General features: G+C 63.3%; 50 protein-coding genes, 2 tRNA genes and 1 pseudogene (1 of these 53 cut by a window edge). 36 read left to right on the top strand and 17 right to left on the bottom strand.

The genetic code is table 11. The annotated features are described in order from the left end of the window. Positions 1-76: 76 nt before the first annotated feature. Positions 77-778 (bottom strand): annotated as a pseudogene (locus QN413_RS02070) (LysR family transcriptional regulator); the annotation flags it as partial. Between the two features lie 208 nt (positions 779-986). Between QN413_RS02070 and QN413_RS02075 the strand changes: the two are divergent. The 5 genes from QN413_RS02075 (at position 987) to QN413_RS02095 (ending at position 8,931) form a co-directional block, all read left to right on the top strand. After that, positions 987-1,874, top strand: coding sequence for an alpha/beta hydrolase (locus QN413_RS02075; RefSeq protein ID WP_416352118.1), 888 nt, complete (start codon positions 987-989; stop codon positions 1,872-1,874). A 131-nt stretch (positions 1,875-2,005) separates the two neighbouring features. Further along, positions 2,006-3,274: an efflux RND transporter periplasmic adaptor subunit gene (locus QN413_RS02080; RefSeq protein ID WP_323495020.1), complete on the top strand. Its 1,269-nt coding sequence runs from the start codon at positions 2,006-2,008 to the stop codon at positions 3,272-3,274. Between the two features lie 22 nt (positions 3,275-3,296). Then, a complete protein-coding gene (locus tag QN413_RS02085) occupies positions 3,297-6,554 on the top strand; it encodes an efflux RND transporter permease subunit (protein ID WP_323495021.1) in 3,258 nt (1,085 codons plus the stop codon). A 34-nt stretch (positions 6,555-6,588) separates the two neighbouring features. Beyond that, positions 6,589-8,052 carry an efflux transporter outer membrane subunit gene (locus QN413_RS02090; protein ID WP_323495022.1) on the top strand — a complete coding sequence of 488 codons (1,464 nt, stop codon included), beginning with the start codon at positions 6,589-6,591 and terminating at the stop codon, positions 8,050-8,052. A 75-nt stretch (positions 8,053-8,127) separates the two neighbouring features. After that, positions 8,128-8,931, top strand: coding sequence for a class I SAM-dependent methyltransferase (locus QN413_RS02095; protein ID WP_323495023.1), 804 nt, complete (start codon positions 8,128-8,130; stop codon positions 8,929-8,931). A gap of 12 nt (positions 8,932-8,943) precedes the next feature. On the opposite strand, the gene QN413_RS02100 is transcribed toward QN413_RS02095, so the two are convergent. From QN413_RS02100 to QN413_RS02115, 4 genes are all read right to left on the bottom strand, one after another. After that, a complete protein-coding gene (locus QN413_RS02100) occupies positions 8,944-9,555 on the bottom strand; it encodes a hydrolase (RefSeq protein WP_323495024.1) in 612 nt (203 codons plus the stop codon). A gap of 48 nt (positions 9,556-9,603) precedes the next feature. After that, positions 9,604-10,521 carry an alpha/beta hydrolase gene (locus QN413_RS02105; protein WP_323495025.1) on the bottom strand — a complete coding sequence of 306 codons (918 nt, stop codon included), beginning with the start codon at positions 10,519-10,521 and terminating at the stop codon, positions 9,604-9,606. 173 nt (positions 10,522-10,694) lie between these two features. Then, complete coding sequence (locus QN413_RS02110; protein WP_323495026.1) at positions 10,695-11,315, bottom strand: response regulator transcription factor; 621 nt, start codon at positions 11,313-11,315, stop codon at positions 10,695-10,697. Next, entirely contained in the window at positions 11,312-13,300 is a 1,989-nt protein-coding gene (locus QN413_RS02115; RefSeq protein WP_323495027.1) for a PAS domain-containing protein, read from the bottom strand. Before QN413_RS02115 ends, QN413_RS02110 begins: the two co-directional genes overlap by 4 nt. Positions 13,301-13,626: 326 nt before the next feature. Here QN413_RS02115 and QN413_RS02120 point away from each other — a divergent pair, with 326 nt between their 5' ends. The 6 genes from QN413_RS02120 (at position 13,627) to QN413_RS02145 (ending at position 19,373) form a co-directional block, all read left to right on the top strand. Beyond that, positions 13,627-13,959 (top strand): hypothetical protein, encoded by a 333-nt coding sequence (locus QN413_RS02120; protein WP_416352119.1) that lies wholly within the window; start codon positions 13,627-13,629, stop codon positions 13,957-13,959. A 110-nt stretch (positions 13,960-14,069) separates the two neighbouring features. Next, a complete protein-coding gene (locus tag QN413_RS02125) occupies positions 14,070-15,335 on the top strand; it encodes a hypothetical protein (RefSeq protein ID WP_323495028.1) in 1,266 nt (421 codons plus the stop codon). 97 nt (positions 15,336-15,432) lie between these two features. Then, a complete protein-coding gene (locus QN413_RS02130; RefSeq protein ID WP_323495029.1) occupies positions 15,433-16,890 on the top strand; it encodes a cobyric acid synthase in 1,458 nt (485 codons plus the stop codon). Between the two features lie 31 nt (positions 16,891-16,921). Then, on the top strand, positions 16,922-17,959 hold the full coding sequence (gene cobT / locus QN413_RS02135) for a nicotinate-nucleotide--dimethylbenzimidazole phosphoribosyltransferase (RefSeq protein ID WP_323495030.1): 1,038 nt from the start codon (positions 16,922-16,924) through the stop codon (positions 17,957-17,959). Continuing rightward, a complete protein-coding gene (locus tag QN413_RS02140) occupies positions 17,956-18,795 on the top strand; it encodes an adenosylcobinamide-GDP ribazoletransferase (protein ID WP_323495031.1) in 840 nt (279 codons plus the stop codon). Before cobT ends, QN413_RS02140 begins: the two co-directional genes overlap by 4 nt. Before the next feature lie 14 nt (positions 18,796-18,809). Next, positions 18,810-19,373 (top strand): histidine phosphatase family protein, encoded by a 564-nt coding sequence (locus QN413_RS02145; RefSeq protein WP_323495032.1) that lies wholly within the window; start codon positions 18,810-18,812, stop codon positions 19,371-19,373. A 36-nt stretch (positions 19,374-19,409) separates the two neighbouring features. Here QN413_RS02145 and nth read toward each other — a convergent pair whose 3' ends face one another. The 3 genes from nth to QN413_RS02160 are packed head-to-tail and all read right to left on the bottom strand — an operon-like array spanning position 19,410 to position 21,732. Further along, complete coding sequence (gene nth, locus QN413_RS02150) at positions 19,410-20,054, bottom strand: endonuclease III (RefSeq protein WP_323495033.1); 645 nt, start codon at positions 20,052-20,054, stop codon at positions 19,410-19,412. Positions 20,055-20,092: 38 nt separating this feature from the next. Continuing rightward, positions 20,093-21,478 carry a type II toxin-antitoxin system HipA family toxin gene (locus QN413_RS02155; protein ID WP_323495035.1) on the bottom strand — a complete coding sequence of 462 codons (1,386 nt, stop codon included), beginning with the start codon at positions 21,476-21,478 and terminating at the stop codon, positions 20,093-20,095. After that, a complete protein-coding gene (locus QN413_RS02160) occupies positions 21,472-21,732 on the bottom strand; it encodes a helix-turn-helix domain-containing protein (RefSeq protein ID WP_187052229.1) in 261 nt (86 codons plus the stop codon). Before QN413_RS02160 ends, QN413_RS02155 begins: the two co-directional genes overlap by 7 nt. Positions 21,733-21,862: 130 nt before the next feature. On the opposite strand from QN413_RS02160, the gene QN413_RS02165 reads away from it, so the two are divergent. Continuing rightward, on the top strand, positions 21,863-23,050 hold the full coding sequence (locus QN413_RS02165; RefSeq protein WP_323495036.1) for a PLP-dependent aminotransferase family protein: 1,188 nt from the start codon (positions 21,863-21,865) through the stop codon (positions 23,048-23,050). Between the two features lie 3 nt (positions 23,051-23,053). On the opposite strand, the gene QN413_RS02170 is transcribed toward QN413_RS02165, so the two are convergent. Further along, positions 23,054-23,281, bottom strand: coding sequence for a hypothetical protein (locus tag QN413_RS02170; protein ID WP_187052227.1), 228 nt, complete (start codon positions 23,279-23,281; stop codon positions 23,054-23,056). An 88-nt stretch (positions 23,282-23,369) separates the two neighbouring features. Between QN413_RS02170 and QN413_RS02175 the strand changes: the two genes are divergently transcribed. Further along, entirely contained in the window at positions 23,370-23,708 is a 339-nt protein-coding gene (locus tag QN413_RS02175) for a DUF6172 family protein (RefSeq protein WP_323495037.1), read from the top strand. A 31-nt stretch (positions 23,709-23,739) separates the two neighbouring features. Continuing rightward, entirely contained in the window at positions 23,740-24,282 is a 543-nt protein-coding gene (locus tag QN413_RS02180; RefSeq protein WP_323495038.1) for a DNA starvation/stationary phase protection protein, read from the top strand. A gap of 22 nt (positions 24,283-24,304) precedes the next feature. Here QN413_RS02180 and serB read toward each other — a convergent pair whose 3' ends face one another. Both serB and mfd read right to left on the bottom strand, forming a co-directional pair. Next, entirely contained in the window at positions 24,305-25,018 is a 714-nt protein-coding gene (gene serB, locus QN413_RS02185) for a phosphoserine phosphatase SerB (protein ID WP_323495039.1), read from the bottom strand. Further along, positions 25,015-28,494, bottom strand: coding sequence for a transcription-repair coupling factor (gene mfd / locus QN413_RS02190; RefSeq protein WP_323495040.1), 3,480 nt, complete (start codon positions 28,492-28,494; stop codon positions 25,015-25,017). Before mfd ends, serB begins: the two co-directional genes overlap by 4 nt. 146 nt (positions 28,495-28,640) lie before the next feature. On the opposite strand from mfd, the gene ispD reads away from it, so the two are divergent. Then, positions 28,641-29,366 carry a 2-C-methyl-D-erythritol 4-phosphate cytidylyltransferase gene (gene ispD / locus QN413_RS02195; protein WP_323495041.1) on the top strand — a complete coding sequence of 242 codons (726 nt, stop codon included), beginning with the start codon at positions 28,641-28,643 and terminating at the stop codon, positions 29,364-29,366. Next, positions 29,363-29,851, top strand: coding sequence for a 2-C-methyl-D-erythritol 2,4-cyclodiphosphate synthase (gene ispF / locus QN413_RS02200; RefSeq protein WP_323495042.1), 489 nt, complete (start codon positions 29,363-29,365; stop codon positions 29,849-29,851). Before ispD ends, ispF begins: the two co-directional genes overlap by 4 nt. 6 nt (positions 29,852-29,857) lie before the next feature. On the opposite strand, the gene QN413_RS02205 is transcribed toward ispF, so the two are convergent. After that, positions 29,858-31,297 (bottom strand): sensor histidine kinase, encoded by a 1,440-nt coding sequence (locus QN413_RS02205; protein ID WP_323495273.1) that lies wholly within the window; start codon positions 31,295-31,297, stop codon positions 29,858-29,860. A 71-nt stretch (positions 31,298-31,368) separates the two neighbouring features. After that, positions 31,369-32,100, bottom strand: a complete 732-nt coding sequence (gene ompR / locus QN413_RS02210) for a two-component system response regulator OmpR (RefSeq protein ID WP_068632698.1) — start codon at positions 32,098-32,100, stop codon at positions 31,369-31,371. Between the two features lie 192 nt (positions 32,101-32,292). Between ompR and QN413_RS02215 the strand changes: the two genes are divergently transcribed. From QN413_RS02215 to rimO, 8 genes are all read left to right on the top strand, one after another. After that, a complete protein-coding gene (locus QN413_RS02215; protein WP_323495043.1) occupies positions 32,293-32,640 on the top strand; it encodes a hypothetical protein in 348 nt (115 codons plus the stop codon). Positions 32,641-32,752: 112 nt separating this feature from the next. Next, on the top strand, positions 32,753-33,436 hold the full coding sequence (locus QN413_RS02220; RefSeq protein WP_323495044.1) for an SIMPL domain-containing protein: 684 nt from the start codon (positions 32,753-32,755) through the stop codon (positions 33,434-33,436). A 105-nt stretch (positions 33,437-33,541) separates the two neighbouring features. Beyond that, the gene (locus QN413_RS02225; RefSeq protein ID WP_323495045.1) at positions 33,542-34,489 is read left to right on the top strand and encodes an alpha/beta fold hydrolase; all 948 of its coding nucleotides are present in this window, start codon (positions 33,542-33,544) and stop codon (positions 34,487-34,489) included. Positions 34,490-34,546: 57 nt separating this feature from the next. After that, a complete protein-coding gene (locus QN413_RS02230; RefSeq protein WP_323495046.1) occupies positions 34,547-36,751 on the top strand; it encodes a bifunctional (p)ppGpp synthetase/guanosine-3',5'-bis(diphosphate) 3'-pyrophosphohydrolase in 2,205 nt (734 codons plus the stop codon). A 46-nt stretch (positions 36,752-36,797) separates the two neighbouring features. Then, positions 36,798-36,874, top strand: a tRNA-Val gene (locus QN413_RS02235). Positions 36,875-37,044: 170 nt separating this feature from the next. Next, positions 37,045-37,440, top strand: a complete 396-nt coding sequence (locus QN413_RS02240) for a hypothetical protein (protein WP_261802388.1) — start codon at positions 37,045-37,047, stop codon at positions 37,438-37,440. Between the two features lie 111 nt (positions 37,441-37,551). Continuing rightward, positions 37,552-38,100, top strand: a complete 549-nt coding sequence (phaR, locus tag QN413_RS02245; RefSeq protein ID WP_323495047.1) for a polyhydroxyalkanoate synthesis repressor PhaR — start codon at positions 37,552-37,554, stop codon at positions 38,098-38,100. Positions 38,101-38,140: 40 nt separating this feature from the next. Continuing rightward, complete coding sequence (gene rimO, locus QN413_RS02250) at positions 38,141-39,550, top strand: 30S ribosomal protein S12 methylthiotransferase RimO (RefSeq protein WP_323495048.1); 1,410 nt, start codon at positions 38,141-38,143, stop codon at positions 39,548-39,550. Between the two features lie 90 nt (positions 39,551-39,640). On the opposite strand, the gene QN413_RS02255 is transcribed toward rimO, so the two are convergent. Beyond that, positions 39,641-39,725, bottom strand: a tRNA-Leu gene (locus tag QN413_RS02255). A gap of 81 nt (positions 39,726-39,806) precedes the next feature. On the opposite strand from QN413_RS02255, the gene rnr reads away from it, so the two are divergent. After that, positions 39,807-42,098: a ribonuclease R gene (gene rnr, locus QN413_RS02260; RefSeq protein ID WP_416352120.1), complete on the top strand. Its 2,292-nt coding sequence runs from the start codon at positions 39,807-39,809 to the stop codon at positions 42,096-42,098. A gap of 47 nt (positions 42,099-42,145) precedes the next feature. Further along, positions 42,146-42,907 carry an SDR family oxidoreductase gene (locus tag QN413_RS02265; protein ID WP_323495049.1) on the top strand — a complete coding sequence of 254 codons (762 nt, stop codon included), beginning with the start codon at positions 42,146-42,148 and terminating at the stop codon, positions 42,905-42,907. An 18-nt stretch (positions 42,908-42,925) separates the two neighbouring features. Here QN413_RS02265 and QN413_RS02270 read toward each other — a convergent pair whose 3' ends face one another. From QN413_RS02270 to QN413_RS02280, 3 genes are all read right to left on the bottom strand, one after another. Further along, the gene (locus QN413_RS02270) at positions 42,926-44,431 is read right to left on the bottom strand and encodes an NAD(P)H-hydrate dehydratase (RefSeq protein WP_323495050.1); all 1,506 of its coding nucleotides are present in this window, start codon (positions 44,429-44,431) and stop codon (positions 42,926-42,928) included. 14 nt (positions 44,432-44,445) lie between these two features. Beyond that, positions 44,446-45,702, bottom strand: coding sequence for a D-amino acid dehydrogenase (locus QN413_RS02275; RefSeq protein WP_323495051.1), 1,257 nt, complete (start codon positions 45,700-45,702; stop codon positions 44,446-44,448). Between the two features lie 85 nt (positions 45,703-45,787). Further along, a complete protein-coding gene (locus QN413_RS02280) occupies positions 45,788-47,113 on the bottom strand; it encodes an amidase (RefSeq protein WP_323495052.1) in 1,326 nt (441 codons plus the stop codon). Positions 47,114-47,414: 301 nt separating this feature from the next. Between QN413_RS02280 and rpsB the strand changes: the two genes are divergently transcribed. The 10 genes from rpsB to QN413_RS02330 all read left to right on the top strand — a co-directional run. Further along, positions 47,415-48,173 carry a 30S ribosomal protein S2 gene (rpsB, locus tag QN413_RS02285; protein ID WP_187052210.1) on the top strand — a complete coding sequence of 253 codons (759 nt, stop codon included), beginning with the start codon at positions 47,415-47,417 and terminating at the stop codon, positions 48,171-48,173. A gap of 81 nt (positions 48,174-48,254) precedes the next feature. Then, the gene (gene tsf, locus QN413_RS02290; protein WP_323495053.1) at positions 48,255-49,178 is read left to right on the top strand and encodes a translation elongation factor Ts; all 924 of its coding nucleotides are present in this window, start codon (positions 48,255-48,257) and stop codon (positions 49,176-49,178) included. A 44-nt stretch (positions 49,179-49,222) separates the two neighbouring features. Then, positions 49,223-49,945 (top strand): UMP kinase, encoded by a 723-nt coding sequence (gene pyrH, locus QN413_RS02295; RefSeq protein ID WP_187052208.1) that lies wholly within the window; start codon positions 49,223-49,225, stop codon positions 49,943-49,945. A gap of 13 nt (positions 49,946-49,958) precedes the next feature. Continuing rightward, positions 49,959-50,519 (top strand): ribosome recycling factor, encoded by a 561-nt coding sequence (gene frr, locus QN413_RS02300; protein ID WP_187052207.1) that lies wholly within the window; start codon positions 49,959-49,961, stop codon positions 50,517-50,519. Position 50,520: 1 nt separating this feature from the next. Next, the gene (gene uppS, locus QN413_RS02305) at positions 50,521-51,255 is read left to right on the top strand and encodes a polyprenyl diphosphate synthase (RefSeq protein WP_323495054.1); all 735 of its coding nucleotides are present in this window, start codon (positions 50,521-50,523) and stop codon (positions 51,253-51,255) included. A gap of 15 nt (positions 51,256-51,270) precedes the next feature. Next, positions 51,271-52,140 carry a phosphatidate cytidylyltransferase gene (locus QN413_RS02310; RefSeq protein ID WP_323495055.1) on the top strand — a complete coding sequence of 290 codons (870 nt, stop codon included), beginning with the start codon at positions 51,271-51,273 and terminating at the stop codon, positions 52,138-52,140. After that, positions 52,127-53,317, top strand: coding sequence for a 1-deoxy-D-xylulose-5-phosphate reductoisomerase (gene ispC, locus QN413_RS02315; protein ID WP_323495056.1), 1,191 nt, complete (start codon positions 52,127-52,129; stop codon positions 53,315-53,317). Before QN413_RS02310 ends, ispC begins: the two co-directional genes overlap by 14 nt. Before the next feature lie 23 nt (positions 53,318-53,340). After that, on the top strand, positions 53,341-54,711 hold the full coding sequence (gene rseP, locus QN413_RS02320; protein WP_323495057.1) for an RIP metalloprotease RseP: 1,371 nt from the start codon (positions 53,341-53,343) through the stop codon (positions 54,709-54,711). A gap of 38 nt (positions 54,712-54,749) precedes the next feature. Continuing rightward, entirely contained in the window at positions 54,750-57,191 is a 2,442-nt protein-coding gene (gene bamA / locus QN413_RS02325; protein WP_323495058.1) for an outer membrane protein assembly factor BamA, read from the top strand. Next, on the top strand, positions 57,191-57,355 hold the beginning of the coding sequence (locus tag QN413_RS02330; protein ID WP_323495059.1) for an OmpH family outer membrane protein. Its footprint extends 378 nt past the window's final position; 165 of the gene's 543 nt are visible here — the first part of the coding sequence; the start codon lies at positions 57,191-57,193; its stop codon lies off the right edge, out of view. Before bamA ends, QN413_RS02330 begins: the two co-directional genes overlap by 1 nt.

Genomic DNA, 57,355 nt, shown 5'->3' on the forward strand with positions numbered 1-57,355 from the left:
TATCGAAAATCGAGCGCTAAGTCGTTGTTTATATTGGAGTCGAAGCACCCAGCCAGCGATTAACTGTCGAACTCGGGAGCACCGCGCCGAGGTGCGCGTTGCCTTCGTTGACCGACACGCGGTACGGTCCGGTGAGCTCGACCAGCTCGTCGCCCTTCTGGAACTCGTGCGGGTACAGGCGGCGCGTGCTGCCCGAGAAAAAGCCGACCAGCAGGTGCCGCTTTTCTATGTCGTTCGGGTGCGTCGGCGTTCCGTAGCGCTTGATGTAGGCCGGTGATGCGACGGTGACCCAGGCCAGGTTGCCGATGCGGCGCGCGACCAGCGACTGGTCGGTCAGCTCGCCGCCTCGAATGACGCAATCGACGTTGTCGCTGATGAGGTCGACCGGGCGGTCGCTGACGCCCAGGTCCACCTGAATGTCCGGATACCGATCGAGAAACCCCTGCAGCGCCGGAAGGATGATGAGCCGCGCCACAGAGGTGCCGACGTCGATGCGCAGCCGCCCGGTCGGATTGGCCTGCGCGTTGGTCATGCTGGCTTCGATGTCGTCGAAGTCGTTGAGCAGGCGCGCGGCGCGTTCGAAGTACGCAGCCCCGTCGGGCGTGACAGTGACGCGGCGCGTGGTGCGGTTCAGCAGCTTCACGCGCAGGTGCGCCTCCAACCCCTGGATCTGTTTGGTGACCGTGCCTTTGGGCAGGCCGAGGGAATCTGCGGCACGGGTGAACGTGCCGGCTTCTACAACGCGAACGAAAACCCGCATTGCCTGGATCTGGTCCATAGAGGTGCTCCTGGCAGCGCGCGGCATGGCTTGCCGGCGAACTGAATTCTCACATGTGGATTTGCACTGATTGTTCTTCTAATGGAAACAGAGTGAGGATCAAGAGGCCCTTTTTTGATACGCCCGGCGACTTATATTCAATCCATCGCTGGTTTCCTCCACTGACTCCGCAACTCCCACCTTCAGGTCCACCATGTCACCCCGTTCAATGTCCAAGTCTGCTGACGCCGCCGCTGCTGCCGTGACAGCGAACGCCGTCGACGTGGCCGACATCACGATCGCGTTGCCCGGCCGTGAGCCGGTGCAGGCCCGGACCTACGGCCTGAAGCAACGCGGTGTGACCTCTCCGCTGGTGCTGCACTTTCATGGCGGCACCTTCACCTGCGGCGGCCTCGACAGCGGGCGCATGGTCGCCGGGCTGCTGCAAGACGCGGGTGCGGTCGTCGTGTCGCTCGCGTATCCCTTGGCACCCAAGTTCCCGTTCCCCGAGCCGATCGAAGTCGCCTACGCGGTGCTCGAATGGCTGTACGGCCAGCGCGTCAAGCTGGCGGGCAAGGGCGCACCCGTGTTCCTGGCCGGTGAAGAAGCCGGCGGCAACCTGGCCGCCGCCGTGGCATTGATCGCACGTGACCGCGGCCATCCGCCGCTGGCAGGGCAAATCCTGCTGTCGCCGATGCTCGACCCGTGTGCCGGTACCGCATCGCTGCGTGAAACCACCGGTGACGCGACGCAGTGCAAGTGGGCTGCAGGCTGGCAGCAATTTCTGAGCAGCCCAAAAGATGCGGTGCATCCGTATGCGGTTCCTAGCGCATCGATGCGGCTCGGCCAGATCGCGCCGACGCTGGTGCTGGTCGGCGACGACGATCCGATGCGCGACGAGGCGCTGACCTTTGCGCGGCGTCTCCGCGAAGCTGGCAACCCGGTCACTAGCAGCGTACTGCCCTCGGCGACCAACTGGCCCGATGCGTTGTCGGACCCGGCGGCTGGGGAGTGCGTTTGCAGCGTCACCGTGAAGCAGCACTTTCGCGAGTTTTTCAGTGCTTCAGCGCCGCACTTGAACGAGCCTGCCAAGCCGCAGGCCTCTAAGACCGGCTGACGCCGGTTCCCACTTCCCGCTTTTTTCGGTAACCGGCAACCCCGGTCGCCGATCCGCTTCCCGGGTCCAGAGCACCGGGTGGCTACGCCTTTTCCAAAATTTTCCGAAGTCATCACGAGGACGAATTCATCATGTCTAAAACCGAACTTTCTTCGCTGGCCCGCAAGGGTCTCTGGCCGACCGTCACCGGCCTGACCGCATTGCTCGCCATCGCCGCGGCGGCATTGGGTTTGCCGTATCTCAAGGCCGAGGCCGGCAACCTGCCGGTGGCCGTCGTGCCGCAGGGCATTCCGGTGTCGGTCGCTGCCGTGACCGAAAGCGACGTGGCTGGCTGGAACGAGTTCTCGGGCCGGCTCGAAGCGGTCGAACGCGTCGATGTGCGCTCGCGTGTCGCGGGTGCCGTGCAAGCCTCGCACTTCCGTGAAGGTGCGCTGGTGAAGGCGGGCGATCTGCTCATCACCATCGACCCCGCGCCGTATGCAGCCGACGTCGAGCGTGCGGCGGCGCAAGTCGCAGCGGCGCAGGCCCGCGTATCGCAGGCGGCCAGCGAGCAGGCCCGCGCCAAACGCCTGTGGGACGAACAAGCCATCGCGCAACGTGAGTTCGAAGAGCGTGCCAACACCCGCAATGAAGCCGATGCCAACCTGCGCGCGGCGCAAGCCTCGCTGCAGACCGCCAAGCTGAGCCTGGGCTACACGCAAGTGCGCGCGCCGGTGTCGGGCCGCATCGGCAAGCTCGAAGTGACCGTCGGAAATCTGGTGGCCGCCGGCCCTGGTGCGCCGGTGCTCACCACGCTGGTGTCGGTCAGCCCGATCTATGCAAGCTTCGACGCCGACGAAGGAGTGATCGTGCGCGCGCTCAAAGACGTCGCTACCGCTGGCAGCAGCGCGCGCGGGTCGATCGAGAAAATTCCGGTGGAGATGGGCACGGCGGCCAGCGACGGCACGCCGTGGCTCGGCAAGCTGCAACTCATCGACAACCAGGTCGATGCCAAGAGCGGCACGGTGCGCGTGCGCGCTGCCTTCGACAACGCCGACGGCGCGTTGATGCCGGGCCAGTTCGCCCGCATCCGCATGGGCCAGGCGCGCACCGACAAGGCGATGCTGGTGAGCGAGCGCGCTATCGGCACCGACCAGAGCAAGAAGTTCGTGATGGTGATCGGTGCCGACAACAAAGCCGAGTACCGCGAGGTGACGCTGGGTGCATCGAGCAACGGCTTGCGCATCGTGAGCAAGGGGCTGAAGCCCGGTGAGCGCGTGGTCGTCAATGGCCTGCAGCACATCCGCCCCGGCGCGTTGGTCACGCCGCAGGTGGTGACGATGGACGCCAAGAACGAGGTGCCTTCGCAGGCCAAGCCGGAGCCCGAGCACGAACGTCTAGCGCAGGCTGAAAAGTCCTGAGCCAGGACGGAGGAGAAGCATCATGAATCTATCGAAATTCTTTATCGATCGACCCATCTTCGCTGGCGTTCTGTCGGTGTTGATGGTCATCGCCGGGCTGATCGCGCTGCGCGGTCTGCCCATCTCCGAATACCCTGAAGTCGCGCCACCGTCGGTGGTGGTGCGCGCACAGTATCCAGGTGCCAATCCGAAGGTGATTGCTGAAACCGTGGCCACGCCGCTCGAGGAATCGATCAACGGCGTCGAAGGCATGCTCTACATGGGCAGCCAGGCGACAACCGATGGCGTGATGACGCTGACGGTCACCTTCAAGCTCGGCACCGACCCGGACAAGGCACAGCAACTGGTGCAGAACCGCGTCTCGCAAGCCGAGCCGCGCCTGCCTGAAGAAGTGCGCCGACTCGGCATCACCACGATCAAGAGTGCGCCCGACCTGACGATGGTGGTCCACCTCGTCTCGCCCAACAACCGCTACGACATCAACTACTTGCGCAACTACGCGGTGCTGAACGTCAAAGACCGGCTGGCCCGCATCGACGGCGTCGGCCAGGTACAAATCTTCGGTGGTGGGGAGTACTCCATGCGCGTCTGGCTCGACCCGCAGAAGGTGGCGCAGCGCAACCTGTCGGCCAGCGACGTGGTGGCCGCCATCCGCAGCCAGAACATCCAGGCCGCAGCCGGTGTGGTCGGCGCATCGCCGGGGCTTTCGGGCGTCGACATGCAGTTGTCGATCAACGCACAAGGCCGCTTGCAAAGCGAAGAAGAGTTCGGCGACATCATCGTGAAGAGCGGTGCCGATGGCGCCGTGACCCGCCTGCGCGACATCGGTCGCCTTGAAATGGGCGCCGCCGACTACTCGCTGCGTTCTCTGCTCAACAACGACGCCGCGGTCGGCATGGGCGTGTTCCAGGCGCCGGGTTCCAACGCGCTCGACATCTCGTCCAACGTGCGCAAGACGATGGACGATATCGCCAAGGCGATGCCCGAAGGTGTCGAGTACCGCATTGCCTACGACCCGACGCAGTTTGTGCGGGCCTCGATCGAATCGGTCATCCACACGTTGCTCGAAGCCATCGCGCTGGTGGTGCTGGTGGTGATCCTGTTCCTGCAGACCTGGCGTGCATCGATCATCCCGTTGCTGGCGGTGCCGGTGTCGGTCATCGGCACCTTCGCCGTGCTGCATGTGCTGGGCTTCTCGATCAACGCGCTGAGCCTTTTCGGGCTGGTGCTGGCGATCGGCATCGTGGTCGACGACGCCATCGTGGTGGTGGAAAACGTCGAGCGAAACATCGAGGCAGGACTGAGTCCGCGCGAGGCGACGTACAAGGCGATGCGCGAAGTGTCGGGGCCCATCATCGCCATCGCGCTGGTGCTGGTCGCGGTGTTCGTGCCGCTGGCTTTCATCAGCGGCTTGACGGGCCAGTTCTATCGCCAGTTCGCGGTGACCATCGCGATCTCGACGGTGATTTCCGCCATCAATTCGCTGACGCTGTCGCCGGCCCTCGCGGCCCTGCTGCTGCGCGGCCACGACCAGCCGAAGGACGCGCTGACGCGCGGCATGGACCGCTACCTCGGCTGGTTGTTCCGCGGCTTCAACAAGCTGTTCCACCGTGGCTCCGAGGCTTACAGCGGTGGCGTCAAAGGCGTGATCTCACGTAAGACGATCATGCTGGTGATCTACCTCGCGCTGATCGGCGTGACCTTCGGCCTGTTCAAGGCGGTGCCGAGCGGTTTCGTGCCGGCGCAAGACAAGCAGTACCTGATCGGTTTCGCGCAACTGCCAGACGGGGCCACGCTCGATCGCACCGAAGACGTGATCCATCGCATGGGCGACATCGTCAAGAAGAATCCGAACGTGGAAGACGCGATCGCGTTCCCGGGCCTGTCGATCAACGGTTTCACCAACAGCTCGAACTCGGGTGTGGTGTTCGTCACGCTGAAGCCTTTCGACCAACGCAAGCGCGTCGATCAGAGCGGCGGCGCGGTCGCGGGCCAGCTCAACCAGCAGTTCGCCGGCATCCAGGACGCCTTCATCGTGATGTTCCCGCCGCCGCCGGTGGCAGGTCTTGGCACCACGGGCGGCTTCAAGATGCAGATCGAAGACCGTGCCTCGCTCGGCTACGACGAAATGGACAAGGCCGTGAAGGCGTTCATGGGCAAGGCCTCGCAAGCACCTGAACTGGCCGGCATGTTCACCAGCTGGCAGGTCAATGTGCCGCAGCTCTACGCGGACATCGACCGCACCAAGGCTCGCCAGCTCGGCGTGCCGGTGACGGACATCTTCGACACCATGCAGATCTACCTCGGCAGCCTGTACGCGAACGACTTCAACAAGTTTGGCCGTACTTACAGCGTGCGGGTGCAGGCCGACGCGCCGTACCGCGCGCGTGCCGAAGACGTGGGTCTGTTGAAGGTGCGCTCCAACTCGGGCGAGATGGTGCCGTTGTCGGCGTTGATGAAGGTCAACTCGAGCTTCGGGCCCGAGCGCGCCATGCGCTACAACGGCTACCTTGCTGCCGACGTCAACGGCGGACCGGCGCCCGGCTATTCGTCGGGCCAGGCGCAAGACACCGTCGCGCGCATCGCGGCCGAGACGCTGCCCAAGGGCATCAGCTTCGAGTGGACCGAGCTGACGTACCAGGAGATCCTGGCCGGCAACTCTGCGTTCCTCGTGTTCCCGCTGTCGATCCTGCTGGTGTTCCTGGTGCTCGCCGCGCAATACGAAAGCCTGACGCTGCCGATCGCGATCATCCTGATCGTGCCGATGGGCCTGCTCGCCGCGATGACGGGCGTCTGGATATCGGGGGGTGACAACAACGTCTTCACGCAGATCGGGCTGATCGTGCTGGTCGGGTTGAGCGCCAAGAACGCCATCCTGATAGTGGAGTTCGCACGCGAGCTTGAGTTTGCAGGGCGCACTCCGATCCAGGCCGCCATCGAGGCCAGCCGGCTGCGGTTGCGCCCGATTCTGATGACGTCGCTGGCCTTCGTCATGGGTGTGCTGCCGCTGGTTCTGTCGACCGGCGCCGGCTCCGAAATGCGCAAGGCGATGGGCGTGGCGGTGTTCGCCGGAATGATCGGCGTGACGGCTTTCGGCCTGTTCCTGACGCCTGTCTTCTACGTGGTGCTGCGCCGGCTGGCGGGCAACAGGCCGTTGACGCAGCACGGCGAAGGAACGATGTCGCCGTCGCCTTCACCTTCACAGGCACCGCCCGCAGTGCTTGGTGGTGGAGGCAGCCTGCATGCGCAGCCTGCTGCGCCGCATCGGTCGCACGAATAAGGGCCGCGTTACTGCGACCAGAAGGAGATTCATCATGACAAGCAATTTCTCGTATTTCGCTCGCCCGCTGCGCACCGCGCTACTGCCACTCGTGGCTGCATTGGTGCTCGCGGGCTGCGCGTCGACCGGTGAAGTGTCGACCGGCATCACGACGCCGGTGCAGTTCAAGGAACAGACCGCCAAGGGCGCCGCTGCGGTGACAACCAACGCAGCGCCTGCGCAGCCCGCCGGCAACTGGTGGGTCGCGTTCAATGACCCGGTGCTCGACGAGCTCGTCGAGCGGGCCGCCGTCAACAACACCAGCGTGCAGCAAGCGGCTGCGCGGCTCGGTGAGGCACGCGCACTGGCACGCACCGTCGATGCTGACCGATCGGTGCAGGTCGGCCTGGGTGCCGGTGCGAGCCGACAAGCCGGCATCGATCGCAACCTGAGCAACAAGCCTTCCACGCTGTTGAATGCCGGCGCCAGCGTGTCGTATGAAGTCGATCTGTTCGGCAAGCTGTCGGGTGCCAGCAATGCGGCGTCGCTCGATGCGCAATCGCGCGAGTCGTTGTTGCAAAGCGCTCGCTTGCTGGTGCAAGCCGAGACGGCGCAGACCTATCTGTCGGTGCGCGCACTCGATGCCGAACGTGCTCTGGTGCGCGAGCAGGTCGATGCCTATGCCGACACGCTGCGACTCACCGAGCGGCGATTCAATGCCGGTGACCTGGCCGAGCTCGACGTCGCCCGCGTGCAGACCGAAGTGGCAGCGACCGAGTCCGACGCGCTGACGCTCGACCGCCAACGCGCGTTGCTCGAACACGCGCTGGCGGTGCTGACCGGCGACGTCGCCTCCAACTTCGCCATGAACAGTGGCGAGTGGTCGACAGCGTTGCCGGCGATCCCAGCCGGCTTGCCGTCGACCGTGCTCGAACGGCGCCCAGACATCGCGGCGGCGCAACGCAGCATGGAAGCCGCACAGGCTCGCCTCGGCGTCGCCAAGACTGCATGGTTCCCGACCATCGCGCTGACCAGCGGTGGCGGCTATGCCTCTTCTGATTTGAGCGATCTCTTCAAGTGGTCGGCACGCTCGTGGGGCATCGGCGCGTTGCTGTCGTTGCCGCTGCTCGACGGCGGTCGCCGCGAGGCCGGCGTGCAGGGCGCGTCGGCGCAACTCGACGGTGCACTGGCGAGCTACCGCGAGCAGGTGCTCGTGGCCTTTCGCGAGGTCGAAGACCAGCTCGCGTCGCTGCGCCTGTTGCAGGAGCAATCGAACGTGCAGGCGAGGGCGGTCGCTTCGTCGCGCCGCGCGACGGTGCTGTCCGACTCGCGCTACCGCAATGGCTACGTGAGCCAGCTCGACCTGCTCGACGCGCGGCGCAGCGAGTTGCGCAATCGGCGGCTCGCGCTGCAAGTGAAGGCGGCGCAGTACCAGGCGACGGTGGGGCTGATCAAGGCGTTGGGTGGGGGGTGGGATGTACCGGCGGTGGTGGCCTCAAGCGTGACCGTGAAAGGATAGGCATAGGCCTTTTCGGGTCTTGCCTTCACCGTTGCAAGGCATACAGTCTTTCCGACGGATTACACGGAGGACCGCATGGACCACGACCCTTTTGCCGAACTCAAAAAACGCCAGCGAGAGATGTGGGCGTCGTTCGGGCCAACCGCGACCAGCACCACGCCGGTGGCAGCGCACCTCGTCAAATTCGCCGCCATCGCCCCGGGCGAGGATTTGCTGGATGTCGCCACCGGCACCGGTGTTGCAGCCATCACCGCGGCACGCGCGGGTGCGCGCGTCAAGGCGCTCGACCTGACGCCTGAACTGCTCGCACAGGCGCATGAAAACGCACGCATCGCTGGCCACGAAGAGATCGAATGGACCGAGGGGGACGCGGAGCAGTTGCCCTATGCGGACGCAAGCTTCGATGTCGTGCTGAGCCAGTTCGGCCACATGTTCGCGCCACGGCCCGAGGTCGCTATCGCCGAGATGCGTCGCGTGCTGAAGCCTGGCGGCCGCATCGCCTTCGCGACCTGGCCGCCGGAGCACATGGTGGGCCGCATGTTCGCGTTCGTCGGACGCAATTCGCCGCCGCAGCCCTCGGGTTCAGCGCCGCCGTCGCAATGGGGCAATCTGGCGGTGATCGCCGAGCGCCTCGGTGCTCGCTTCGATGCGCCTTTCTTCGAGCGAGGCGTCATGGCGTATCCGGCACTCAGCCTGTCGCACTACCGGCTGTCGATGGAGCGCACGATCGGGCCGTTGCAGAAGCTGATCGAGCGGCTTGTGAGCGAGACGGAGAAGCTCGCCGCCCTGCGTAGTGAGTTCGATGCCATGGCAGAGCCGTACTACGACGAAAACATCGTGCATCAAGACTACGTGTTGACGCGGGCTCGCGCGATCTAGCGGAAAAGTCGGTCAGTGTCCTTCGACTGCGAACACGATGTCGGCGAACCCCGGCACGGTCGCTTCCCGATTCCAGTCGCGCTGTAGTTCGCAGCTGAGCTGGACCCAACTCGTCGGCTGTGCCCCCGCCTGTAGCAGGCGCTGAAGCCCGGCACGGTGCGCCTCTTCCGATGTGCCTCCCACCGCGTCCACGACCGGGTAGACCTCGAATCCTGCTTTCATCGCGTCGAGCGCCGGAAACACAAGGCAGACCTCGGTCCACAGCGCCACCATGATGAGCTTCTTGCGTCCGGTCGCCTTGACCGCGGCAACGAACTCTTCGTCTTCCCACGCATTGATCGATGTGCGGTCGATCGCCCGAACATCGCCCAGCACTTCCATGATCTGATGAATCGTCGGTTGGTTACGGCCAGTCTCTACGTTGACCGTCGACAACACGATTGGCAGGCCATACAGCTTGGCGGTACGCGCCACCGCGGTGACGTTGGCGACGAGCATGCTGCGATCCATCGAGGTGATGGAGCCGACCTGCACCGGCTGGAAGTCGATGATCACGAGTGCAGCGTTTTGCGGTGTCAGCATCTGGTCTGTCAACGGGTCGCGGATTGTCTTAGGAGAGGTCATGGATAAATCCTGGTGGTTGGGTTGCGTTTGGAAGGGGTGAGATCCGGGTTATTGAAGAAAGCCGAGGATCGCAGCAACGGTTGCCTCGGGCTGCTCCTCCATCAGCCAATGCCCGGAAGCCGGGATGACGACGCCCTGCACGTTGGTCGCGGCAAAGCGGACCACGCTCGCCATCGTCGTGCCGAATGATTTTTCGCCGCCGATGGCAAGCACCGGCATGGTCAGCGGACCTTTGGCGAGGTACACCTTGTTGTCGATCGCGTCCTGGTCGAAGGCGTGGAACTGCTCGAACCCGGAGTGCATCGCGCCCGGCCGGGCATAGAGCTTTGCGTAATGGCGTCTCGAAGCTTCATCGAACTTCTTCGGGTCGGCGGAGAAGTCGTTCCAGAACCGGTCCAGATAGATGCGCTCGCGGCCTTTGACCAACCGCTCCATGTCGGGACCGCCGAAGCGGAAATGCCAGAGCAGCGGGTTCTTCAGGATCTCGTCCCACGGCCCGATGCCCGGGACAGGTGCGTCCATCAGTACCAGCCGGGTCACACGCTCGGGATGCTCGGCCACGAAGGCATAGGCCACCATGTTGCCGATGTCATGACCGACCACGTCCACCTTGCCCACCTTGAGTGCGTCGAGCACGCCCGCAATGTCCTGCCCCTGCGTCTTCTTGTCGTAGCCGCCGGGCGGATGGTCCGACAGGCCCATGCCGCGCAGGTCGGGCACGATCACCGTGTGGTCGCGCACCAGTCGCGCCGCCAGCGGCTCCCACATGTCGCCGGTTTCACCATAGCCGTGGAGCAGCACGACTGCGGGGCCGGTACCGCCTGTCCGCACATGCAGCGTGGCACCGTTGGTGGTGATGCGTTGGTTGTGGAAGCTCGCCGGAAAGGGTTTGACGTCAGCCTTTGCATGAGAGACCAGCACGGTCGCGGCGAAGGCAAAGGCGAAGAGAAAGAAGACTTTGCGCATGTGGATTTCCTTCGGGGGTTGTCGGCCCCTGCAACGGGAGACCGGTGCAGGAAGTCTCCGTCGCACATGGCCTGGGCGCCAGACACGCACGAATGGATTTCAATCCCGTCCGCGGGACTGCAGCGGTCTCCATCGAAAGAACGAGAGGCGATGGACGCCAGCGCGCGACGTCGTCAGATTTCGACGATGCCCCTGCGACCGGCGGTGGCGACTGCCTCGGTACGGCTCAACACGTTGAGCTTCGCGAAGATGCCGCGCATGTGCGACTTCACGGTCGTCTCGGAGATGGACAAGGCGGAGCCGATCTCCTTGTTGCTCTTGCCGCGCGCGAGCATGGTCAACACATCCAGCTCGCGCCGTGTAAGGGGCTCGTCGCTGAGCCCCGCGGCGAGCTTGGCGACCAGCGCGGGAGGAATGCAGGTTTCGCCCGCGTGCACACGACGGATGAAACTCAGCAAGTCCTCGCGTGGAGCATCCTTCAACAGGTAGCCCCTGGCACCGGCCTTGATGGCGCGAGAGATCTCGTTGTCGGTATCGAATGTGGTCAGCACCAGAATGCGCGCATTCGCGTCGCCACGGCGTATCTCGTCGATGGCGCCCACCCCGTCGAGGTGAGGCATTCGCAAGTCGAGCAGCGTGACATCGGGCCGGTGCTCGCGCCACAGCTGGACGGCGGTCTCGCCGTTCGCAGCTTCGGCGACGACGGTCATGTCGGCCTGTCGGCCGATGATCGCCGCCAGGCCTTCACGCACAGTCACATGGTCATCGGCGATGAGGACCCGGATCGTGTTCATCGGGAGCCCTGCGGTTTGGAATCCAGTGGCACCGAGATCGAATAGTGAGTGCCTTGTCCGAGGCGACTCTTGAGCGAAAGCCGGCCCCGCATGGTTGCCACACGCTCGTGAACGCCCAAGAGGCCGAAGCCGTCGAATTTGCCGTCAGGATCGAAGCCGCAGCCGTTGTCACGCAGATCGAGTTGGACTTCGGACGACTTGAAGGCAATGCGGGCATTGAAGTCGCTCGCGTGTGAATGCCGCAGTACGTTGGTGAGCACCTCCTTGACGGCGCGCAGCAAGTTGTCTTCCCATTCGGAAGGCAGCTTGGCCGGCGTTCCTTCCAGTGCGAAAGCTGCGTTCACCGTCGTGCCGGCAGTCATCTTGCGGATCAGTGCTTCGAGCGCGTCGCACAGATTCCCGTCGTCGAGCTCGATCGGGCGCAGCGCGCGCACCGATCGGCGGGCCTCGGTGAGGCTCTCGCGAGCCATGCCGCTCGCCCGGGCGATGTGCGTGTCGGTCTCCACCATCAGACCGCGGGCCTGTGCATCGGCCGCCGCTTCCAGCTGAACGATGACGCCGGTCAGGCCCTGTGCCAGCGTATCGTGGATGTCCCGCGCCATCCTGTTGCGCTCTGCGATCACCGCGGCCTCGCGGCTTTGTGCCGACAGCTTCGTCAGTTGCATGGACAGCATCGCCTGGTTGACCAGCGCCTGCGCCAGTTCGATCTCCTGTGCCCCGAAGCTGCGCCGGCTGGTGAACCGGATGCCCACCGCGCCGTCGACCCGACTTCCGATCGACATGGGGATCACCAGGATCGTGACCACGCCGAGCTCGATGAGCCGCGCTCGCCAGGGGAAGTCGCGCAGTTCACGGATGTCTTCCATGATCCCCGGGCTGCCGGTACGAAGCACTGCAGACCAGGGCATTGCGTCGTCGGCGGGCAGCGTCAGGCTGGCGGTTGTCAGTGAAGGATCGGAAGACGTGAAGAGCCTGCCCTTTTCGTAGGAAGATTCAAAACGCACCTGCCCGTCAGGCTCGTTCTTGCGCCATACGCCGCAGCTGTGTGCGCCCAATTGCATGGTGATCGTGGACAGCACGTGTTCCAGCAGCCGCTCCGGATCAGCCTCCGTTGCCAGCGCCTCGATCGTCGTTGTCAGCGCGTCGACCTGGCCGCGTGCGAGTCGCTCCGACGCTGCGAGCGCCTCTTCCGACCGCTTGCGGTCGGTGATGTCCATCACCACGCCGAGCATCCGCGCAGCGCGCCCATCGGCCGTCGTGCGATAGATGTTGCCCTTGGCGACGAGCCAGTGGATGCTGCCGTCTGCCCAGACCACGCGGAATTCCGCACTCCAGTCGCGTAGCGCCGCCACAGCCTCGCGCATGGTGCTCTCCACGCTCTCGCGATCCTGTTCGTGGACGTGCTTGAAAAACGTGTCTGCGCCCCATTCGATATCTGGCACCGGTTGGGTATAGCCGAAACAACGATCGTGCCGCAGGGACCGTCGCGATGTGTTGCGAACAAGGTCCAGGTCCCAATCCCCTACCTGTCCCGACTCCAGCGAGAACTCGAGTGCAGCCTTGGTCTGCTCGATCAGCACGCGATGTGTGATGTCGACCAGCATCGTGCGCGTGTAGAGCCCATTCGGCGCGGGCCGGGAAGACCATTCGACCCATATCGGACGACCGTCGTCCTTGCGTCTGAGTTCCAGCACGATGCCCGAAACCTGCCCGCCTTCGCGGATGGATGCGAACGCGTTGTCCAGTTCCTGCTGGCTCTCAAGCGTGTCAGCGATCAGTGATCTTCCGTAGGTGCTCGTCACTTCCGCGGGCTCGACGCCAAGCAACGATCTGGCCGCGCGATTGGCGCGGATAAAGCGCGAGTCCATCGCCTCATGCACATACGGAATGGGAGCCTCCTCGAACAGGTCCGTGAAGTCATCGTGCCCGTCCTCAAGGCGGACGGATGTTGCTGTGCCTTTCGTCGAAATGGGTCGGAGGTTCATGGTTCGAGAGCGAGCAGCTCCAAGGGTCGATTCGTCGAATGATGTCCTCATGCGCGGTCCGTGTCACATGGAGGCCGCATTAATCGACGTGTCTAGTTCGTACGAAGGAGAGCCGATTCGTTCGGTCTGACGGTGCGCTGCGGCGACCCGATGCTGCGGTCGCACTGCACTTGCGTCGTGACCGCTGACGTCGTGACCTTGCAATCTGCTTTCAATGTTCGTCGCCTTTTACGAAATAGATTTCTTCGCACGTCAACAGGCCATTTTCGATCGACGTTGTAAGCGCATGAGACCGCTCGGTTTCATGCAACCTTTCAGGACTTCCAATGTTCAATCGCACTACGTTCGCCTTCGCTGTGGTCGCCTTAGGCGCCGCCACCTTCACTGTCGGCGCGATGGCAGAGACACCGTGGCAGCACGCACACCCGCGCCGTACCGAAGTCAACGCGCGCCTGAATCACCAGGACCGGCGCATCCACAACGAAGTGAAAAGTGGCGAGATCAGCAAGGGCCAAGCAGCCACGCTGCACAAAGAAGATCGGCAGATTCGCCGCGAAGAACATGCCATGGCGCGGCAGGATGGCGGCCACATCACGAAGCTGGACCAACGTGCCTTGAACCAGCAAGAGAACGGCGTCAGCGCCCAGATCGGCAAGTGAGTCGAGAGGTGCCCGGCGGACCGGGCACCCGACCTCAAAGGCGCGTCCTTCCATGACGTAGCCCTTTGGCTTCCACGGCCCAACCGCTGCTTTCCGAGTGCCACGTTCTCATGAAAAAAAACATCGTCTCGCCGTCCATCTGTGTGGCTGCCATGTGCCTCGCGACCCTGGTCGCCGGCTGCGTCGCGCCGCCTGCGCCACCGCCGCGCTACGTCGTCGTTCGGCCGCCGCCGGTCTACATGAGTCCGCTTCCACCGGCTGCAGTGGCCTATCCGTCGCCTGTGGTGACGCCGGTGATCAGCGTCTACATCGACCCTCCGATGGTGCAGCCGGAACCGATCGCCGTCAGCTGGGCGCCGCCGGCAATGCTGGTCGAAGTGCCCCCGCTGTCGCCGTTTCCGCTGGCGGTGTGGACCGGCGGTTACTGGGATTGGCACGACCGTTGGGTCTGGTCTGCCGGGCGCTGGATGGCACCGCCGCAATTGGGCTATGGCTGGGTCCAGCCGTACTACGAGCATCGCGACAACGCGGTCCTGTTTGTTTCCGGCTATTGGTCGGCCCCAGGATTGCGGTTCGTGCCGCCGCCGCTCGGGATTTCGATTGCCTTCGCCGCTCTCGGGGTGGGCGTCGTCGCGGGGCTACCTCCAATCGGTCCGCAGGGCGTGTTCGTGCCGCCACCGCCCGGTTCGAGGCCGGGCCTCATCGTGCCCGCGCCCATCGGTACGCCGCCCGCCGTGGTGACGAGCGCACCGCCGGTCACCAACGTCGGCATGCGGATTCAAAACACGACGATCAACAACAACAACGTCACCAATAACGTGACAAACAACGTGACGAACACGACCAACGTGACGAACGTTGCCAACACACGCAATTACATGGTGACGGCGCCGGCCGCTGCCACTGCAAGCGGAAAACCGTTTGAAGCGGCAGTGCCGGCGGCTGCGCATCTCGCGGCTGCACTGCCGCCGGTGATGCGCCTCGAAGCGCCGGTTCCGGTGAGCACGAAACCGGTTGCCGCCTTCATGTCCGGCCGGACACCTGTCGCCTTGCCGGCAGCGCAGGTGGTTCGGCCTGCACCTGCCATCGGCACACCATCGGCACCGTCGGTAGCATCCTTGCAGCGGCCGGAACCGGAGCATCGGCAGGCGGCTGCGAGTCCAGCGGCGTTGCCGGAGGCTCAACGTATGTCGCGCGTCAGCGACGAGCGGATCGAAGCCGCCAAGCAGACCAATGTCCAGCAGGCAGCCCAGCATGCGCAGCGCCCGCCCGAGCGGTTTGCCGGACACGCGCAACCGCCCCAAAGGCAAGCCGTCCGGCCATCGCCAGGAAGCCATCCAGGCGAGCGGCCGAAGCCGGAACACAAGAAAGAGTGAGCCGCAAGGCGCGCTCGGTGCGGGCACCGCAGCGCGCCACAATCGAGGGCATGAACGCCTCGATGTACGCCTCGTCATTCACTTGGTTTCCGCACCCGTGACCGCACGCTGCGTCATGGTGCTCGGCACCACCAGCGGTGCCGGCAAGAGCTGGCTCGCCACCGCGTTGTGCCGCTGGTATGCGCGGCAAGGGCTCAAGGTCGCGCCGTTCAAGGCGCAGAACATGAGCAACAACGCTCGCGTCGTGGGCGCCACGGCCGGCAACCAAGGCGGCGAAATCGGCAGCGCGCAATACTTTCAGGCACTGGCCGCCCGCGCGATGCCCGAGGTTCGCATGAACCCCTTGCTGCTCAAGCCCGAGCGCGACACGCACAGCCAGGTCGTGCTGATGGGGCAGGTGAGCGAAGCGCTGTCGGCCTTGCCGTGGCGCGGCCGTAGCGAGCGCGTGTGGCCGACCATCGTGCAGGCGCTCGACGCACTGCGTGCCGAAAACGACGTGGTCGTGATCGAAGGCGCCGGCTCGCCAGCCGAGATCAACCTGATGGCATCGGACATCGTCAACCTGCGCGTGGCGCGCCACGCGAACGCGCGCTGCCTGCTGGTGACGGACATCGATCGCGGCGGCGCTTTCGCTCATCTGTACGGCACCTGGGCGTTGCTGCCGGAGGCGGACCGGGCATTGCTGAGCGGCTTCGTGCTGAACAAATTTCGCGGCGATGCGTTGTTGCTTTCGCCAGCGCCGGAGCAGCTGCAGGAACTGACGGGTGTACCGACCGTGGCGACGTTGCCGATGTGGTGGTCGCATGGCTTGCCGGAAGAAGATGGCGTGTTCGATACGGCGGAGTTCGGCGCAGGCAAGACGGTTGCGGTTGTCGCTTACCCACGCATCAGCAACCTCGACGAATTCCAGCCGCTGAAGAACGTGCCGGGCATTCGACTGCGGTGGGCACGCACGCCCAGCCAACTGGCCGACGCCGACTGGATCGTGCTGCCGGGTTCGAAGCACACGAGCGGCGACCTGGCCTGGCTGCGTGCACAGGGGCTCGACCGCGCGATCGCCGCGCATGCAGCGCGTGGTGGTGCCGTGCTCGGAATCTGCGGCGGCCTGCAGATGCTCGGTGAGGCGTTGATCGACACGCATGGCATCGACGGCAACGCAGCTGGCCTGGGCTTGCTGCCGCTGGTCACTGTGTTCGATCCCGACAAGACGGTGCGGCATCGGGATGCGTGTTTTGGTGCGGTCGGTGGGGCGTGGGCCGCGCTGTCGGGCGTGGCGATGCACGGCTACGAGATTCACCACGGCCGTACTGCCGAGCACAGCGCCATGGCGGCAGCCGGCGACCACGCATTGCCGGTGATGAACGACGGCTTGGCGTGGCAGAACGGCGCGGGCAATGTGCTGGGTATCTACCTGCACGGCATGTTCGAAGACCCGGCCGTGCTGCATGCGCTGTTCGGTGCGACAGTGCCGACGCTGGACTCGGTGTTCGATGGACTGGCCGACTACATCGACACGCATTTCGATGCGGGCGTCCTGCGCTCGCTGATCGACTGATTCAATACAAAACAAAACAAAACGAACTCGAATGAACATCCCGCACATTGCCGACTTGCATGACGCCGCACTCACTGCACGCCTGCAGCACCTCATCGACAACAAGACCAAGCCCGTCGGCGCGCTAGGCCAACTGGAAGCGCTGGCCATTCGCCTGGGCACCATCCTCGGCAGTGAGTCGCCGACGTTGCAGCATCCACAACTGCTGGTCTGCGCCGGTGACCACGGGCTGGCGGCACGCGGCGTGTCGGCCTATCCGAGCGACGTTACCTGGCAGATGGTGCAGAACTTTCTGGGCGGCGGCGCGGCGGTGAGCGTGCTCGCGCGCCAGCACGGACTGGCGCTGACGGTGGTCGATTGCGGCGTACGGCACGACTTCACTCCGATGCCGGGCCTGGTCGTTCGCAAGATCGCCGCGGGCACCGCCGACGCTTCGATCGGCCCGGCGATGGCACCGTCGCAATGCGCAGACGCCATCGCCAACGGCCGCGACGTGGTGCGCGCGTTGCCCGGCAACGCGCTGCTGCTCGGCGAAATGGGCATCGGCAACACTTCCGCTGCGTCGATGTTGCTGTCACGGCTGGCCGGCCTGTCACTCGACGATTGCGTCGGCATCGGAACGGGACTCGATGCGGCAGGGCTGGCGCGCAAACGCAGCGTACTCGCAGAGGTGATGGCGTTGCATCGCGATGCTGTCGCGCCACTGGATGCGCTCGCTGCGTTCGGTGGATTCGAGGTTGCCACGCTGGTCGGTGCCGTGCTGCAGGCAGCCGAAGAGCGCCGTGTGATCGTCGTCGACGGCTTCATCACCGGTGCCGCGGTGCTGATCGCATATGCGTTGCAGCCGCATGTCGTTCAGCGTTGCGTTGCTGCGCACGTGTCCGCCGAACCTGGTCATGCACTGCTGCTTGCACACCTGGGACTGCAGCCGCTGCTGCGACTCGATCTGCGCCTGGGTGAAGGCTCGGGCGCCGCGTTGGCTTGGCCGTTGCTCGAATCGGCAACGCGCATCCTGCGCGAGATGGCGAGCTTCGAGGCGGCGGGTGTGTCGCGGCAAGACGGCGCATGAACGGCATACGCCACTACCTGCTGGCGCTTCAGTTCTTCACGCGCGTGCCGGTCACCGGTCGGCTGGCGCAATGGGTCGGCTTCAGCCCGCAAATGCTGCGTGCCAGCGCCGCGCATTTCCCCGGTGTCGGCTGGATCGTCGGCGCGCTGGGTGCGGCGGTTTTCTTCGTGGTCGAGCGTGGCTTGCCGGGCGCTGGCGGAGCCTGGGTCGCGGCAGTGCTGAGCACCATCGCCACCGTGTTGCTGACGGGCGCGTTTCATGAGGACGGGCTGGCCGACGTAGCAGATGGACTCGGCGGTTCGGCCGATCGATCGCGTGCGCTGGAGATCATGAAGGACTCACGCATCGGCGCCTTCGGTGCCATCGCTTTGGTGCTGGCGCTGGGGCTCAAGTTTGCGTTGCTGGCGATGCTGGCCGGTGGCGTTGGCGCTGCCGGTGGTGATGAACGGGGCGCATCCGTCGCGCTGAGCGCGATCGTCGTCGCGCATGTGCTGTCACGACTGGCGCCGTTATTTCTGATTCGCTGGATGCCTTACGTCGGCGACAGCGGTGCGAGCAAGTCCAAGCCGCTGGCGGATGCGATTGCCAACGGTGCGTTGGGGGTTGGCATTTTGTGGGCGGTGCCGGCGGTGGCGCTGCTTGCGTGGGTGCAGGGCGGATCGGCAACGGTCGCGGCGCTGGCGACATGCATCGTTGCGGCCGCGGTCATGGCACGTTTGTTCTGGCGTCGCCTGCAAGGTTTTACCGGCGATGGACTCGGCGCCACGCAGCAGGTCTGCGAACTGGCAATCTATCTGGCTCTGGCGTTCGCGATGACACCGGCCGCGCTGCGCTGAAGCCGAGGAAGGCGATGAAGCTCTGGATGGTCCGACACGCGCCGGTTATTGCCGAGGCCGGCCTTTGCTATGGCGCGACCGACCTCGCTGCACATCACGACGGCACGCTGGCCGCTGCAGTTGCCGCATCTGTCGCCATCGGCACGCGGCTTCTCGATGGCATGGCGTTTGTCAGCTCGCCGTTGCAGCGTTGTGCGGCGTTGGCAAAAGAAGTCGCCGTGCTGCGCACCGATCTGCCGCTGTGCCGCTACGACCCCAACCTGGCCGAGATGGATTTCGGCGTATGGGAAGGCAGCCCGTGGCAAGAGGTAGCGCGCCCCGAGTTCGATGCATGGATGGCCGACTTCGCCGATGGGCGCGCCGGTAGTACCGGGGAGAGCACGCGCCTCTTCATGCAGCGCGTGGGTATTGCATGGGACACGTGGCTTGCCTCGGGCAACGACGCACTTTGGGTGACGCATGCAGGCGTGATGCGGGCCGTGACGCTGTTGCAGCGCGGTGTGCGCGTGCCGGTCACCGCAGCCGATTGGCCAGCGCATCCGATCGCTTTCGGCGAGTGCGTGACGATTGAAGTCTGAGCGCAGCGGTGCTCATTCGCTGCCTGCGCCAACCGCTCAATTCTTGGGCGCTGGCGTCTTCGGTTTGTAGTCGCACATCGTGTGCACCGCGCACTCCCAGCACTTGGGTTTGCGCGCCACGCAGATATAGCGTCCATGCAATATCAGCCAGTGATGCGCGTGCAGTCGAAACGCCATCGGCACGCGCTTCTCCAGCTTGAGCTCGACCGCGAGCGGCGTCTTGCCGGGGGCCAGGCCCGTGCGGTTGCCGATACGAAAGATGTGCGTGTCGACCGCGATCGTCGGCTCGCCGAACGCCACGTTGAGCACCACGTTGGCAGTCTTGCGCCCGACGCCGGGCAACGCTTCGAGCTCGGCGCGCGTCCTCGGCACCTCGCTGCCATGCAGTTCGATCAGCATGCGACATGTCTCGATCAGATGCTTCGCCTTGCTGCGGTACAGCCCGATGGTCTTGATGTAACTCTCGAGTCCTTCGACACCCAGGTCGAAGATCGCCTGCGGTGTGTTGGCCACCGGATAGAGCTTGCGCGTGGCCTTGTTCACGCCCACATCGGTCGCTTGCGCCGAGAGCAAAACGGCCGCCAGCAGCTCGAAAGGCGTGGTGTATTCCAGCTCGGTTTCGGGATTCGGATTGGCCGCCTGCAGCGTCGCGAAGAAGGGGACGATGTCGTCTTTTTTCATGATGTAAGGTCGGTTCTTCGGCTTGGCTGGCGGCGGATTCAATCGGCTTCGGTCAGGCGCTTTGCGGTGTTGCGCACACCCTCGAAGATCGTGCGCGCTACATGCTCCGGAACGCCGGACGGCAGCTGGGTTTCGACTGCATCGAGCGCCCCCGGCAACTGCGCGAGGAGTTCATCGCAGAGGGCGTGTGCATCGCCGAGACCCGCGAGTTTGGCGACGCCGTCCCAGTGGCGTGCGCGCAGATCCTGCAATGCCCAGTGCGAGCTCTTGCTGCGCAGCGCCATCGCCAGCTTGGCCTTTTGAAAGGCAAGCTGGTTGGCGCCGCTGCCAATGACAGGCCAGGCCGACAGCACGTCGTAGAACGGCGTAAGCCGGTAGCCGCCGCCACGCTCCAGAAAGATCGAGAAGTTCTTGGCATGGCCGTCGGTTGCTGCAAGCAGCCAGAACACCATCTGCGCCTTGACGAACGCGAGCTTGTCGGCCGTGGCGTTGCTGCTGGCATCGAGGACGCGCAGGAGGTCGCGCATGCCGGGGCCGCCGTCGGTCTCGTACTTCTGCGAGCCCGGCACGCCGAGTGCCTGGCAGAAATCTTCCTGCGGCAAACGGGCGATCCATTCCGGATCGCGGTGGTCGCTGTCGTCGCCGCGAGCACTGCCGGCGTTCTGCAGCGCGCGGTCGAAGCGTTGCACCACGAGCACCTTGCGCTCGCCGAAGGTCGCGATGTCGCAATGCGCCGTCGGCAGCCCGAAGGCCGTCATGATGCGGGAGCAGAGCCATTCGTTTTCGATGGACTCCTTCATGTCGGCCTGCATGTTGCCGACGAGGCCGAGTGGCAGTTTGAAAATGTGGGTTGTCGGTGTGGCGCTCAGCGGGCGAAACCACTGACCTTCGCGTTGCAGCAAGGCCGTCTTTTCCTGGGCGCCGGCGATCGAAATGCGGAAGTCCTCGTCGTCGCGCTGGCCGAGCACGCGGCCCGTCGACAGCGACGCGTTGATGGCGCGTTCGACGCCCGCATCATCCAGGGCCTCGGCTTCGATCCGGTCGAAGCCGGTGGGCAGCACGCCGGGCGGCAGCAGCTGCACGGCGCCGACGCACTCGCGGCCGATGGCTGTCAGCAGGTCGAACGCGTCGGTGCTCGGCGTCGCGAACTTGCGTTGCAGGCGCGTGCGAATCGCGTCGCTGTCGGGCAGAAGGTTGTCGAAATAGTTCTGCACCACCGGCCCGCGCTGCGGCGCATTACCGGGCGTCATCGGCAGCGACAGCGAAAGTCGGCGTGCCGCGGGCGAAGCGGTCCATTCGTCGGCGTACTGAAAACGGTGCTCGCCTTCGCGAACCGTCCATTCACCGACCGTCTGACCATTGATCCAGACCGTCAGCGGGTGCGGGTGCCGGGGGCCGCGGCCTCGTTTGGAACGGTTCACCATGATGTGTCTCCCTTGTCGGTGATCGGCGCTTCGGCAGACGGCAATGCTTCCAGCACCAGACGATGACCCATGAGTGCGACCAGTCGCGAGATCTGGTCGAAGCTCGTGACACCGGGTGCCGCTTCGATCCGGGCCACGCGTTTCTGGTTCACGCCCAACTGTTCGCCGAGCTCGGCTTGGGTGAGGTGACGGGACTGGCGCAATGCCTTCAGCACGGCGCTGAGTTGCTGGCTGGTTTCGAGTGGATACCGCATTCGGCTTACTACCTTAAAGTGGTGAATGGAATTTACTACTCAAAAATAGTAAAGTCAACAAACTATCTTGGACTGGTAATGCGCCGCGGCCTTCTTGGTTCGACAATGGCGGTCAGAAAGTGAAAACACCATGCAATTCGCCTCCCGCCTCGACAACGTCGAAACCTCCGCCATTCGCGAACTCTTCAAGCTGCTCGGCACACCCGGCATCATCAGCTTTGCCGGTGGCTTTCCGGACAGCGCCATGTTCGACGTCGAGGGCCTGAAAGAAGCCAGCGCCAGGGCCTTGAACGAAGAGGCGTCCGGCGCCCTGCAATACGGTGCCACCGAAGGCTACGAGCCTCTGCGCACGCAATTGAGCGCCTTCATGAAGAGCAAAGGCGTCGATGTCGATCCGAGCGGCCTGATCGTGACGACCGGCAGCCAGCAGGCGCTCGATCTGCTCGGCAAGACGATGATCTCGCCTGGCGACAAGGTCATCGTCGAAGGGCCGACATTCCTCGCGACCATTCAGTGCTTCCGCCTGTATGGCGCGCAGCTCATCAGCGCACCGATCGACGCGCACGGCGTGAAGACCGACGAGCTCGAGGCGCTCATCGCCGAGCACAAGCCGAAGTTCGTCTACCTGATTCCGACCTTCGGCAATCCGAGCGGCGCGCTGCTGAGCCTGGAGCGTCGGAAGAAAGTGCTCGAGCTGGCGGTCAAATACCAGACGCTGGTGGTCGAAGACGACCCGTACGGCGACCTGTATTTCAACGAGCCGCCGCCGCCGTCGATCATGGCGTTGAGCAAAGACGTGCCCGGCAGCCGCGAGCTGCTTGCGCACTGCGGCAGCATGAGCAAAGTGCTGAGCCCGGGCCTGCGCATCGGCTGGATGATCGCGCCGGCTGAACTGCTGGCCAAAGCCACCATGTGCAAGCAGTTCAGCGATGCGCACACCAGCACCTTCGCGCAGGCGACAGCCGGCCAGTACCTGAAGAGCGGCCGTATGCCGGCAACGCTGGACAACGTGCGCAAGGTCTACGGCGAGCGTGCCAAGGCGATGGCTGCAGCGCTGGAACGTGCACTGGGCGATGCCATTGCCTTCGAGCAGCCGGACGGCGGGCTGTTTTTCTGGGCCCGACTCACGGGCGCGAACGGCAGGTCGTCGGATGCGGCTGCGTTCGCTAAACGGGCCATCGAACAGCGCGTGGCCTTCGTGCCCGGCGCGCCGTTCTATGCCGAGAAGCCCGACATGGCGACCTTGCGCCTGAGCTTCGCGACGGCCAACGTCGAGAAGATCGAAGAAGGCATCGCGCGGCTGGGCAAGGCGCTCTGAAAGTTACGGCGAGCGGTGCAGCCGCGGCGCCCCGAGCGCCACGAGGTTGTCCGCGATGGCAGCGTCGACATTGGGCCAGCGGCCCGACAGACGCGACAGCGTCATGATCGTTTGCAGCGCCTTCAGATCCTTGACGCTGGGTGCTACCTTGATCTGCGCGATCGCCGCGCCTGCGTTGCCGCCGTTGATGAGCGACATCACCTTGCTTGCCCAATCGTTTGCCCGTGCCATGAAATTTCCCTGATGCGCGTTGAGTGCCGAATGTAGCCGCGGTCTGCAGTCATTGTCATTGGCGCGGGGGCGCACGGTACGATGACCCATGAAAAAGACTTTCCAGCTGCGCCCCGAAGGCAAGCACCCCGACCGCGTTCTCGAGGCGATCAAGCATGAGGTCCGCAAATACATCAAGCGGGAGCGTCGGCGTCCGATGCAGGCAGACACTGATTTTCTCGACTTCGATTGCAAGTTCGGCACGACCGCTGAAACGGCCGAAGCGGTGCACCTGTCGGCGTTGACCGCACTGATGGACGGCGTTGCCAAAGAAGCCGGCCCGCAGTTCTACGTCGAGATCCTCGGCAAGCCGGGTCATCGCACGGCCAAACCAGCATCGGGCACACCCGCACTTGAGGGGAATGCGCTGCCCGAGGCAAAGGCTTAAAGTTCATTTTCCTCAAACGAAAGGGCTCACCATGGCAAAACCCTCCGCCAGCAAAACTGCTGACCTCAAGACACGTCGCAAGGCTCCGCTCGCGACGCCGAGCGACCTGGCAGCCGAGGCCACGGTCGATATCGCGGCGGCGCTCAACGGCGTTCTGGCCGATGTGTTCGCGCTTTATCTGAAGACCAAGAATTTCCACTGGCACATGAGCGGCCCGCACTTTCGCGACTATCACTTGCTGCTCGACGAACAGGGCGACCAGCTGTACGCCATGACCGACCCGATCGCCGAGCGAATCCGGAAGACTGGCGGAACGACCCTGCGTTCCATCGGCCACATCGCGCGCATGCAGCGCATCAGCGACAACGACAGCGACTATGTCGATCCGCTCGACATGCTGTCTGAGCTGCGCGAAGACAATGCCACGCTGGCGGCCCGCCTGCGCGAAGCCCATAACGTGACCGACGAGCATCGCGACATCGCGTCGTCGAGCCTGCTCGAAAACTGGATCGACGAAACCGAGCGGCGCACCTGGTTCCTGTTCGAATCCAGCCGGCGCGGTACGCCGGCCTGATCCGTCGACGCATTAGCGTCGTTTACTGCAGGATCTCCAGCAGCCGGTCGAGGCCACCTTCGTTGATTGCGACCATGGCCTGTTCGCGAACCTTCGGCTTGGCGTGATAGGCGACCGACAGGCCGGCTTCGGCCATCATCGGCAGGTCGTTGGCACCGTCGCCAACGGCGATGGTTTCGGTCGGCGAGATGCCGAGCAAAGAAGCCACTTCGAGTAGCGTGCGGCGCTTCTCGACGCCGTCGCAGATATCGCCCCAGCTTTGCTGCGCGACCGCGCCGGTGAGCTTGCCGTCGGCCTCTTCGAGCAGGTTGGAACGGGCGAAGTCGATGCCGAGCCGACCCTTCACCCGGTTCGCGAAGAAGGTAAAGCCGCCCGACACCAGCAGCACCTTGAGCCCTGCCGCCTTGCATGCCGCCACCAGTTCGGCTGCGCCCGGATTGAGCTTCAGCCGCTCGTCGTAGACCTGCTGAAGCGCCGTCACTGGCACGCCTTTCAACAGCGCGACGCGGCGTCGCAAGCTTTCCTTGAAGTCCTTGATCTCGCCACGCATGGTGGCTTCGGTGATGGCCGCGACCTCGGCCTTTTTGCCGACCGCATCGGCGATCTCATCGATGCACTCGATGTTGATCAGCGTCGAGTCCATGTCGAATGCGATGAGCTTGAAGTCGGCGAGGCACAGCGGCGGCTTCACGCGCTGGAGCACAAGGCCGGACGTAGGTGCCGTGAATTTGTTCATGCGACGACCGCTTCCTTGACCACCGGTTGCCCGAGGCTCCGCAGCACATCCCGCACCATCTGCGCCCGCTCTTTCGGCTCCTTCAACTCGCGTTCGATGCGCAGCTTTTCGTTGCCGGCCAACTTGATGTGCTTGTTCTTCTGGATCAGGTGAATGATCGCCATCGAATCGACCGGCGGGTCTTTCTTGAAAGTGATGTGAATCACACCCGGCGCAGCATCGACCTTGATGACGCCGTACGGCCGCGCGAGCACGCGCAGGCGGTGCGTGTCGATGAGTGTCTGCGCCTGCGGCGGCAACTTGCCGAAGCGGTCGACGATCTCTTCCAGCAGGATGTCGATTTGGTCGGAGGTCTTCGCGGTCGCCAGCTTCTTGTAGAACGACAGGCGCAAATGCACGTCGCCGCAGTAGGTGTCCGGCAGCAGCGCAGGGGCGTGCAGGTTGATCTCGGTCGTGACGCTGAGCGGCGATAGCAAGTCCGGTTCTTCGCCCGCCTTGAGCGATCGGACGGCTTCGCTCAGCATCTCGTTGTAGAGCTGGAAACCGATCTCCATCATGTTGCCGCTCTGGTTGTCGCCGAGCACTTCGCCTGCGCCGCGAATCTCCAGGTCGTGCATCGCCAGGTAGAAGCCCGAGCCGAGCTCTTCCATCTGCTGGATGGCTTCGAGCCGCTGTGCGGCGTGCTTGGTCAGGCCTTCGATGTCGGGGACCATCAGGTAGGCATAGGCCTGATGGTGACTGCGCCCGACGCGGCCACGCAGCTGGTGCAGTTGCGCCAGGCCGAACTTGTCGGCGCGGCTCATGACGATGGTGTTGGCGGTCGGCACGTCGATGCCGGTCTCGATGATGGTCGAGCACAACAGCAGGTTGTAGCGCTGCGCCACGAAGTCGCGCATCACACGTTCAAGCTCACGCTCCGGCATCTGGCCGTGGGCCACGGCGATGCGAGCCTCGGGCAAGATTTCTTCGAGCTTCTGGCGTCGGTTTTGGATGGTGTCGACTTCGTTGTGCAGAAAGTAGACCTGCCCGCCGCGCTTCAGCTCGCGCAGCACGGCTTCGCGAATCACGCCGGTGCCTTCGTTGCGCACGAAGGTCTTGATGGCGAGCCGGCGCTGCGGCGCGGTCGCGATCACGCTCAGGTCGCGCAGTCCTTCGAGCGCCATACCGAGCGTGCGCGGAATCGGCGTGGCTGTCAGCGTGAGCACGTCGACCTCGGCGCGCATCGCCTTCATGGCCTCCTTGTGGCGCACGCCGAAACGATGCTCCTCGTCGATGATGAGCAAGCCGAGGTTCTTGAACTTGACCGATGCTGAAAGCAGCTTGTGCGTGCCGACGACGATGTCGACCGTGCCTTCTGCCAGCCCCTTGGCGGCGGCGGTGATCTCTTTCGCGGAACGAAAGCGGCTCATCTCGGCCACCTTGACCGGCCACTTGGCAAAGCGGTCGACCAACGTCTGGTAATGCTGCTCGGCCAAGAGGGTGGTCGGCGCCAGAATCGCGACCTGCTTGCCACCCGTGACCGATATGAAAGCGGCGCGCAAGGCCACCTCGGTTTTGCCGAAGCCGACGTCGCCGCACACCAGCCGGTCCATCGGTTGCGGCGAGATCATGTCCTGAATGACGGCGTGGATCGCGCCCTTCTGATCAGCCGTTTCCTCGAAGCCGAAGTCATTGGCAAACACTTCGTAGTCGGCGGCTGAATAGCGGAATGCGTGGCCCTGGCGAGTAGCCCGCCGCGCGTAGATGTTGAGCAGTTCGGCCGCCGAATCGCGCACTTGTTCTGCGGCGCGGCGCTTGGCCTTTTCCCATTGACCGGAGCCCAGCTTGTGCAGCGGCGCCTCGTCCGCACTGACGCCGGTGTAGCGGCTGATCTGGTGCAACTGGCTCACCGGCACATAGAGCGTCGCCTTGTCGGCGTACTCGAGGTGCAGCATCTCCTGCAGCAGCGGCTTGCCTTCGGCGTCGACGCCCTGACCGAGGTCCATGTGCACGAGGCCACGGTAGCGTCCGATGCCATGCGCGGAATGCACCACCGGGTCACCGACCTTGAGTTCCGACAGATCCTTGATCAGCGCCTCGACATCGCTGACCTGTTCCTGCTTTTTGTTGCGGCGGCGCGTGGTCGGCGTGGTCGCGAACAGTTCGGTTTCGGTGACGAAGTCGATGCCTGTCTCGCGCCATGCGAAACCGGCGACCAGCGCCGCGGTGGCGATGCCGATCTTCTCGTCGGGCGACGCCTCGAACTCGGCGAGCGAATCGAACGAAGGCGGATTGACACCGCTGGCCCGCAGGAAGTCGAGCAGGCTCTCGCGCCGGCCATCGCTCTCGGCGATGAGCAGCACGCGGTGCGGCGTGGTGTCGATGTGTAGCTTGAGGCCGACCAACGGATCGTCTGCGCCGCGAACGACGGCGAAGGGCGGTAGCTTGTCGAACTCGGCGTAAGGCACGCTGTCATCGACCGAGCGGATGGCCAGCTGCGCATGCGGCTTGGCGCGCAGGTAGAACTGTTCGGCGCTCAGGAACAGCGTTTCCGGTGGCAGCGCGGGCCGCTCAGGGTCGCCGCGCACCAGCCGGTAGCGCTCGCCGGTGTCCTGCCAGAAATGCTGGAACGCCGGCTCCAGGTCGCCGTGCAAGACAACCGTGGTGTCGGCACCGAGATAGTCGAACACCGTCGCCGTCTCTTCGAAAAAGAGCGGCAGGTAGTACTCGATGCCGGCGGTCGCGACGCCGTTGCCCATATCCTTGTAGATGCGGCTCTTGGTCGGATCGCCTTCGAGCATTTCGCGCCAGCGGCTGCGAAAGCGTGCGCGGGCGTCGTCGTCCATCGGGAACTCTCGTCCAGGCAGCAACCGCACTTCGGGCACGGGATAGAGGCTGCGCTGCGTGTCGGGATCGAAGGTGCGGATCGAGTCGATCTCGTCGTCGAACAGGTCGACCCGAAAGGGCACGAGTGAACCCATGGGGAACAGGTCGATCAGGCCGCCGCGCACCGCGTATTCGCCCGGGCTCACGACCTGCGTGACGTGCGTGTAGCCGGCGAGGGTGAGCTGCGCCTTGAGCTTGGTGTCCTGCAGCTTTTGCTTGGTCTTGAAGTGAAAGGTGTAGCCCGCCAGAAACGATGGCGGCGCCAGCCGGTACAGCGCCGTGGTAGCTGGCACGAGGACGACGTCCGCCTCTTTCTGGCTGATGCGCCAGAGGGTGGCCAGCCGCTCGCTGATCAAGTCCTGGTGCGGCGAGAAGCTATCGTAGGGCAGCGTCTCCCAGTCGGGAAACAGCGCACAGCGAAGCTCCGGTGCAAAGAAGGCGATTTCGTCGATCAGTCGCTGGGCGTCGTTGGCGTCAGCGGTGAACACTGCGGTCGCACGACCAGCGGATTTTTCGCGTGTCGCGAGCTGCGCCAGCATGAGCGCGTCGGCCGACAACGGGGGGCGCGGCAGCGTGAATCGCTTGCCCGCCGTGAGATGGGGGAGGTCCATGAATCGCTTCGAAAAATGCAGAACACCCCGCGCCGGATGGCGAGGGGTGTACGACCGTGCAATTCTAGAATGGTGGCCTCATTGCTGCTGGCGCGCTGGCTCATTCACCATTCGACGTTCTCACCGCGCCGATCTACAGGAATTGCATGTCGTCTTCGCGTCTCTATGTGCTCATCCCTTGCGCAGGCTCCGGCCATCGCGCGGGCGGCACGCTGCCCAAGCAATACCAGCAGATCGCCGGTCGGCCGATGGTGGCGCACACGATCGATGCTTTTTGGGCGCTGACGGGTCGCTTCACCGCATTGGCCTTGGTCGTGGCCGAAGGTGACCGCGACATCGCGACGGTGCTTCCGGACTTTCCGGGGACCGCCGAGCATTTGTTCAAGGTCGGCGGCGCGAACCGCGCGGCCAGCGTGCGCAATGGGTTGCAGGCGCTTCGCGGGCAAGGCGCGGGTCCGCACGACTGGGTGCTCGTGCACGACGCCGCGCGATGCCTCGTCACGCCGACGCAGATCGAAGCGCTGATTGCTGCCTGTGAGCACGATGCCGCCGGTGGCCTGCTGGCGCAGCGGTTGCCCGACACGCTCAAGGTCGCGTCACCCGAAGGCCGTGTGGCAGCGACCCTGACCCGTGCCGACAAGTGGCTCGCGCAAACACCGCAGATGTTTCGCATCGGGATGTTGCGCGACGCCCTCGAACGTGCCGGCGACAGCGTGACTGACGAGGCGAGCGCCATCGAGGCGCTGGGCTTGGCGCCCCTGCTGGTGCCGGGCAGCGCACAAAATTTCAAGGTGACCTATGCAGAAGACTTCTCACTGGCGGAGGCCGTGCTGAACAGCCGGCGCCGTATTGAGCGCACCGACAAACCATGACGATGCCCTTCGACATTCGCGTCGGCGAAGGCTGGGACGTGCATCAGCTGGTCGCCGGTCGCAAGCTGATGCTGGGCGGCATCGAGGTGCCGCACACCGCGGGCCTGCTCGGCCATTCCGATGCCGACGTGCTGTTGCACGCCATCACCGATGCGCTGCTGGGCGCTGCGGGGCTGGGCGATATAGGGCGACATTTTCCGGACACAGATGCCAGATTCCACGGCGCCGATTCCGCCGCGCTGCTGGCTGAAGCAGCGGCGCGCGTGCGGGCGGCTGGCTGGGCGATCGGCAATGTCGACAGCACCGTGATCGCGCAGGCTCCGAAGTTGGCGCCGCACATCCCGGCGATGTGCGAGCGGATCGCGACCGTGTTGAACATCGCGATCGACCGAGTGAACGTGAAAGCCAAGACGGCCGAAAAGCTTGGACCGGTCGGCGAAGGGCGAGCGATGGAGGCACGGGCCGTAGTACTTCTTTCGCGCTAGTTTTCTCTAGGGCCCGAACGCGCTGCCGCCCTTCGGTGGCGTTTCAGGTTTCTTACCCAACGGCGCGTCGGGCTTGATCGCTGAGCCCCGCGGCATGCGAATGTGCGCCGCCAGGCCGCGACCGGGCGTGCTGGTCAGCGCGAAGGTGCCCCCCATTCGCTCGATGTTCTTCGCCACGATCGACAGCCCGAGGCCCGCGCCGGCTGCCGACGTGCGTGCCGCGTCGCCTCGGAAAAACGGCTTGGTCAATTGCGAGAGCAGGGCGGGCGCCACGCCGGGGCCATGGTCGCGCACCTTGATCAGCACCGCATCGTTGTGGGCCTGAGCCTGGATGTTGATATCGGCCACGCCGGTCGCAGGCGTCTTGCCGTAGCGCCGCGCGTTCTCGACCAGGTTGGACATCACGCGCTGCAGCTCGACCTCGTCCGCCATCACGCGTAAATCGGGCGCGACATCGACCTTGATCTTCATGTCGTCGTGGTCCTGCACGGCATAGATGCAGGCATCGACCACGTCGCGCAGCAACACGGGTTTGAAGTCGACATGGTCCGGCCGGGCGTAGTCGAGGAACTTGTCGATGATCGAGTCGAGTTGGGCGATGTCGGCAGCCATATGGTTGCGCGCATCTTCGTCCGCCACGCTCAATTCGGTTTCGAGCCGCAGCCGTGCCAGTGGCGTGCGCAGGTCGTGCGAAATCCCGGCCAGCATCACCGCGCGGTCTTGCTCGATCTTGGCAAGCTGGTCGGCCATGCGGTTGAAGCCGATGTTGACGGCGCGAATCTCGCTGGTGCGCGCACCTTCGTCGAGCCGGTGCGCCTCGTATTCGCCTTCGCGAACCTGGCGTGTGGCGCGCGACAGCTGCTTCAGCGGCCGGTTGATGAAGCGCGTGATCAGCGCGGCGCCGGCCAGCGACAGCACCACGGCCGTCGCCAGCCAGACCAGCCACGTGCGTCCTCCGACGCGGCTGAAACGCGTCGGGTCCAGCAAGAGCCAGTAGTTGTCGCTTTCGATCGTGAAGCCGATCCACAGGCCCGGCTCGTCGTTGACGCGGCTCGCCACATTGGTGCCTTCGCCGAGCTGATCGATCAGCTCTTCAGTCACGCGCTGGTCGAGCGAGCCACTGGTGTAGGCCTCGACGCGGTCGTTCGGTTCGCGCGGCAGGATCCGCACGCCTTCCTGGTCGGCCAGCGTCTTGATGAGCGACACGCGGGTGATCGCATCGGAATACACCAGCGCCGCGCGCGTCAGGTTGACCAGCGACGCAATCTGATGTGCGGTCTGGATGGCGCGCGGTTCGTATTCGAGGGCGCGAAAGGTCTGCAACCAGGCAAAAGTGCAGCCGAACAGCAGCAGCGCCAACAGGAAAAAGGTACGCCAGAACAGGTTGAAGCCGAGCTTCAGGCGCGCGCGGCCGCGCTGCGGCAACCCTTCGAGCGGGCTTGGCAGCGTGACCGCGCCGGTGTCCTCGCCAAGCGGGTTCGGCAACGTCGATTTGGGGCCGGTGGCCGCCACGGAAATCAGGTGGTGCCGTCCGGTACGAACACGTAGCCGACGCCCCAGACGGTCTGGATATAGCGCGGCGCCGCGGCGTCGGATTCGACCAGCTTGCGCAGGCGCGAGATCTGCACATCGAGGCTGCGATCGAAGGGCTCGAACTCGCGGCCGCGTGCCAGCTGCGCGAGCTTTTCGCGCGACAGCGGCTGGCGCGGATGGCGCACCAGCGCCTTCAGCATCGCAAATTCACCGGTGGTGAGCGACAGCTCCTCGCCGTCTTTTTTCAACGTCCGCGAACCGAGGTCGAAACTGAATGGGCCGAAGTTGACGGTTTCGTTGTCGGTCGACGGCGCCCCCGGCGCCTCGAGTGGCGGGCGGCGGCGGAGTACCGCATGCACCCGCGCCAGCAATTCGCGTGGGTTGAAAGGCTTGCCCAGGTAGTCGTCGGCACCGACCTCGAGACCGACGATACGGTCGACGTCTTCGCCTTTGGCCGTCAGCATGATGATGGGCGTGCGGTCGTTGGCGGCACGCAGGCGGCGGCACACCGAAAGGCCGTCTTCGCCGGGCATCATCAGGTCGAGCACGATCAGGTCGACCGTGTCGCGCAGCAGGATGCGGTTCAGCGCCTTGCCGTCTTCGGCCACGATGACTTCGAAGCCCTCTTGCGTCAGGTAGCGACGCAGCAGGTCGCGGATGCGGGCGTCGTCGTCGACGATCACGATCTTGTCGGTGCGAGCAGGGTTTTGATTCATTTCTACAACACTGAATTTGTAACAGAGCCGATTCTGAATGCGTTAGCAGGCCATTGAGCCGGTTTTCACAGTGCTTTGACACTAAGTTACAAAACTTGCGGACGCACGCGGTCCAGACGTTTGCGCGTTGCACGCCGGTGGCACAGTGCCACCACCTTGCCGTTTCGCCACATCATTTTTCTACGTCAGACGATGCCTTTGGTCGTTGCTTTGCTGTGCTTGCCCGTGCTGCTCGTGGTGCCTGCAGAAGCCGCGCAAGACGGGTCGACGCCGGCGAGTCAACAGCGCCGCAGCGAACTGCGCACTGCAGTCGACGCGCATCGTGCGTCGCAACGCGAGGAAGTGCGGCGCGAGGAAGCCACCGCCGGCCGTCGCCTGACCGCTGCAGAGCTTGCGGAGTTGCGTGACCAGGTGCGGCAACAATGGGCAGCGCGGACCGAGCTGATCCGATCTGCGGAATCGCAACCTGTCGAGCGTATGGTCAGCGCTCCGGAGTCGCGTGCCGTACAGATCCCAGCGCCGCGTTTGCAGCGGCCCTGACCCCTTATCGCGGCGCCGAAACGCGACGCACGCGAGCCATGCCGCGCGCCGGCTTGCTCCATCTCTCTTTTAAAAATGGAAGTCCCTTGTTTTGAACGCTATTAAATTGACATTGGCATGCGCCGTTCTTTCCGCGGCTGCCACGGGCTTCGCTCAGACCGCGACCTCGGCGCCGCCGCAGAACGTACTGCAGTTGTCGGCCAACGGCACGGTCGAAGTCCAGCAGGACTTGCTCAGCATGACGCTCGTCACCTCGCGAGACAACGCCGACGCGGCTATCGTGCAGACGCAATTGAAGACCGCCGTCGACGCCGCCCTGACCGAGTCGCGCAAGGCGGCGCAGCCTGGCCAACTCGACGTGCGCACCGGCAACTTCAGCCTGTCGCCACGCTACACGCGAGACGGCAAGATCAGCGGCTGGCAGGGTTCGGCCGAACTGATCCTCGAAGGGCGCGACTTTCCGCGCATAACGCAGACGGCCGGCCGCATCACCACGCTCAGCGTCGGCAATGTCGGCTTCGGTTTGAGTCGTGAGCAACGAACCAAGGTCGAGGCGGAGGCGCAAACGCTCGCCATCGACAACTTCAAACAGAAGGCCGCCGAGCTTGCCAAGGACTTCGGTTTCGCTGGCTACAGCTTGCGCGAGGTGTCGGTCAACGCCAACCAGGCCAGCCCGATGCGTCCGCGCATGATGGCGATGGAGGCCAAGTCGATGGCGTCCGATTCGGCCGTTCCTGTCGAGGCTGGCAAGACCAGCGTGGTGGTCAACGTGTCGGGCTCGGTACAACTGAAGTAGTCGGGGCTTTTCGAATGTCCATGGATGGTCTGCTCCGCAAGGGCCGTTCACCGGATGACTTACGATGCGCTGAGACAATTGTTTGCATTCCCGAAGCCCGCTTTCATGACCGAACCGACCCTGCATCATGTGGCTTGCCACGACGCCTCCGGCGGTCACCGGATGGCTTACTGGCAGTGGGGCGATCCGCGCAGCGCGCATGTGGTGTTGTGCGTCCATGGGCTCACTCGCCAGGGTCGCGATTTCGATGCTTTGACTCTTTCGCTGTTGGCGCGGGCCGGTAGCGATCTTCGGGTGGTGTGCCCTGACATCGTCGGACGCGGCGAAAGCGACTGGCTCGCCAATCCGGATGGCTACCAGCTGCCGCAATACGCAGCCGACGTCATTGCGCTGATTTCGCAGCTGCATTCGGAGCAAGCGATCGGAACGCTCGACTATGTCGGCACCAGCATGGGCGGTTTGATTGGCATCGCGCTCGCCGGCAGCCCGGGCGTCCCCTTGCCATCGCCGATCCGTCGGTTGGTCCTCAACGACGTCGGCCCGACGCTCGATCCCGCGGCGCTCAAGCGCATCGGCGCTTATATTGGGCATGGCGGGACATATGAAACCCTCGATTCAGCGGCCGACGCACTCTGGGCGCTGTCGAGCACCTTCGGTCCGCACTCTTCGGCGCAGTGGCTGGAACTGTCGAGGCACATGGTGGTTCCTGCCGCGTCGCGCACCGAGGCCGGAGACGCCAAGGTTGCAGGCAGTGGCGATGTCGGCCCCTACGTACTTCACTACGACCCGGCGATCGCACTGCCTCTGCGTGCAATGAGCGTTGAGGCCGCCACGCAAGGCGAGACGGTGCTTTGGGCGTTGTACGACGCCATCAGCGCCACGACGTTGCTTACGCGTGGGGCGCAGTCGGATTTGCTTGGGCGTGAAACGGCCTCTGCCATGACCGCACGGGGCCCGCACGCGCGCGTCGTGGAATTCGCCGGTGTCGGTCATGCGCCGACATTCGTGGCGGCGGATCAAATTGCCGCCGTTGCGTCGTTCCTGATCGACTGACAGGTCGGTCGTCCTCCGTTTTACTTTTGTCCGCTGGTCTTTCCTGTGTCTGTGTCCATGCCTGAGCATCTCGTCGTCGACTACCCGCTGTCTGCCGCCACGGCTGATCGCGCGCCCGTCATCGACCAGATGCTGTCGCGTGCGCGAGCGTTCGCCGAACCGTTGATTGCGGACGAGACCCTGGACACCGGCGAGAACACACTGGCGCATGCCGATGCCGTGGCCAAGATCGTGGCGCACATGGGCGGTTCGGAGGCGATGCAGGCGGCGAGCTATCTGGTCTATTCGTGCCAGCACCTGAACCGCCCGCAAGAGGTGATCGCCAAGGTCTTCGGCGACAACTTCGCGGCGCTGGCCGTCGAGACGACCAAGCTGGTTCATGTGCAGAAGCAGGCGCGTTCTGCCACGGCCAGCACGCAGCTGTCCGATGGCCTCGGCTCGCAGACCGAGAACGTCCGCAAGATGCTGCTGGCGTTTTCTCGCGACCTGCGTGTCGTGATGTTGCGGCTTGCCTCGCGGCTGCAGACTTTGCGGCATGCGGCCGCCTGCAAAGTTCCGGTGGCCGAGAACGTGGCGCGCGAGTCGTTGCAGGTCTTTGCACCGCTGGCCAACCGACTCGGTATCTGGCAAGTCAAGTGGGAGATCGAGGATCTTTCCTTCCGGTTCCTTGAGCCGGAAACGTACAAGCTCATCGCCCGCCTGCTCGATGAAAAGCGCATCGAGCGCGAAGGCTATGTCGAGCAACTGCGCTCGACGCTCGAGCAGGAGTTGAACGAGCAAGGCGTGCAGGCCAAGGTTCAGGGGCGGCCGAAGAACATTTACAGCATCGTCAAGAAAATGCGCGGCAAGTCGCTCGACTTCGCGCAAGTCTTCGACATCCTTGCGCTGCGCGTGGTGGTGCCCGACGTCAAGGACTGCTATGCGGCGCTGGCATGGGTGCACTCGCACTTTCAGCCGATCGACGAAGAGTTCGACGACTACATCGCGCGCCCCAAGCCGAATGGCTATCAATCTCTGCATACCGTTGTGCGGGCGGTCGTCGATGGGCAGGCCAGCAAGCCGATCGAGATCCAGATACGCACCGAAGAAATGCACGACCATGCCGAGCACGGCGTTGCCGCACACTGGGCCTACAAAGAGGCCGGCCACAAAGGGTATGCGGGGGTTTGGGCAAGCGGAGAATACGACGCCAAGATCGCAGTGCTGCGTCAATTGCTGGCGTGGGAACGGGACCTGTCGGGCGGTTCGCAAGGCCAGGGGCTGTTCGACGATCGCATCTATGTGCTGACGCCGGATGCGGCCATCGTCGAATTGCCACAGGGCGCGACCGCAGTCGACTTTGCTTACACGGTGCACACGAGTCTCGGCCACCGTTGCCGCGGCGCGCGCATCGACGGCGCGATGGTTCCGCTGAACACGCCGCTGCAAAACGGCCAGACGGTCGAGATCGTCGCGGCGAAAGAAGGTGGCCCGTCGCGCGATTGGCTTAACGGCGAACTCGGCTATCTGGCGAGCCACCGTGCACGCGCCAAGGTGCGTGCGTGGTTCAACGCGCAGATTACGCACGAGACGGTTGCGCGCGGTCGCGAGGCTGTCGAAAAGGTACTGCAGCGCGAAGGCAAGACGTCGATCAAGCTTGACGACCTGGCATCGCAGCTCGGCTTCAAGTCCGCCGACAACCTTTTCGAGGTGGTCGGCAAGGACGAGTTCTCGTTGCGCAACATCGAAATGTTGTTGCGTCCGCCGGAGCCCGCGCCGGGTGCCGATGACGGCGCGCTGATTCGCAAGTCGCGCGGGAGCGAGAAGTCGGCCAAGGGTGGCGTGCTGGTGGTTGGCGTTTCGTCGCTCATGACGCAGCTTGCCAAGTGCTGCAAACCGGCGCCGCCCGACGTGATTGGTGGGTTTGTCACGCGCGGCCACGGCGTCAGCATTCACCGCGCGGACTGCAGCAACTTTCGGCAAATGGCGAGCCGCAATGCAGAGCGCGTCATCGATGTGGAGTGGGGCGCGTCCAAGCCTGAGGACGGCGCCGTGTATGCGGTCGACGTGGCGGTTGAGGCATCGGACCGGCAGGGCTTGCTGCGCGATATTTCAGAAGTGCTCACCCGCGAAAAGATGAACGTCATCGGCGTGCTGACTCAGTCGATCAAGGGAACGGCGTGGATGACGTTCACTGTCGAAATCACCGATGCGGCGCGGCTGGCGCATGTTTTGAAGGTCGTTGCTGGAGTTGCTGGTGTGCGTTCTGCACGTCGGCGCTGAATAGCTCGATTTCTCGGGCTATAATTGCGCTCTCGAATGCATCCTTAGGCGCGTAGCTCAGCTGGTTAGAGCACCACCTTGACATGGTGGGGGTCGTTGGTTCGAGTCCAATCGCGCCTACCAATTTCCCGTTTTCAGATCACAGTTCCGGCATCACTGTTCAACTCAGGCCGGTCCAGCACTGTGGATCGTTGCGCAATTCGCCTCGTCGATCCGCTCGGCTCAGGTTTTTTGCAGCAAGCGGGTCAACTCTCACCACCGACCGCGGTATTTTGGACATACTACGTAACCAGATGTCCTCGACCACCACAGTTCCGACTTCCGCTTCGTCGCACACAGCGATCGAGTCCGCACTCGAAGAGATGCGGCTTGCCGCGTTGTTGCGTCAGGCGCCACTCGAGTTCGCGCGCGTCGTCTATGGGCTGAACGACCGTGCCAATGGCCGTGCCGGCACCATGGCGGCCGAGGAGGTTGCGCGTACGGTGCGCCAAGGCTCACCGGTGACGCGAGAGCGTGCCGAGCAGCGGGCTCGGGCTTACCTGCCCGTCGCGGGGCAGGAGCATTGCCCGCGCTGCTGGATCTTCAACGGTATCAAGAGTCCGCTTCACTACCGTGAGCCGACCGACACGCGCCCTGAATCCGCTGCATGCAAGGTCTGCGGCGCTGAATACGCCACCGCTCTGGACTGACTCAACAGCCCTAAAGCCTCAACGCGCCGCACGGGTGCCGGTCAGGGTAAACCTTGGCGCGACGCTGCGAAACCGCTCCCTAGAATGCCTTCGACGCGACGGCGCGAACACATGAAGGAGTTCCCAGTGCAGAGCAAGAAGTCCGGTAGCAAGCCGGGACAACGCGTCATCAAAAAGTACCCGAATCGAAGGCTCTACGACACGGAAACCTCCACGTACATCACGTTGACCGACATCAAGCAACTGGTGATGCAGAGCGCGCCTTTCGTGGTGCGGGATGCCAAGTCCGGCGACGACCTGACGCGCAGCATCCTGCTGCAGGTCATCCTCGAAGAAGAGGCGGGCGGCGCGCCGATGTTTACCGAGCAGGTGCTGTCCAGTCTCATCCGGTTCTACGGGCAGACCATGCAAAGCTACATGGGCCCGTATCTGGAAAAGAACATCCAGGCGATGACCGAGGTGCAAGCCCAACTCTCCGAGAAAGCCGAAGGTCTTTCGCCGGAGATGTGGTCGCACTTCATGACGACGCAGTCCCCGATGTTGCAAGGCCTGATGGGCAACTACGTCGAGCAATCGAAGAACGTCTTTTTGCAGATGCAGGAGCAGATGCAGAAGAACACGGAGCAGGTGCTCGGCGCATTCGGTCTGAAGCGCCCCTGAAAGCCGTATTGGCGGACGATAGCTGGGACAATACGGGGATATGAGCGAAGTTGTTTTCCCCGAACGAACGGCCCCTGTGGTCGCCGCCCCTAAAGTTGGCTTTGTCAGCCTTGGCTGCCCCAAAGCACTGACCGATTCAGAGCTGATCCTTACGCGCCTCAGTGCCGAGGGCTATCAAACCTCCAAAACATTCGAAGGCGCCGATCTGGTGATCGTCAACACCTGCGGCTTCATCGACGATGCCGTCAGAGAAAGTCTCGACGCCATCGGGGACGCGCTGGCTGCAAACGGCCGCGTGATCGTGACCGGATGCCTCGGCGCAAAGACCGGGGACCTTGGTGGCAACCTCGTGCGCCAGATGCATCCGAGCGTGCTCGCCGTCACCGGCCCCCATGCGACGCAGGAGGTCATGGATGCGGTGCATCTGAACTTGCCCAAGCCGCACGATCCGTTCATCGATCTCGTGCCGGGCGCTTTCGGCATTGCCGGGCTCAAGCTCACGCCGCGCCACTATGCGTACCTGAAGATCAGCGAAGGCTGCAATCATCGCTGCACCTTCTGCATCATCCCGTCGATGCGCGGTGACCTTGTGTCACGACCCGTAGGCGACGTGCTGAGCGAGGCCAAAGCCTTGTTTGAAGGCGGCGTGAAGGAGCTGCTGGTCATCAGCCAGGACACGTCGGCCTATGGTGTCGACGTCAAGTACCGCACCGGTTTTTGGGACGGCAAGCCGGTCAAGACGCGCATGCTCGATTTGGTGAAGACGCTCGGCGAAATCGCAGAGCCTTACGGCGCATGGGTTCGATTGCATTACGTGTATCCATACCCGAGCGTTGACGAAATTATTCCGTTGATGGCGAGCGGGCAGGTATTGCCGTACCTCGATGTGCCGCTTCAACACAGCCATCCGGATGTGCTCAAGCGCATGAAGCGTCCGGCCAGCGGCGAGAAGAATCTGGAGCGCATCGCAAGGTGGCGCGAAGGCTGTCCTGAACTGGTCATCCGGAGTACGTTCATTGCCGGTTTTCCGGGCGAGACAGAAGCCGAGTTCGAGCATTTGCTGGACTTCATTCGAGAAGCGCAGATCGATCGGGCCGGTTGTTTTGCCTACAGTTCGGTCGAGGGCGCGACTGCCAACGACATCCCCGGGATGTTGCCCATCGAAGAGCGCGAAGCCCGCCGTGGCCGATTCATGGAAGTGGCTGAAGCGGTGTCGATCGAGAAGCTGAAAAAGCGCATTGGCGCCACGATGCAAGTGCTTGTGGATTCAGCGCCGGGTCTGGGCCGAAAGGGCGGTGTGGGCCGGAGTTATGCCGACGCGCCCGAGATCGACGGCACTGTTCGGTTGCTGCCGCCAGAGAAGATCAGCAAGACCATGAAGGTGGGCGAATTCACCCGCGCTCGCATCGTCGGCGCCGAAGGCCACGACCTGATCGCGCTGCCGATTTGATGGCGCACGCGCATTTCGATCGGGCAACAAAAAAGCCACCGGAGACCGGTGGCTTGATTCGTATGAACCTTGAATGGTTTTATTTAAACTTGGTGCCCAGGAAGGGACTCGAACCCCCACGATGTTACTCGCTAGTACCTGAAACTAGTGCGTCTACCAATTCCGCCACCTGGGCCCACATGCTGCACAAGTGCAACGTGTTTTGAATTTCAGGAAAGAGAGAGATTGTATCAAAAATAATGGCCATCCCAGCGGCTTGCTGGATGAGATCGAAGGCTCGGTTCAAGGACATCGCGATGGGCACGGCTTCGTACAACGCGACGATGGTGAAGCCGACATTTATTTGCCGCCCAATGAGATGCGTGCGGTACTGCACAAAGACCGCGTCAAGGCGCGCGTGGTGCGACAAGACCGTCGCGGCAGGCCTGAAGGCCGTGTCGTAGAGATCGTCGAGCGCCCCGAGCAACCCATCATCGGCCGGCTGTTGCACGAGGGCGGCATCTGGCTTGTCGCTCCCGAAGACAAGCGCTACGGGCAAGACGTGCTGATCCCGAAAGGCGCTACCGGCACCGCGAAGGTCGGCCAGGTCGTGGTGGTGCAACTCACCGAGCCGCCTGCACTGTTCGGTCAGCCGGTCGGTCGCGTCAAAGAGGTATTGGGCGAGATCGACGATCCCGGAATGGAAATCGAAATCGCGGTGCGCAAGTACGGTGTGCCGCATGAGTTCTCGGAGGCGTGTCTGGCCGAAGCCAGAGCATTGCCCGACACGGTGCGCCCCGCCGACAAGAAGGGGCGCATCGACTTGACCGACGTGCCGCTCGTCACCATCGACGGCGAAGACGCACGCGACTTCGACGATGCCGTGTACTGCGAGCCGGCCAAGGTCGGACGTGGCAAGGGCTGGCGATTGCTCGTTGCCATTGCCGATGTGAGCTCGTACGTGCAGACCGGCTCGGGCATCGACATCGACGCGTACGACCGCGCCACCAGCGTCTATTTTCCTCGCCGTGTCATTCCGATGCTGCCGGAGAAGTTGAGCAACGGCTTGTGCTCGCTCAACCCTGAAGTCGAGCGCCTGTGCATGGTGTGCGACATGCTGGTTGCAGCAGACGGTGAGATCTACGCGTACCAGTTCTACCCGGCCGTGATGTTCAGTCATGCGCGCTTCACGTACACCGAAGTCGCAGCGATTCTGGTCAACACGCGTGGCCCTGAAGCGGCCAAGCGCAAAGACCGCGTGAAGGACTTGCTGAACCTGTCCGACGTGTACAAGGCGCTGCTGAAGCAACGCGGCAAGCGTGGTGCGGTCGACTTCGAAACCACCGAGACGCAGATCATTTGCGACGACGCCGGGCGCATCGAAAAGATCGTCCCGCGTACGCGCAACGAGGCGCACCGGCTGATCGAAGAAGCCATGCTCGCCGCCAACGTATGCAGCGCCGACTTCATCGCCGAAGGCAAGCACCCCGGTCTCTATCGCGTGCACGAAGGCCCGACGCCCGAGAAGAAGGAAATCCTTCGGGGCTATCTGAAAGCAATGGGCGTTGGCTTGTCGATCACCGATGATCCAAAGCCCGGCGAGTTCCAGGCGATCGCGCTGGCGACGAAGGAGCGGCCCGACGCGCAACAGATATCCACGATGTTGTTGCGCTCGATGCAGCAAGCGATCTACACGCCGATCAACAGCGGTCACTTCGGTTTGGCGTACGAGGCTTACACGCACTTCACCAGCCCGATTCGCCGTTACCCTGATCTGCTTGTTCACCGCGTCATCAAGGCGATTCTCAACAAGCAGAAGTACACGCTGCCGATGTTGCCGACGCCTGGCGAGGCGCATGCCAAGCTCGCAAAGCGGCTGGCATCGCGCGTCAAGGCGCCGACCACCAAGCCCGAGAAGGCTGCCGTGGCGCCCACCAAGGAAGTACAGGCCTGGCAGGCCGCCGGCTTGCATTGCAGTGCCAACGAGCGCCGCGCCGACGAAGCCAGTCGCGACGTCGAGGCGTGGCTCAAGTGCAAGTACATGCGCGAGCATCTCGGCGAAGAATATGGTGGCGTCGTCAGTTCGGCGACGACCTTCGGCATCTTCGTCACGCTCGACGCGATGTACGTCGAAGGGCTGGTGCACATCACCGAACTGGGTGGCGAGTACTTCAAGTTCGACGAGATGCGGCAGGAACTTCGTGGCGAACGCACCGGTATGCGGTATGCGATAGGCACGCGTGTTCGTGTGCAGGTGAGTCGCGTCGATCTGGATGGTCGCAAGATCGATTTCCGTCTGGTGCGCGAGGGCGAAGACCTCACCTCGCGCGCGATGAAGGACAAGGGCGTGTCGTCGAGCGGCGCACCCGTCAAGGCTTCGGCCAAGCGCGGGTCGCGGCACAAGTCCGAATCCGTTGCCGAGCGCGGACATGATCGAGTCATTGCTGCTGCGAGTGCGGGCGGCAACGTAGCAATGGCAGCGGCGGCGCCGCAATCGGCCATGCAGGCTTTCAAGTCGGCCGTGAAGAACGCCGCAAACAAGATGAAGGGGCGCAAGCCGCGCCGTTGATCTCATCTTCGAACGAGTTTCACTTTGAACACCAGGAGAAAACAGACATGAGCGTTGAGAACAAGGGCCGCGTCGCGGTTGTCACGGGTGCCGGTTCCGGCATCGGCCGCGCGGCGGCACTCGCATTGCTGGGCGATGGGTGGAATGTCGTTCTCGCTGGCCGCCGGCTCGAGCCACTCGAAGCTGTGGCCGAAGAATCGGGCGCTGGTGTACGCGTGCTTGCCGTGCCGACCGATGTGGCACGTCCCGAGTCGGTCCAGGCATTGTTCGCTGCCGCTGTCGATCGCTTTGCCCGTGTCGACTTGCTGTTCAACAACGCTGGCGTCGGTAACCCCGCAGGTCCCTTTGAAGATTGGACCGAAGCGCAATGGAAAGGCGTCGTCGACATCAACCTGAGCGGCATGTTCTATTGCATCCAGCAGGCTTTTCGCACGATGAAGGCGCAGACGCCGCGCGGTGGTCGCATCATCAACAATGGTTCGATCTCGGCAACGACGCCGCGCCCGAATTCGATCGCTTACACGGCGACGAAGCACGCGGTAAAGGGGCTGACCAAGACAGCGTCCCTCGATGGCCGCAAGTACGACATCGCCGTGGGGCAGGTCGATGTCGGCAACGCCATGACCGAGCTCGCTTCACGCATGGCAAAGGGCGTGCCGCAGGCCAATGGCGAATTGGGCATCGAGCCATTGATCGACGTGAAGATCGTGGGTCAGTCGGTGTTGTACATGGCGAACCTGCCGCTTGAGGCGAACGTCTTGTTCCACACCATCATGGCGACCAAGATGCCGTTTGTGGGGCGCGGCTGACCTAACGCAGGGCTGGAGCTAATCCGGTCGTTGGCGGGCCAAGCCGTCAGCCGTAAGCGGCTGGTCTTCGGGCCAACGGTCGGCAAAGGCGCCGTGCCGCCACACCGCTTCGCGCGCTGCGTCCATTGCCGATCGTCCACCGGCCAACGCTGCGCCCACCATCCCGGCCAGCACGTCCCCGGTGCCTGCAGTGGCCAGGCGCGCATTACCGGTGAGGTTGATGATCGGTGCGGCAGCGCCTGCGGCAATGACCGAGCCTGACCCTTTCAGCACCACGACACCGAAACGCGCGGCCAAACTTCGGGCAGCGGCAAGGCGGTCCGATTGCACTTCACTCGCCGACGCTTCCAGCAGGCGTGCTGCTTCGAGCGGATGTGGCGTCAGCACCGTAGCGCGACCGCGTCGCACGCGCGCTTCGAGCAATTGCTGCAGGCTCATATCGAGGGCGATCGCGTTCAGGGCGTCGGCGTCGAGCACCAGTGCTTTGGCCGTCGAGATGACGCGCGGCAGCAGGGCGCGTACTGCGTTTCCGCCGCCGCAGCCGCAGACCACGGTAAGCGCGGACAGGTCGAGCGACTCGACCTTGCGCAACATCAACTCGGGTTGTTGGGTGTCGACCGCCGCGGCATGCGGATCGAGCAAGCCGACAAGCACGCGCCCGGCGCCGGCGTGAAGGGCAGCAGACGCCGCGAGTAGCGCTGCGCCCACCATTCCGGGCGCGCCGCCGATCACGGCGACGTCGCCGTAGCTGCCTTTGTGCGACGCATGCGCCCGCCGGGTTATCGGGGGTTTGCCAGCCAGCTTTGCAGTCGATGTTTCGACCGCGGTAGCGCATCCCAAGTCGTCGAACCAGACTTCGCCAGCGGCGTCGCGGCCGTGCGCGGTAAAGAGGCCGGGCTTCAACGTCAGAAGGCTCAGGCAGTAGCGTGTGGCGGCCGTCGTTGTTTTGTTGTTTGCCTGTATGTCGCCTGAGAAGGCCTTCGCGCCATCGACGGCGTTCGCGGAATTCGCCACAAGCACGCCAGTGTCGGCATTCAGGCCCGACGGCACGTCGATGCTCAACAGCGGCGCTTCGGCCGCGCGCATCAGCTGCAGCCACTCAGCCATCTTGCCTTCAGGCGCGCGTGTCGAGCCTATGCCGAGCAGGGCGTCGATCGCAAGGTCATGTTGTGCGGGTGGCTCGTTGACGATGACGACGCCTGCGTCGCGGGCACGCCACAGAGATGCCATTGCGTCCGCGGGCAAACGCGCCGCATCGCCACAAAAAGTGACTACAGGCGCGAAGCCGCGGCGCTGTAACTCGCACGCAGCTTCGAAGCCGTCACCACCGTTGTTTCCCGGACCGCAGGCGATCCAGACGGTGCGGGCGTGCGGCGTGATCGCCATCGCAAGCCGCGCGGTCGCCATGCCGGCGCGCTGCATGAGCGTGTGCGCAGGAAGGCCGGCGGCGTGTGCAATTTCGATGCGGCGCGCGGCCGCGATGTCGAATAGATCGCAAATCGTTTCGGATGTGATGCGTTGCATGACACTCGATATTTTCAGGCCAACATCAATCGTTCGACGCCCAGACCTTCGAGATCGATCTCGGGTCGTCGCCCTCCGACCAAGTCGGCCAGTACGCGCGCGCTTCCGCAAGACAACGCCCAGCCGCTCGAGCCGTGCCCGAGGTTGAGCCAGATACCTGTCACTCCGCTGGCGCCGAGCACCGGCGGACCGTCGGGCAGCATCGGTCGCGCACCCTTCCATTGCTGCACGCCCGACTGAAGCGTCGCTGCGCCCGGAAACCAGTCTTGCAACACCTTGTAAAGCGTCTGAAGTGCAGCGGGGTTCATGGTGTCGAGTGATCCACCGAGTTCTGCGCTGCCGGCTACGCGAACGCGTTGGCCGAGGCGAGAGATGGCGACTTTGTAGCGCTCGTCCATTACCGCGCTTTGCGGCGCGTTCAACGGCTCGCGGATGTTTGCGCTGATCGAGTGCCCGTACACCGGCGTCAGCGGAATCCGCAGGCCCAGCGGGCGCAGAAGACGCGCAGAAGCCAAGCCAGCACACACAACGACCGCATCGAAGGGAAGGGCGGGTGAACCGGCAGCCAACGACAGGGAAGTGGGTGCCGATCGACTCAGGGGAGCGATATCGCAATTGAAATGAAATTGAGCCCCAAGTGCCTCGGCCTCCCACTTCAGGAGCAACGCGAATTGGCGGCAATTGGCGACCTCGTCGTCCGGCAGATGAATGGCGCCCGCCAGGTCCGTGTCGGTACTCAGTGCCGGCTCGATGCGCCGGGCTTCGTTGGCATCGACTTCCCGGAAATTCGTACCCGCTTCGCGCAATACGTCGAGGCCAGGCTGCACCAGTTTCTGCTCGCGTTTCGAGCGCAGCAAAACCAGGTAGCCATCGCTTCGCTCGTAGCTCAGCTCGCGGGCTTCGGTAATCTCGTGCAGGCGCGTGCGACTGTAGAACGCTAGGCGCTGCATGCGGCTTCGGTTGGCCAGGTACGTCTCCAGTTTGCAGGCCTTTTGCCAGCGTGACATCCACCTGACATCGCGCGCGCTGATCGGCCAGCGAAGCTTGATGGCGCCGTGCGTCGAAAGCAGCGACCGAAGCACCTTGCCGCGCATGCCTGGCGCTGCCCAAGGCGTGACGTAGCCGGGTGCGACCACGCCAGCGTTGGCAAAGCTGGCCTCTTCAGCGGCTGCGCCGCGGCGTTCGAAGACAGTCACCTCATGTCCGTCGGCCACTAACTCCCAAGCGGTTGTGACGCCGATGATGCCGGCGCCAACGATCGCGATTTTCATTCGAACTCTTTAATCAATGAGGGGTCCGCTGCTTGCCTGTGCAATACAGCGTTTGAAAGCCGCGAGAAGCAACTGTCCTTGCAAGCTACCGTTCTTGTAGTGTCCGCTCGATTTGCAAAGCGATGGCAAGCACCGCATCATCGTGCAGGGCGCCATGCCAGAGCATGAGGCCAACGGGTAGCTCGCCTTTCGCGTGGCAAGGGAGTGAGATGGCGCAGCCATCGAGCATGTTGACGATCGACGGGTTGCGCAAGAGCAGACTGTTAATGCGGAAGAACACGTCGTCGCGTTCTTCGCCCGGCGCCACACTCTCGATCGTGGGCGCCGTGATCGGCACCGTCGGTGACAGCACAGCATCGAAGGGCGCGAGGCTGCGCTCGACGCGAGTAATCCAGTCTCGGCGCGCAGCAACCAGATCGATGTACTGGTAAGCCGTCATGGCAGCACCCTTCAGGATGCGCTGTGCCACACGGGGGTCGTAGCCGGCACCGCTGCGCTCCAGCAACAACCGGTGCCACGCATAAGCCTCGGGGGCTGAAAAACCCCCGGTCGCGTTGAGGTTGGCGAGTTCGGCCAGCTCAGGCAGTTCAATCTCCTGGATGTACGCACCGGCAGCTCGGAGAGACTTGAGACCTCGCTCGAAAGCGATGGCCACGGTCGGCTCTAGGTCGTCGAGAAAAACGTTCTTGACGACGGCGAGTCGGTAAGCTGAAAGCGATGCCGTGCCAGCGACGACGCGTCGTGCCGCCAGAATTTCGTGCGCAGTGACTGCGTCGCGTACCGATCGCGTTATCGCGCAGACCGTATCGAGCGTGGTGGAGAGCGGGACTGCGCCATCGGTTGGCACCAGCCGTGCCGTGCTCTTGAAGCCGACGATGCCATTCAGAGCGGCCGGAATTCGGATCGAGCCGCCCGTGTCGGAGCCCAGTCCGATGAAGACCGCGCCGGTCGCGACGGACACCCCGGCGCCGGACGACGAGCCACCCGGAATGCGCGGCGTGGCCGTATCGCATGCGTTGGCCGGCGTGCCGTAGTGCGGATTGACGCCGACGCCCGAGAAAGCGAACTCCGTCATGTTGGTCCGACCGATATTGATGCCGCCGGCCTGACGCAGGCGGGTAACGGCGGTCGCGTCGGCCCTGGCCGCCGTTGAATGTGCGAGCACGACCGATCCGGCGGGGGTCGGCTGGCCGGCAATGTCGAACAGGTCTTTGGCTGAAAACGCGAGTCCGCTCAAAGGACTTTGCGGGGGCGCAAGGGCAGCCGCGGATCGCGCTTCATCAAACATGGTGCGGGTGAAGGCATGGGCGCATGCCGCAGACGCGGCGATGAGGATCGCTTCTTCCATGGCTGTGGCCGCATCGGTCTGGCCCGCGAGCAGTGCAAGGCGTGTGGCATGGAGGTCGTTCATGGGGATTAAAAGCGTAGGCGCGGAAGGGGTGGGCAGGAGCGCGAAGCGGGACGCGACAAGGAGGAGTGACGGAGGTAAAACGAGAGCGGGCAGTGCTATACTCGTATGGTTTCGCTGGTAATACGGTGACGGTGTTTGGTGAACTTGCTTTCTGGCAAATTCCTCCCAAGTTACTTGTTACTGTGCCTGTTGAAACGCATCCGCAAACCAGCCCAATCAAGGTGTTGTGTCCTGTTTCGAAGATGTTCGAAACAGACTCAAAACGGGCTGGATTTTAGACCCAACCTTTGGAGTTATTTCTATGTCGACCACCATGCGCGAAATGCTGGAAGCCGGTGTCCATTTCGGTCACCAAACCCGCTTCTGGAACCCCAAGATGGCCCCGTTCATCTTCGGCCATCGCAACAAGATTCACATCATCAACCTGGAAAAGTCGCTCCCGATGTTCCAGGACGCGATGAAGTACGCCAAGCAACTCACGGCCAACCGCGGCACGATTTTGATGGTCGGCACCAAGCGCCAGGCCCGTGAAATTGTGGCTTCGGAAGCCCGCCGCGCCGGCGTTCCTTTCGTCGACACACGCTGGCTCGGCGGTATGCTGACCAACTTCAAGACCGTCAAGACGTCGATCAAGCGCTTGAAGGACATGAAGGCGCAGCAAGAAGTCGGCCTCGAAAGCCTGAGCAAGAAAGAGCAGCTGACCTTTTCACGTGAAATCGCCAAGCTCGAGAAGGACATCGGTGGCATCCAGGACATGGCCGCTCTGCCCGACGCCATCTTCGTGATCGACGTGGGTTTCCACAAGATTGCAGTGCTCGAGGCCAAGAAGCTCGGCATACCGATGATCGGTGTGGTCGACTCCAACCATTCGCCTGAAGGCATCGATTACGTGATTCCTGGTAACGACGACTCTTCGAAGGCCGTCTTGTTGTACGCCCGTGGCATCGCCGACGCGATCATCGAAGGCCGCAACAACGCCGCCGGTGACGTCGTCAAGGCCATCGCCGAAGGCGGCGGCAGCGACGAATTCGTCGAAGTCGAAGAAGGTGCTTCGGCCTGATCCACGCTCTCGCGAGCCTGAAGAAGGGGCTTCGTTGCCCCTTTTTTTTATACTGATTTTTGAAGTTACGGAGATAGAAAAATGGCTGCAATCACCGCAAGCATGGTCGGCGAACTGCGCGCAAAGACCGACGCGCCGATGATGGAATGCAAAAAGGCCCTGACGGAGGCCGAGGGCAACATGGAAAAGGCCGAAGAGTTGCTGCGCATCAAGCTCGGCAACAAGGCCGGCAAGGCGTCGGGCCGTATCACCGCCGAAGGCGTGGTCACGGCGTTTGTCGATGGCGATGCGGGCGGCATGATCGAAATCAATTGCGAAACCGACTTCGTTACCAAGAACGACAGCTTCCTGGCTTTTGCCAACGCCGCCGCGATGCTCGTGGCGAAACACAGCCCGGCCGATATTGCTGGACTTGGCGCGCTTTCGTATGAGCAAGATGGCTTTGGTCCGACGCTCGAAGACGTGCGCCGGGGCCTGATCGGGAAGATCGGCGAGAACATGAGTTTTCGCCGCTTCAAGCATTTCGCTGGCAACGGCAAGCTGGCGTCGTACCTGCACGGCACGCGCATTGGCGTAATGGTCGAGTTCGAAGGTGACGACACTGCGGCCAAAGACGTGGCAATGCATATTGCGGCGATGAAACCCGTGTCTATTTCGAGCACCGATGTGCCTGCGGAACTCATCGAAAAAGAGCGCGCTGTGGCTGCCGGCAAAGCTGAGGAAGACCGCAAGACCGCTGAAGCCGAGGGCAAGAAAACCCAGCCGGCCGACATCGTCGCCAAGCGCATCGAAGGCGGCGTGCAGAAATACCTGAAAGAGGTTTCGCTGCATAACCAGGCCTTCGTGAAGAACGACAAGCAGACCGTTGAAGCGATGCTCAAGGCCGCCGGTACGAGCGTCAAGGGCTTCACCCTTTATGTGGTCGGCGAGGGGATCGAGAAAAAGGTCGATGACTTTGCCGCAGAAGTTGCTGCCCAAGTGGCTGCAGCCAAGGCGGCGGCGTAATTCCCGCTCTACACTCGCCCCGCAAACACCGAAGGAAAATGCCCATGTCCGAACCCCGCCCAGCCCACAAGCGAATCTTGTTGAAGCTGTCCGGGGAGGCGCTCATGGGCGACGACGCTTTCGGCATCAATCGCGCGACCATAGTCCGCATGGTCGAAGAGGTGGCTGAGGTGGTCAACATGGGCGTCGAACTGGCGGTCGTGATCGGCGGCGGCAACATTTTTCGCGGCGTGGCCGGCGGTTCGGTCGGAATGGACCGGGCCACTGCCGACTACATGGGCATGCTCGCCACTGTCATGAACGCACTGGCACTTGCCGACGCCATGAACAAGCAGGGGCTCGTGGCCCGCGTGATGTCGGCCATTGCCATTGAGCAGGTGGTCGAGCCTTACGTGCGGCCGAAGGCGCTTCAGTACCTCGAAGAGGGCAAGGTCGTGATCTTCGCGGCCGGCACCGGCAACCCATTTTTTACGACCGACACGGCTGCCGCGTTGCGCGGTGCCGAGATCGGCGCCGAACTGGTGCTGAAGGCGACAAAGGTGGACGGCGTGTACAGCGCTGACCCCAAGAAAGACCCGAACGCGACTCGCTACACGAGCCTGACCTTCGACGAGGCGATTTCGCGCAATCTCGGGATCATGGACGCCACGGCATTTGCGCTGTGCCGGGATCAAAAGCTGCCGATCAAGGTGTTTTCGATCTTCAAGAACGGTGCGCTCAAACGCGTCGTGCTGGGTGAAGACGAAGGCACTTTGGTGCACGCTTGAGGAGTACTTATAGATGACCATTGCAGACATTCGCAGTGCGACCGACGTCAAGATGAACCAGTCGCTCGCCGCATTCCAGAACAACCTTACCAAGATCCGCACCGGCCGCGCCAACTCGGCGTTACTCGATTCGATCCACGTCGATTACTACGGATCGTCGGTGCCGCTGAGCCAGGTCGCCAATGTCTCGGTGCTCGACTCGCGCACGATCAGCGTCCAGCCTTGGGAAAAAGGCATGGGCGCCAAGATCGAAAAGGCGATTCGCGAAAGCGATCTGGGGCTCAACCCGGCGTCGATGGGCGACCTCATTCGTGTGCCGTTGCCAGCCATGAGCGAAGAGCGTCGGCGCGAGATGACCAAACTGGTCCGCAACGAGGGCGAGAGCGCCAAGATCGCTACGCGCAATCTTCGACGCGATGCCAACGAATCGGTAAAGAAACTGGTGAAAGACAAGCTGGCTTCGGAAGATGACCAGAAGCGTGCCGAGGCTGAGATCCAGAAAGTGACCGACCGTCATATCTCGGAAGTCGACCGCCTCGTCGCCGCCAAAGAGGCGGAGATCATGGCCGTCTAGCATGGGGCAAACACCTGCCGTGCCGAATCACATCGCCATCGTCATGGATGGCAATGGCCGCTGGGCCACGCGGCGGTTTTTGCCGCGTGTTGCCGGTCATAAGCAGGGTGTCGAATCGCTCCGTCGCTGCGTCAAGGCTTGCGTTGATCGTGGCGTCGGCGTGCTGACTGTGTTTGCGTTTTCTTCCGAGAACTGGAATCGTCCAGTCGAGGAAGTCTCCGGCCTCATGGACCTGATGGTGGGTGCATTGACGCGTGAAGTGCCGCGACTGAGCAAAGACGGTGTGCGTTTGCATTTCGTCGGTGAGCGTGGCGGTCTGTCCGAAAAGATATCCGCTGGACTGGTGCAGGCCGAGACAGCGACGGCGAACAACACGCACCTAATTTTCAACGTGTGCTTCAACTACGGTGGTCGATGGGACATCGCCCGTGCCGCAGCTGCATTGGCGGAGCGCGGCGAGCCGATCACCGAAGTGAGCCTCGACCGCGAGATGGCGCTTTCCCATGTGTCGGACCCCGATCTTTTTATTCGCACCGGTGGAGAGCAGCGATTGTCGAACTTCCTGCTCTGGCAGAGCGCTTATGCGGAGCTGTTCTTCAGCGACAAGCTCTGGCCGGAGTTCGACGAGGCCGCGCTGGATGAGGCGATCGGTGCCTTCCAGCGTCGCGAGCGTCGTTTTGGAAAGACCTCTGCGCAGCTTTCGTCGGGCGCCGAGCGCGCCAGACAGCCGGCCTGACGCAACTTAGGTCAAATGCTCAAGCAAAGAATCATCACGGCGATCGTCCTTCTGGCGATCTTGTTGCCGGCTCTCTTCTATCCTTCCCACGGCACCGTTTCGATTCCTTTCGCTTGTGTCATGCTGGCGTTGATTGCCGCAGCGGGTTGGGAGTGGGGCAAGCTAAATGGCTATGGGCAGGGTATCTCGCTGCTGTTCGGGGCCGAGATCCTTTGTCTTTGCCTGTTGTCCTGGGCGCTAGGTTTGCTAGACCAGTCGCTTTCCATCGTATGGATCGTCGCGAGTGCGGCATGGGTGTTGGGCGGGGCCTTTTTGCTGCGCGCCGCAGTGCCCGGCTGGCCGCGCATCCCCAAACCGTTGCGCGTGGTGGGCGGCTTGCTGGCGTTGTGGGTGGCCTGGATGGCCGCAGTGCAGGCTCGCATGATCGGCATTAATTTTTTGCTGTCGATCTTGCTGCTCGTGTGGGTGGCCGACGTGTTCGCGTATTTCGCCGGACGCGCCTTTGGCCTCAAATTTACGCGCAACAAACTGGCACCGTCGATCAGTCCGGGCAAGAGTTGGGAAGGGGTTTGGGGCGGTATGGCCGGTGTCCTGGTGCTGGCGCTGGCATGGGTTTGGGCCGATGCGTCGGCACAGGCGATGGTTGCGAGCCTCTACACGCGGCTGGCGCAACGGGGCTGGTGGTTGCTGCTGATCGGCGTGGTGTTCATGGCGGCGATGAGCGTGGTCGGCGATCTTGTCGAGTCGCTCATCAAGCGCAGCGCCGGCGCCAAAGACAGCAGCAGTCTGCTGCCCGGCCATGGAGGGGTGCTCGATCGGGTCGACGCACTGCTTCCGGCTTTGCCGATCGCGATGATGTTGTGGTCATTCTGTGAATACGCTTAAGCAGCGCATTACCGTGTTGGGCTCGACCGGCTCGGTCGGCGTCAACACGCTCGATGTGATTTCGCGCCATCTCGATCGCTTCGAGGTTTTCGCGTTGTCGGCCGCGACCAAGGTCGACGAACTGCTCGCCCAATGCATGCGTTTCAAGCCGCGCTTCGCTGTGATGGTCAGCGTGCCACACGCTGACCTGCTGGCCGACAAGCTGAAGCAAAACGGCAGTGCAACGCGCGTGCTGACGGCGCCGGACGCAATCGAAGCGATAGCCTCGCACGACGAAGTAGACGCAGTCATGGCCGCCATCGTCGGCGCGGCGGGGCTTGGCGCTTGCCTTGCTGCTGCGCGCGCCGGCAAGCGGCTGTTGCTGGCCAACAAGGAGGCGCTCGTGGTCGGCGGCGAACTCTTCATGCACACCGTGCGTGAGGGAGGCGCGACATTGCTGCCGATCGACAGCGAGCATTCGGCCATCTTTCAATCGCTGCCCGAAGACCCGGCGACCTGGGGTCGGCGCATCGATAAAATCATCCTCACCGCTTCGGGTGGTCCGTTCCGCACACGCGCCGCCGGCAGCTTGAGCCAGGTCACGCCGGAGCAAGCCTGTGCCCATCCCAACTGGGTGATGGGCCGCAAGATCTCGGTCGACTCCGCGACGATGATGAACAAGGCGCTCGAAGTCATTGAAGCGCGTCATCTGTTCGGTGTCTTGCCCGAACGGATCGAGGTGGTGATCCACCCTCAAAGCGTGGTGCATTCGATGGTGCAGTTCACCGATGCATCGGTCGTCGCGCAATTGGGTACGCCCGACATGCGCGTGCCTATCGCCGTTGGCCTCGCATGGCCTGAGCGCATCGAGAGCGGTGCGGCGCGGCTCGACTTCCGGACGATGGGTGCCTTGACGTTCGAGACGCCTGATGCGGCGCTCTTCCCAGGTCTCGATCTGGCATGGCAGGCACTGCGCGCTGCGCCGGGCACGACGGCCGTGCTGAACGCAGCCAATGAAGTTGCCGTTCAAGCTTTCCTGGATAGACGTCTGCGCTTCGACCTCATACACGCAGTGAACATGGAAACTTTGGAGGTGGTTGCTTCCTCCAAACCGTCGTCGCTCGCCGATCTGCTGGCGCTCGACGCGGTAGCGCGACGGGCTGCCAACGCCGCCGCGCTACGATTCGCCGCGGCCTGACGTTTCAAACAGGGGGAATTCCGATGCTCACAGTCGTTGCCTTTATCGTCGCGCTGGGTGTACTTATCGCTGTTCATGAGTACGGCCACTATCGCGTCGCGGTGGCCTGCGGCGTCAAGGTGTTGCGCTTCTCGGTCGGTTTTGGAAAGACGCTCTACCGGTGGCAGCCGAAGCGCCAGCGCCCGGGTCAGCAAACCGAGTTCGTCATCGGTATGTTTCCGCTCGGCGGCTACGTGAAGATGCTGGACGAGCGCGAAGGTGTGGTGGCGCCTGAAGAGCGGCATCGCGCTTTCAACGTCCAGCCGCTCCGTTCGCGCGCGGCCATCGTGGCGGCGGGTCCGATTGCGAATCTGCTGCTGGCGGTCGCGCTTTATACCGTCGTCAACTGGATCGGCGTGCAGGAGCCGGTGGCGACGCTGGCACGTCCGGTGCCGGCATCTTTAGCTGAACAGGCCGGCCTGCGCGGCGGCGAGCACATCACGCGTGCCGGCTTCGACGGCGAGCTCGACACGGTCGATTCGTTCGAAGACTTGCGCTGGCGCATGACACGGGCAGCACTCGATCGTCGCGACCTGACGCTCGAAATCTCGGACGAGGGTGGTAAGCCTGCGCGCGAGCTGGTGCTGCCGCTCAGCCGCGTCGAGGCCAAGGATGCCGACGCGCAGATGTTTCGCAAGATAGGCGTCATCGCACCGCTGACCCGTCCTGAGATAGGTGATGTCGTTGCGGGCAGCGCAGGCGACCGCGCCGGCTTGAAGAAAGGCGATCTCGTGCGATCGATCGGGACTGCGGCCATCGTGGACGGGCAGCAACTGCGCGAGGTCATCCGCGCTTCGGTGGATGACGGAAAGCCGAAAATGCAGGCTTGGGCAATCGAGCGCGGCGGGCGCTCGATAAGCATCGATGTCGTTCCTGACGTTCGCGACGAAGGCACCGCCAAAGTGGGTCGCATTGGCGCCTACGTTGGCGCGCCGCCGGTCATGGTGACTGTGCGCCAAGGTCCGATCATGGGCCTCTGGCGCGGCGTCGTTCGCACCTGGGAAGTGTCTGCTCTGACTGTGCGCATGATGGGCAAGATGGTTATCGGCGAGGCGTCTCTCAAGAATCTCAGCGGACCTCTCACCATCGCTGACTACGCAGGCAAATCTGCGAGCATGGGGCTCACCCAATACCTCATATTTCTGGCACTTATCAGCGTCAGTTTGGGGGTCCTGAATCTCATGCCTTTGCCTGTCCTCGACGGGGGGCACCTGATGTATTATCTTTGGGAGGGCCTGACAGGCAAAAGCGTATCCGACGCATGGATGGAACGCTTTCAGCGCGGCGGCGTCGCGTTGCTTCTCGTCATGATGTCGATCGCACTGTTCAACGACGTAAATCGGCTCCTTGGTTAACTTTCGGTCGTCTCTTTCCGAGCCGGCCCATTTCACAGATGAACAAACACTTCAGTCGCTTTCGCTTGCGTAGCGTGGCAGCGGTAGTCGCCGGTGCACTGGCTGCAACAGCCGCATGGGCTATCGAGCCATTCACGGTTCGCGACATCCGGGTCGAAGGCCTGCAACGCGTGGAGCCGGGAACGATCTTCGCGTCGTTGCCGCTCCGTGTCGGCGACACCTACAGCGACGATCGTGGCTCTGCTGCGATTCGAGCGCTGTTCGATCTGGGGCTGTTCAAGGACGTTCGAATCGACGTGAGCGGCAACGTGCTGGTAGTCATCGTCGAAGAGCGTCCGACGATTGCCGATGTCGATTTCGCCGGCACCAAGGAGTTCGACAAAGCCGTCCTGCAAAAAGCGCTGCGCGAAGTCGGGCTGGCCGAAGGGCGCCCCTACGACAAAGCACTGGCCGACAAGGCCGAGCAAGAACTGAAGCGCCAGTACATCAGCAAGAGCCTGTACAACGCCACCGTCGTGACCACCGTGACGCCGACGGAACGTAATCGCGTCAACCTGACCTTCACGGTGAACGAAGGCGATTCCGCCCGCATCCGCGAAATCCGGGTCGTCGGCAACAAGGCCTTTAGCGAGTCGACCTTGCTCGACTTGTTCGATCAGGACAGCGGCGGCTTTATGAGCTGGTACACCAAGTCCAACCAGTATTCGCGCGCCAAGCTCAATGCCGACCTTGAGACGATGCGCTCGTACTACCTCACGCGCGGCTACCTCGAGTTCCGCATCGATTCGACCCAGGTCGCCATCTCGCCCGACCGGCAGGATCTGTCGGTTACCGTCAACGTGACAGAAGGCGAGAAGTTTGTCGTGGCTGGCGTCAAGCTCGCGGGCAACTATCTTGGCCGCGATGAAGAGTTCAAGTCGCTCGTCACCATCAAGCCGGGCGAGGCCTACAACGGCGAAGACGTCACGGCTACCACCAAGGCTTTCACAGACTATTTCGGTACCTTCGGCTATGCCTTTGCACGCGTGCAGGCACAGCCCGAAGTCGACCGCGTCAACAACCGCGTCAACCTGACGCTGCAGGCCGAACCTTCGCGCCGCGTGTATGTTCGCCGCGTGAACATCGGCGGCAACAACCGCACGCGTGACGAAGTCGTCCGTCGTGAGTTCCGTCAATACGAGGCGTCGTGGTACGACGGCGACAAGATCAAGCTGTCGCGCGATCGCGTGGACCGTCTCGGCTTTTTCACCGAGGTCAACGTCGACACGGTCGAAATCCCCGGCACACCCGATCAGGTCGACCTGACGGTGAGCGTTGTTGAAAAACCTACAGGCACTCTGCAGCTGGGTGCCGGCTTCTCCAGTGCAGAAAAGGTCTCTCTGACGTTCGGCATCACGCAAGAAAACGTCTTCGGTTCGGGCAACTACCTTGGCTTGCAGATCAACACCAGCAAGTACAACCGCACGATCTCAATTACGGCGACCGATCCGTACTTCACGGCCGATGGCATCTCCCGGACCTTCAGCCTCTATTCCGCGACAACGCGTCCCTACTATGCGGCGGACGGTGACTACAAACTCGTGCACGAAGGAGGCTCGATCAGTTTCGGCGTGCCGTTCAGCGAAGTCGACACAGTGTTCTTCGGCATCGGGCTTGAGCGCTATCGTTTCGATCCCGGCTCGAACGGAACCTACACGCTGGTCAACGGGCAATACGTCTACAGCGCCTCGCCTCAGGCATATCGCGACTACTTCGGGTGCACGACAAATGGCACCACCGGCATCGTGACCAGTTGTTCTAACGCGTCGGTGTTTGGCATCCCTCTGACCATCGGCTGGTCGCGCGATGACCGCGACAGCGCACTGGTTCCGACCCGCGGTCGCCTGCAGCGCGCCAACCTGGAAATCGGTGTCGGTGGCGACATGAAGTATCTCAAGTCGAGCTATCAGTACCAGCAGTTTTTCCCGATCACCAAGCAATACACGTTCTCGATCAACGGCGAAGCAGGTTATGCCCGGCCGTATGGTGACAAGGCGTACCCGATCTTCAAGAACTTCTATGCCGGGGGCCTGGGTTCGGTTCGCGGCTTCGAGCAGAACTCGCTCGGCCCGCGCGACTTCGTCACGGGCGCTTCGCTCGGCGGTACCAAGAAGGCCATTTTCAATGCCGAATTGAGCACGCCGTTTCCAGGTGCCGGTAACGACCGTACGCTGCGGCTGTACTCGTTCTTCGACGCAGGCAATGTGTTCTCCACCCGTGGCACCGGCGTGACCGACGCACAATGGAAAGCGCAGCAAAAGATCCGCGCCTCGGTTGGTTTGGGCATCAGTTGGGTTTCGCCGCTCGGACCGCTGCGCCTTGCCTATGCGATCCCGATTCGTCAGCAGAAGCAGGTCGTTGATCCGAATAATGCGTTGATCGAATTGGTGCCTGCCGATCGCGTTCAACGCTTGCAATTTCAGATTGGAACTTCGTTCTGATGAGCAATTTGGTTCGTGCGGCCGGTACGCTGCTGATCTCTTTACTGGCATTTGTTTGTGCACCGTCGCAAGCGCAGGAAACGTTCCGCGTCGGCTTCGTCAACCCGGATCGTGTGCTGCGCGAGGCACAACCTGCCAAGGCAGCGCAAGCCAAACTCGAAGCA

Source organism: Variovorax sp. LG9.2 (assembly GCF_035018885.1).
GTDB lineage: Bacteria > Pseudomonadota > Gammaproteobacteria > Burkholderiales > Burkholderiaceae_C > Variovorax.

Bases quoted from the DNA above. Each gene is read 5' to 3' on its own strand.
- uppS (WP_323495054.1), top strand. From the start codon at position 50,521: ATGGGGCAAACACCTGCCGTGCCGAATCACATCGCCATCGTCATGGAT.
- QN413_RS02105 (WP_323495025.1), bottom strand. From the start codon at position 10,521: ATGCGCAAAGTCTTCTTTCTCTTCGCCTTTGCCTTCGCCGCGACCGTG.
- phaR (WP_323495047.1), top strand. From the start codon at position 37,552: ATGAAGGAGTTCCCAGTGCAGAGCAAGAAGTCCGGTAGCAAGCCGGGA.
- frr (WP_187052207.1), top strand. From the start codon at position 49,959: ATGACCATTGCAGACATTCGCAGTGCGACCGACGTCAAGATGAACCAG.
- rimO (WP_323495048.1), top strand. From the start codon at position 38,141: ATGAGCGAAGTTGTTTTCCCCGAACGAACGGCCCCTGTGGTCGCCGCC.
- QN413_RS02170 (WP_187052227.1), bottom strand. From the start codon at position 23,281: ATGGCACGGGCAAACGATTGGGCAAGCAAGGTGATGTCGCTCATCAAC.
- QN413_RS02155 (WP_323495035.1), bottom strand. From the start codon at position 21,478: ATGGTGAACCGTTCCAAACGAGGCCGCGGCCCCCGGCACCCGCACCCG.
- QN413_RS02270 (WP_323495050.1), bottom strand. From the start codon at position 44,431: ATGCAACGCATCACATCCGAAACGATTTGCGATCTATTCGACATCGCG.
- QN413_RS02160 (WP_187052229.1), bottom strand. From the start codon at position 21,732: ATGCGGTATCCACTCGAAACCAGCCAGCAACTCAGCGCCGTGCTGAAG.
- cobT (WP_323495030.1), top strand. From the start codon at position 16,922: ATGAACATCCCGCACATTGCCGACTTGCATGACGCCGCACTCACTGCA.
- QN413_RS02275 (WP_323495051.1), bottom strand. From the start codon at position 45,702: ATGAAAATCGCGATCGTTGGCGCCGGCATCATCGGCGTCACAACCGCT.
- QN413_RS02100 (WP_323495024.1), bottom strand. From the start codon at position 9,555: ATGACCTCTCCTAAGACAATCCGCGACCCGTTGACAGACCAGATGCTG.
- QN413_RS02110 (WP_323495026.1), bottom strand. From the start codon at position 11,315: ATGAACACGATCCGGGTCCTCATCGCCGATGACCATGTGACTGTGCGT.
- QN413_RS02085 (WP_323495021.1), top strand. From the start codon at position 3,297: ATGAATCTATCGAAATTCTTTATCGATCGACCCATCTTCGCTGGCGTT.
- nth (WP_323495033.1), bottom strand. From the start codon at position 20,054: ATGAAAAAAGACGACATCGTCCCCTTCTTCGCGACGCTGCAGGCGGCC.
- QN413_RS02115 (WP_323495027.1), bottom strand. From the start codon at position 13,300: ATGAACCTCCGACCCATTTCGACGAAAGGCACAGCAACATCCGTCCGC.
- rseP (WP_323495057.1), top strand. From the start codon at position 53,341: ATGCTCACAGTCGTTGCCTTTATCGTCGCGCTGGGTGTACTTATCGCT.
- QN413_RS02145 (WP_323495032.1), top strand. From the start codon at position 18,810: ATGAAGCTCTGGATGGTCCGACACGCGCCGGTTATTGCCGAGGCCGGC.
- ompR (WP_068632698.1), bottom strand. From the start codon at position 32,100: ATGAATCAAAACCCTGCTCGCACCGACAAGATCGTGATCGTCGACGAC.
- QN413_RS02180 (WP_323495038.1), top strand. From the start codon at position 23,740: ATGGCAAAACCCTCCGCCAGCAAAACTGCTGACCTCAAGACACGTCGC.
- QN413_RS02090 (WP_323495022.1), top strand. From the start codon at position 6,589: ATGACAAGCAATTTCTCGTATTTCGCTCGCCCGCTGCGCACCGCGCTA.
- QN413_RS02225 (WP_323495045.1), top strand. From the start codon at position 33,542: ATGACCGAACCGACCCTGCATCATGTGGCTTGCCACGACGCCTCCGGC.
- QN413_RS02215 (WP_323495043.1), top strand. From the start codon at position 32,293: ATGCCTTTGGTCGTTGCTTTGCTGTGCTTGCCCGTGCTGCTCGTGGTG.
- QN413_RS02140 (WP_323495031.1), top strand. From the start codon at position 17,956: ATGAACGGCATACGCCACTACCTGCTGGCGCTTCAGTTCTTCACGCGC.
- QN413_RS02175 (WP_323495037.1), top strand. From the start codon at position 23,370: ATGAAAAAGACTTTCCAGCTGCGCCCCGAAGGCAAGCACCCCGACCGC.
- QN413_RS02265 (WP_323495049.1), top strand. From the start codon at position 42,146: ATGAGCGTTGAGAACAAGGGCCGCGTCGCGGTTGTCACGGGTGCCGGT.
- QN413_RS02080 (WP_323495020.1), top strand. From the start codon at position 2,006: ATGTCTAAAACCGAACTTTCTTCGCTGGCCCGCAAGGGTCTCTGGCCG.
- ispF (WP_323495042.1), top strand. From the start codon at position 29,363: ATGACGATGCCCTTCGACATTCGCGTCGGCGAAGGCTGGGACGTGCAT.
- QN413_RS02075 (WP_416352118.1), top strand. From the start codon at position 987: ATGTCCAAGTCTGCTGACGCCGCCGCTGCTGCCGTGACAGCGAACGCC.
- serB (WP_323495039.1), bottom strand. From the start codon at position 25,018: ATGAACAAATTCACGGCACCTACGTCCGGCCTTGTGCTCCAGCGCGTG.
- mfd (WP_323495040.1), bottom strand. From the start codon at position 28,494: ATGGACCTCCCCCATCTCACGGCGGGCAAGCGATTCACGCTGCCGCGC.
- QN413_RS02125 (WP_323495028.1), top strand. From the start codon at position 14,070: ATGAAAAAAAACATCGTCTCGCCGTCCATCTGTGTGGCTGCCATGTGC.
- rpsB (WP_187052210.1), top strand. From the start codon at position 47,415: ATGTCGACCACCATGCGCGAAATGCTGGAAGCCGGTGTCCATTTCGGT.
- QN413_RS02095 (WP_323495023.1), top strand. From the start codon at position 8,128: ATGGACCACGACCCTTTTGCCGAACTCAAAAAACGCCAGCGAGAGATG.
- QN413_RS02280 (WP_323495052.1), bottom strand. From the start codon at position 47,113: ATGAACGACCTCCATGCCACACGCCTTGCACTGCTCGCGGGCCAGACC.
- bamA (WP_323495058.1), top strand. From the start codon at position 54,750: ATGAACAAACACTTCAGTCGCTTTCGCTTGCGTAGCGTGGCAGCGGTA.
- QN413_RS02165 (WP_323495036.1), top strand. From the start codon at position 21,863: ATGCAATTCGCCTCCCGCCTCGACAACGTCGAAACCTCCGCCATTCGC.
- QN413_RS02120 (WP_416352119.1), top strand. From the start codon at position 13,627: ATGTTCAATCGCACTACGTTCGCCTTCGCTGTGGTCGCCTTAGGCGCC.
- QN413_RS02230 (WP_323495046.1), top strand. From the start codon at position 34,547: ATGCCTGAGCATCTCGTCGTCGACTACCCGCTGTCTGCCGCCACGGCT.
- QN413_RS02310 (WP_323495055.1), top strand. From the start codon at position 51,271: ATGCTCAAGCAAAGAATCATCACGGCGATCGTCCTTCTGGCGATCTTG.
- pyrH (WP_187052208.1), top strand. From the start codon at position 49,223: ATGTCCGAACCCCGCCCAGCCCACAAGCGAATCTTGTTGAAGCTGTCC.
- QN413_RS02240 (WP_261802388.1), top strand. From the start codon at position 37,045: ATGTCCTCGACCACCACAGTTCCGACTTCCGCTTCGTCGCACACAGCG.
- ispD (WP_323495041.1), top strand. From the start codon at position 28,641: ATGTCGTCTTCGCGTCTCTATGTGCTCATCCCTTGCGCAGGCTCCGGC.
- tsf (WP_323495053.1), top strand. From the start codon at position 48,255: ATGGCTGCAATCACCGCAAGCATGGTCGGCGAACTGCGCGCAAAGACC.